The following is a 56180-nucleotide window of genomic DNA, read 5'->3' as shown; positions in this document are numbered from 1 at the left end:
AGCACGTGAGCGACAGCTGCGCTCAGTACTGCTGCCGCCTCGGGGATGTTCAGGCAGGCGATGAGGTCGGCTTCGTGCTGCTCGACGAAGACCTCGTCCTTGATTGCCTTCATCGCGGCGGCAGCGCCACGGATGACAGGGTCGAGAGCGGCGGGGTGGGGGCTGGTGTCGAGCTCGTCGTCGAAGGCGGTCCAGTCCACGCCCGGCGGACAGGGGTGGGGAGTGCTGGCCAGCTGGTTCAGGACCAAGCTGAGTCCCAGTGTGCGCTCGTTGACCTGCAGATCGTGCTCGATGGCGGACACCATCTCGGCCGCGCTGGCGACCGTCAGACGGTTTGCGGTGGCTGTGAGGCCCTCACGCATCATTCGCGCTACTGCGTCTCGTTGTTCGGCACCACTGTCGGCGTAGCGCAGAAGGATGCGTAGCGACCGGTCCAGGTTGAACGCAGAGGGCGCGTCCAGTACGTGGAGCCCGTGAGCCAAGATGCGGCGGCTCCAGTTCGGCCATGCGCGCGCCATACCGTCGTCGAGGACGTCGAGAGCTACCTCGGGGCCGATCGGTAGATGCGACCCGAATCGTTCGGGAGCTTCCTGGTCGACCGTCTCGATGAGCTCGACCACGGCCTGGTGTTCGTGGGCGCGAGGTTCCGCGAACATCTTTCCTGTCGCGAACAACCAGGTGTTGCGCCAATGTGGGCTGGGGGCCAGGAGACGTAGCCGGTTGATCAGGGTCTCAAGGGGCGCGTCGCTGATTCGCCGGGCCGCCATGAGTTCTTGGAGTGAGCGCACGTCGAAACCGAAGCCGTCGTTCCGGGGCGCGATCAGGACCAGTCGCTGTGTCGCAGACCTAATGATCGAGTCCAGGACGTCGGAGTGGTGCCCGTCGGGCTTGAACTCGGCGTCGTTGAGGATGTGCCAGACGATTTCGCGCAGCTCCGGCTCTGTTAGGACGGCCGTGGAGTGGTCGGCCGTCTCGCTGCGCTGTTGAAGCACGAAGCCGGCGCGCTCGTGAAGCTGGTGGATGAACGGCTCGTACTTGGTCAGGAGCGTGCGGACCATCGTCGGTTTGTTGCGCTCTCGTCGTACGACGGTGTCGTAATAGCTCCAGAACAGGCTATACCGGTCTGGTGCGATGGTCCCGGCGCCGTCGACGATGATCGAGAGGATGAGGACCTGCAGCGGCGTCCGCAGAAGTTTGACGAGGTTCTCATCCTGCGCAGCGTTCCGAAGGGCCGTGACGACCTTGCCGATCCGCTCCTCGTCGCCGCTAAGGCGTACTTGGGCGGCCTTAGTTCCAAAGGCGACGGCCTCAGCGGGTGTCAGGTCGTCGAGTCCGACGGTTTCGAACGACGTCGGGTCGATGTTTTCGGTGTAGCCAACCGGGCGGGTCGTGATGACGGCAAGTAGGTCGCATCGGTCCCCCTCTGCGTTGTTGACGAACTCCACGACGCGCTCGATCACCGTGCGCCGCGTCTCTGGCTCGGTGACCTCGTCTAGGCCATCGAATACGACTAGCCAGGGCCAAGCGCGCAGCCAGGAGGTTAGCGTGGCGGGAGTGACGGTGCCATGGTTCGACTTCTTGCTGATGTGTTCGGCCACGTATCGCATCAGCGATTCGTCGAGCTTGTGGCCTCGTTCCTCCGCGTAGTCGGCGAGGTCGATGCGCAGCGGCCAGCGCCGGTGCCGCGGGAGTTGGTGCCCCAGCCTCCGCAGCACGTCCTCGGTCCCGGTGATCACGGTGTCGTGGTTGGCCGCTAGTGCCGTGGAGCCTTTGAGCGCTGCAACCCGGTATGCCTGCACGATCAGCTTGGAGATCGTGGTCTTCCCGTTGCCCGGCTGGCCGGTGAGGACGATGTGGCGCGGCCCGTCCACAGCTGTGATGTCTCGGGCTAGGAGGTTGTCTCCCCGCTCGAAGACATGCCGCAGCACGGTGCTCCTGTGGCCTCCGCCCGGGAAGGTCACGGGGAGATCGATGGCGACCTCGTGCACCGGGATGCCGCGGTTTTCGCGGTCACCGGCGTCGTCGAAGTACACCAGCCCGTCGGAGAGGAGTTCGGTGCGTGCCTGGTCGAGCAGAACCGGTTCGCTGTCCTTAACGGCGATGTTGCCCGTGAGCTCAGAGATGAAGGTGAAGACGTCGCTGGCAGTCAAGAAGGCGTCGAACCGGCGGCGCACGCCTTCCTGCGTGCTCAACAGAGCATCGAGCTGGTTGCCGTCCCAGAATCGGATCGTCTTGATGTGCGCGATCCGCTTGCGCCGCTGGACCCTATCGAGAATTGCATCCTGATCGTCGATGTCGCGGCTGGGGTCGTTGAGCCTGTCGCGGTAGGCCCTGATGTTCCTGCGGATGGCGTCGTGGCCGCCCGCGTTCTGAACGGGCGTGAGTGCGACGTTGGTGATGAAGACGAGCTGATCGGGCAGGGGATCGCGCGAGTCGTTCTTATCCCACTCAGCCCAGGCGTCGAGTTCCTTCTTGACCTCTCCCCACAACCACGACGCATTGGTGGTCTCCGAGTCGGAGATCTTGTCGTGGTGCTTGACCTGGAAGACGGTGTAACCGCTGAAGGTGTCTGCTGAGGACTCGAGTGCTGAGGCGAACTTCAGGTTGCCCTCGAAGTACAGATCGCGGCCGCCGTCCTTGCCAGCGCCCATGACCTGGACACCTGGGCCGAACTCGGCGATCGCCAGCGCAGCGGCCATCGACTGAAAGGCACCGGGGCTCAACAACTGCAGCTGGTGCTTCACGGACGACTCCACTGTTCGACGGACGGCTCAAGGTAGCAACGCGCAGCGACACGGCGTGGTCGAACCGCGCGGTCACCCGTCCGCCTGTCACCAGGGCGCTGCCGCGGAGCGAATCCCTACCGGTTCGGTGTTGAGGAGGTAGGTGCGTCGCGGTTGGAAACGTTCGGCGCATCTCGACAAACAGGCCTCGCGCCACCCTGGTCAAGAAGTTTCTGCAACTTTCGGGGGGACGCCCTCTGACCTGCGGAAACGCGCGTCCCCCCTCTGCGTCCCCCTCCAAATCAGGGGTTTGGGGGGACGGATGCGGGGACGCCCGCTCGCGACCTTTCTGCCGTGCACAGCCACGGACGAAAGGAGCGAGTGCGATGAGTGTGGGTGACCAGCTCGGCCTCGACGACAACAGCGAACTGCTCGACCAGGCCCGCCAGAAGTGGCCGGCCTGGGTGGCCGCGGATCCACGGCTTGGAGTCGTCGAGGAGTTCGACGACCTCCGGGCCTGGCTGCCCTCGGTGGGCAGCGCAGCCTCTGACGAGGTCCTCTTGGCGCTGGCCATGCTGGCGGCTCCCGATGGCGGCGACGACATCGCCGCTGCGGCCGCGCTCGCCAAGTGCCTACTGCCCGGCGCGTGTCGGCTGGCCGGCTGGCTGAGCACCCTCCCTCCCCGCGAGGTCTTTCGCGACAGCCAGCCCGTCGCGGCAGGCTCCTGGTCGGCCGTCGAGCGGATCGACGAGCTCGTGGCCTCCCAGCTGTGGATCGAGGTCCGGACCTTCAAGTGGCGCCGGCTGCGCAAGGTTGCCGCGAACATCCTGATCAACACCCGCGTCGGCGTCCTCCGCGAGGTCGGTGACTTCTTCTACGTCTCCCGGGCCGACCGCACGTGGGCGAACACCACCCTCGTGGAGTCCTTCTCGTCCGGCGACTTGGCCGACGGCGACGCAGGAGCGTGGAGCGCCGCCGCGATGCCGACCGAACGGGTTGCCGGCGCCCTGTTCCACCGTCCCGAGATCCTCGCCGACGCCGGTCCCGAGCAGGAGGAGCCGTCGGCTACCGAGGAGCTCCTCGAGCTGTTGGCGTGGGCCTGCGAGAACCAGGTGATCAGCCCGGCCGACCGGTACCTGCTGCTGTGCCTGGTCGACGAGGCCGACCGAGTCGAGACCCGCAACCTCGCTCGCGGCTACGGCGGCCTGCTCAGCAACGAGGTGTCCAGCCGGGTCGCGCCGCGGGTCGGGGTATCCGAGGCAACCGTCCGTCGCCACGGCTCGCGCAGCATGCGCGCCCTCGCCGCGGCCGTCCCGAGGAAGTTCGGCCATGACGAATGACCGCAACCGTGATCGCTCCCACCGCCCCACGACACATAGGCGACTGGAGGTGGTGAAGCCCATGACAAACACCCAGGACGACGGCGAGTGCCGGACGCCGGAGAAGATCGCCGAGCTGTTCGCGATCGCCGGTCGCGAGATCGAGGCGATCGAGCAGCTCACCGGCTGCGTCGCCCAACTGCACGAAGTCCAGGCCGCCAAGGCAGAGCTGGCAAGCCTGACACCGGCTGAGGTCCGTGCCGCGCTCGAGTTCCGCCGCGGCGGTATCGGGGAGGCCAAGTGAGCACCCAGACCTCGAGCCGCCCGGTCGGCGTCGACGAGCTCAAGCGAGCCTGGGACGCCGTGAACGCCGGCGAGTTCCGCGCCGGCGCCGGCGCCGGCACCGGCAAGGGACCCCGCGGCCGCGGCGCCGCCGCCGCGGGCGACTGGTCGCCAGCCGCGGGAGAGCACACCATCGCCGTGTTCGGATGCGCCGGGTCGGTGGGAGCCAGCACCTTCGCCCTGGCAGCCGGCCTGGCCGCCGCCGCCCCGGTCCGGGTGATCGAGTGCTGCTCGGTCACCGCCTCTGGTCTCGCCGCGGCAAGTACCGCCGAGCTCGGCCTTCACCCGACCGACTGGCGTCAGGGCAAGCGCGACCACGTCCTGCTCGAGCGGGCCAGCGAGGTCCTCGCCGGCGTCGACGAGATCCCGCTGCCGATCGACGCAGAGAACGAGACCCAGCTGACGATCCTCGACGTCGGCTGGGAAGCCGGTCAGCTGCTGGCCACCGACTGCTGGCTCGCCGAGGCCGTCCGCACCGCCGACCAGATCGTCCTGGTCACCACCGCCACCGTCCCCGGGATGCGCCGCGCCTCGGTCGCGCTCGAGCTGCTGGCTAACCACTGGCAGCCCGAGCAGATCGCCCTGGCCGTGCGTGGGCCGCGCCGCAAGAAGTGGCCCCGGGGCCTCGAGCACGCCGGCGGCCCCGCCGTACGTCGCGTCCTGGTCGCGGACCGGTGCGTGGAGATCCCCGAGGACCGCGAGCTAGCGGTCAACGGCCTGGACTCCCGGCCCGCCCCGGCCCCCCTCATCTCGGCAGCCCGTCAGCTGCTCGAGCCCGCCCACCTGCTCACCGACACCAGCGAGAGCGCCTGACCCGCACCGGGTCAGCAAACCCAGAAAGGAAGTCCACCCATGGACGTCATGACCGCTCTCCTCCCGATGGCCGCCCAGGTCTGCCCGAAGGCGCCGCCGGGTGCCGTCGGACCCACCAACGAGATCACCAGCTACGTGCTTTGGGGCGTCATCGTCCTGTTCGGCCTCGGCATCGTGATCGCCATCGGCGCGATCATCGCCGGCCGCGTGTTCTCCCTGCCGCACGCCTCCAAGGTCGGGGTGATCTCGGTGGTGGTCGTGTTCGCCTGCGCGATCGCCTACCTGGTCCTGCCCGGCATGCTCAACGGGATCCTCGGCAAGGGCTGCATCTGATGCGGCGCGCAGCCACGAAGAAGGTTGAAGGCGCCACGGAGTGGGGCCGGCGCCGCCTGCTCGGAATCCTGGTCGCCGCCGTCGTCGTGGCTGTGCTCCTGCTCGGTGGCCTCGCCTACGCGGTCTACCTGGCCGTCGCCGGGATCGGCGAGGAAGCCAGCGCCAACATCGACGTCGCCACCGGCGAGACCGATCGGTCGACGGTGGCCCAAGGTGCCGTGCACCGCGACGAGGTAGCGGCCGAGCCGATGCTGGCGGTTCCCGAGAGCGACGCCTTCCCGGCCGAGACCACCAGCGCCAAGGCGCCCGTCATCAAGGTCCCGGCTGGCACCGGTGTGAACGGACCGGCGTTCGTGATGACCGGGTTCCCGCACACCCCCGAGGGCGCGATCGGGCAGCTCGCGCAGGTCGACCTCGCGGTGCTGCAGTCGATGAGCCTGACCACGGCGGCGGAGGTCTACAACGCCTGGGCCCTGCCCGGCGGGGTCCGCGCCGAGGAGTGGTGGATCACCGCCAGCGTCCAGGCCTTCTTGACCAGCACGGGAATGGGCGAGGTCAAGGACCCCAGCTCCTCGGTCTCCCTCGAGCCGGCCGCCGCGCTCGTGAAGGGCACCGACGGGCCCGACTGGACCACCGTCTGCGTCCTGATGAAGGTCACTGCCTCCTACAAGCAGGAAGGCCAAATCGCCTTCGCCCACTGCGAGCGCATGCAGTGGGTCGGCGGCCGCTGGATGGTCGCCCCCGGCGCCCCGCCCGCACCCGCCCCCGCGACCTGGCCCGGCACGCAGCTGGCCCACGAGGCCGGCTGGCGCACCTGGTCGACCGACGACACCACTGACCCTGACCACATCGAAGGGGACCACTGATGAAGAACCTGACGACCGGCAACGACGACTCGCGGGCAACCCTGGTGCGCATCGGCATCCTGGTGGCGATCGCCTGCATGGTGGCCACCGTCGTCTGGCTCGGTGCTCGCACCCGGGCCGACGACGACTCCGGCGGCCCCGACGCCACCGGCGGGGGCAACTCGAGCCAGACGGTCGAGAACGCATCGGTCGAGCAGGTCGCACCGGACACCGCGCCGGCCGACGGCGTCGTGATCCCGATCGGCGACGACCAGGTCGACGGCTACCCGACCGGATTTCCGGCCACCGACCTGGGCGCCGTGGCGCTGCAGGTCGAGCTGGCCAAGGCACAGCTCGGGTTCGACTACGACCAGGCCGTCACCGTCGCCCGTCTCTACGCCAACCCCGAGGACAAGGCCGTCTTCGAGGAGCGCTCCCGCGCCGCGGTCGCGCTGCGCCGCCAGCAGGCCGGCGTCGCGAAGGAGGGCGACGTGCCCGCCCCCGCGTCGTACGCCGTCACCCCGGTCGCCTACACCCTCGAGGAGCTCGACACCGGCTACTACGCGGTGAACCTGCTCAGCTACGTCACCCTCACCACCGCCGGCGGCCAGGTTAAGGACAGCCTCTACGCCGGCACCCAGCTGATGCGGTGGCTCGACGGTGACTGGCGACTGGTCCAGGGCAGCGAAGCGGACATCGAGCACCTGGTCTCGGAGGGCCAGCCGCAGGCGGTGGCGCCCGGCACCCCCGAGTTCGAGAAGGCCGGCTGGATCCGGATCAACGGAGCTCCCCAGTGAGCACCGTCATCACCGCCGTGCGCGGGGCGAGCCGACTCGGCATCGCCGCCCTGGCGCTCCTGGTGCTCACCACGGTCCTCGGTGCTGCCTCGACCCTCCAGCCTCCCGCCGCAGCGGCCGGCGAGCCGGCCGCCAGCACGACGCACCTCGCTCCAGTCGCCCCGGTGGCGACCAGCGGCACTTGGCCGGCCCGCAACCTCAAGATGGGCTGCCCGGGGCCCGACGCCCTGTGCGATCTCGGCGGCGACGCCGTCGACTGCGCCAAGGACCCGATCGATTGCGGCAAGGACGCCGCCGGCGATGTGAAGGACGGTGCCGGCGACCTTCTCGACGGCACGGGAGATCTGCTCCCCGACGGCTGCGGGATCCTCGACGCGATCTGCGGCAACATCGGCGGACTGCCCGGGCTTCCGGGCGTCCCTGGGCTGCCCGGGATCCCCGGTCTGCCGAACGTCGGTGACCTCTTCGGCGGCGGCATCCCCGGGCTGGCCGACATCCCCAACCCGTTCGAGGCCATCGGCGACGTCATCGCCAAGGCCGCGGCCGACGCCTGGACCGCGGCCATGCTCGCGATCTGGAACTCCGGCCTGTTCGTGCTGCGCATCGTGCTCACGTTCAGTGAGCTGTTCTTGACTCCGGACCTGAGCGCCGACGGCCCGGGCAAGGACGTCTACGCCTTCACCCTGTGGCTGGCGCTGGCCCTGGTGGTCATCTTGGCGATGATCCAGCTCGGCGCCGCGGCCTTCAAGCGCGAGGGCAAGAGCCTCGCCCGGGCCTTCATCGGGTCCGGCCAGTTCGTCTTGGTGTGCGCCTGCTGGTTCGGGTACTGCGTCATGATCATCGCGGCCTGCGGGGCGCTGACCAAGGCGCTGATGAAGTCGCTGCTCAAGGTGCAGACCTGGCCCGACTGGGACCCGCTCGGCGGACTCGGCATCGACGACATCACCGACGCCGGCGTGGCCACCGCTCTTGCCTTCCTCGGAATCTTCCTGTGGCTGGCCGCCATCGGGCACGTCCTGGTCTACCTGGCACGCGCGGCGTCCCTGCTGGTGCTCACCGCCACCGGGCCGCTCGCGGCCGCCGGCCTGGTCTCGGAGTTCACCCGCTCCTGGTTTTGGAAGTCGCTGCGCTGGTTCCACGCCGCGGCGTTCACCCCGGTGCTGATGGTGATGGTGCTGGGCATCGGCGTGCAGTTCGCCAACGGAGTCGCCGCCCACCTGGCCGAGGACACCGCCAAGGCGTTCGGCACCGCGCTGCCGGCCGTGATGACGATCCTGATCAGCGTCGTCGCCCCGCTGTCCCTGTTCAAGCTCCTGGCCTTCGTCGACCCCGGCACCCCCAGCGGCGCGTCGTTCCGCCAGGGCATGGCCATCCAGGGCGGCCTCCAGGGCCTGCTCAGCGGCGGCGGCGCAGGTGGCGGCTCGTCGGCTGCGTCGAGCACCGACGCCAACGGCCGCTCCTCGGGCGAGCAGAGCGCCGAAGCCTCGACCGGCGACCGGTTCAGCAAGTCGACCCAGGGCGCCCTAGGCAGCTTCGGCCCGGTCGGCCAGGCCCTGTCGACCGGCATGGGCTGGATCAACTCCGCCGGCGCGAAGGCGACCTCGCTGATGTCGGACGAGACCAACCAGGCCGGTGTCGGCCAGAGCATCTACGGCCCCGACTTCAGCGGCCTGGGTGGACGGCAGTCCGGTGGCCAGTCCGGCGGCCAGGGCGGGACCCACCCCGGGTCGCAGAACGGCGACCAGAGCGACGAGGACTCGTCGATGCCGACCCCGCCCACGCCTCCTGCGCCGCCCACCCCGCCGACGCTGCCGACCGGCGGCGGACTCGGCGGCGGACCCGGCGGCCAGGGCGGCGGAGGAGCTGACGCCGCTCCCAAGACCCCGGCCGCCGGCGGCGGGGGAGCAGCGGGAGGTGCCGGCGGCGCCGGCGCGGCAGCTGGCGGCATCCCACCGGTGGCGGTGTAACCGATGCGCCGACCGCCCCACCTCGAGCGCCGATCGACACCCACCGACCTCACTGACCAGAAGGGAAGCCGACGATGACCACCTACGCCGACTACCAGCGCGACCGCATCGGCTGGTTCTTCGGCCTCTCCGGAGGCCAGCTGATGTTCCTGGCGCTGGCCAGCCTGCCGGCGTTCTGGGCAATCAGCCGCGGAGCGTGGTTCTCCGCGTTTCTGTTCGCCCTGGTCTGGGTGTTCCTGCTGGCCATCACCGTGATCCCGGTGCGCGGCCGCTCGGCCACCGGCTGGGTGTTCGCCTCGACGATGTACGCCGTCGGCGGCCTGTTCGGCTGGACCTCGTTCCGTGCCAAGGCCACCCAAGGCCGCGGCGACGACCTCGACACCCCGGACCTGCCCGGGGTCCTCCAGGGCGTCCAGATCCACGACGGCCCGCCGCACGGCTCGCAGCTGCAGCGCGTAGCGATCATCGAGGACCACGCCATGAAGACCTGGGCGGTCACGGCCTCGATCGTGCACCCCGGCATCGGCATGAAGGACACCGAAGAGCGCGCCCGCTACGGCGAGGCCCTGGCCGGGCTGCTCGACGTCGCCGGTCGCACAGAGAAGGTCGACGAGATCCTCTTCATGGTGCGCACCGTTCCCGAGGACGGCGCCGAGCGCGACCTGTGGGTCAACCGCCACCGCCGCCCCAACGCCCCGGAGCTGTCGGAGGTCGTCAACAGCGACCTGGCCCACGGCCTCACCCAGGCATCGGTGCGCACCGAGCAGTTCGTGACGATCCTGGTCCCGGAGACCCGGATCGCGAGGTCGGCCAAAGAGTCCGGGGGCGGCTTCGAGGGCCGCTGCCGCGAGCTCTACCTGCTCATGGCCGAGATCGAGGCCCAGCTGCGCGGCCCGATGGGGATGACGACGGTGCGCTGGCTCACCAGCCCCGAGCTCGCGCTGGCCTGCCGGACCGGATTCGCCCCCGGCGACCGTGCCGGCATCGTCGAGGCCCTCTCGCTGCGGGAGAAGGACCCAAGCGTCAACGCCGACGTCCCGTGGGCGATGGCCGGCCCCTCGGGTGCCGACGCCGCAGTGCGGCACTACAGCCACGACGCCTGGAACTCGGTCAGCGCCACCATCAAGCTGCCGACCCGCGGCGTCGCGATGGGTGCCCTGGCACCGATCCTCACCCCCAGCGAGTTCGGTGAGCGGCGATCGTTCGTCGTCGCGTACCCGATCGTTTCCCAGACCAAGGCCGACCGGCAGTCCGGCAACGCCGAGTGGGCCGCCGACCTGGCCGAGGGGATGAACGAGAAGCTCGGCCGCAAGACCCGCGCCAAGCAGCGCGACGAAGCCCACAAGGCCCGCGGCCTGGACGCCAAGCTGGCCCGCGGCAACTCGCTGACCCGGCCCTACGGCGTGTGCACGGTCACCGTCCCAAAGTCGATGCGGATCACCGAGTTCGGGCGCCGCCTGGACGCCTCGGTCCGACGCGCCGGGTTCGCACCGCTGCGCCTCGACCTCGCCCAGGACGTCGGGTTCGCCGCGTCCACCATCCCCCTCGGCATGAGCCTGACCCGGAGCGGAGACGCCTGATGACCACCACCCGCCGGAACCGCCGTGGCGGCCGCGACATGGCTGCCCTTCTCTCCGACTTCGGGCACGACCTGCCCACGATCCCCACGCTCGCCCCGGAGGCCAAGGAGCCCCGGCTCTTCCGCTACGCGCCGCGCCGCGGTGCCACCCGCCGCGGCCGAGGCTGGGCCGCCGCCACCGCCCCGGCGACGGCCTGGCGGATGACCAGCGACCAGGCCCCGGTGTTCTGGCCCTTCGTCTCCGCTCCCGCCCTGCCCCCGACGGGCGCCCAGATGGGCGTCGACCAGCTCTCCGGCGGCAGCTTCTACTGCGACCCGTTCGGTTGGGTGCTGCGCGACGACGTACCTGCGACCAACCCCAACATCTTCCAGTTCGCCAAGCCGGGAAGTGGCAAGTCCGGCACCACCAAGGCGTTCTGCACCCGGATGATGCCGTTCGGCTACCGCACCCTGGTCACTGGCGACGTCAAGGACGAGTACGAGTCGCTGTGCCGCGCGCTCGGTGTCGAACCCTTCGTCATCGCCCCCGGCTTCTGGGCCCGGGTCAACCCGCTGTCCATGGGGCCGCTCGGCGACGGGTGGGAGAAGCTCTCGGCCGAGGAGGCGCAGCGCCGCGCCACGATCATCTTCAAGCGGTGGCTCGTCCTGGTCCGAGGCCTGGTCGGCAGCATGAAGATCGACGACGAGCGCCGGGTGCCGTTCGGCCCCGACGAGAGCGACGTCGTGCGCAACGCGCTGGCGATCCTCACCGGCTACGCCGCCGGCAACAGCGTCCTGCAGGAGACGACCATCCCGCGGCTGTGGGACCTGCTGCGCAACCCCACCGAGGAGCTCGTCCGGGCCTGCGAGTACGCGAACACCCGCCAGTTCATCGACGAGACCCGGCTGCTGCGCAACGCGCTCGGCGAGCTGGTCACCGGCACCCTCGCCGGCCTCTTCGACGACTTCACCAACATCGAGGTCGACTGGCGGGCCCCGATCCAGTCGTTCAGCCTCTCCCGGCTCGACGGCCTGGGCGATGAGGCCGTGGGCATCGCGCTGCTGTGCATGAACTCCTGGGGGCGTGGTCTGCGGGAGATCGCCGAGCCAGGCGACCTGCGCATCGTGGTGCGCGACGAGGTCTGGAAGCAGATGCGCCTCGGAACCGCCGCAGTGGCGAGCTTCGACGCCGACCTGCGCCTCTCACGCGGCATGGCCGGCAAGGGCGGCGACATCCAGTTCTGCAACCTCCACAAGCCCTCCGACCTGCTCTCGGTCGGCGACGCCGACTCCCAGGCCGCGATGATCGCCAAGGACCTCCTCGAGCTGGCCGACATCAAGATCCTCGGTGCCCAGAAGCCCCGTGTCGCCCGCGAGCTCGACTCCATGCTCGGGCTCGGCCCGATCGCCCAGGACCTCGTCTCCGGGTGGGCCATGCAGGACAAGGGCCGCGCCCTGTGGTGCATCGGCGACGCCACCTATAAGGTCCAGACGGTGCTCCACCCGCTGGAGAAGAAGCTCTACTACACCAACGAGGCCATCGAGTCCGCCGCCTGAGCGCGCGCGACCTCGGGACTGACCTGTCATGAAGAAGCTGCTGCTCGCGGGACTGCCCGTCCTGATCATCTTCATGGGGCTGCCGTTCCTCGTGACGCTGATGGTGGTGATGACGTCCACCGCGGCCGCCGAGTGCCGCACCCAGAGCAGCCAAGGCACCGTGCCTACCGAGCTCGGTGACCTCGGAGCCATCGACGGCCCGGTGGGCGGCCCGGTCAACGGCAAGATCACCATGGCGCAGGCCAACATCCCGCGCCGCTCCGGCCTCGACGGGTTCCGGGCCTCCATGCCCAAGGTCCTGTCCCAGAACCCCGAGTTCGTCACACTCAACGAGGCCAGCGGCTGGAGCCTGGAGCAGATCGAAGCCGCCACGCCGGGCTACTCGGCCTTCCGGGTGGCAGCCCCGGCCGGCACCGGCACCGGCGCCGAGCAGGCCATGGGCAACGTCGTGCTCTGGAAGAGCTCGACCTGGACGAAGGTCAACGGCGGCCGGGTCCAGCTCGTCGACGACGACAAGACCTTCTACGACGGGCGTCCGGTCACGTGGGACCGCTTCGCGACATGGGTGATGCTGCGCCGCGCCGACGGCTCCGTGGTCTCGGTGGTCTCCACCCACCACATGACCAACCCGCACCGTTGGCCGAAGCAGCACGGCAACCCGCCGCTGACCCGGCCCCAGCAGTACGGCGCCGGAATGGACATCCTGCTGCAGCTGCGCAACTCGCTGGCCGCCCACGGTCCGGTGCTGATCGGCGGCGACATGAACACCCAGGCCTCCTACACCGACATCCCCTGGACGGCGGCCGCGAAGATGAAGGCCGCCGGCTACGGATGGCACAACCACGGCGTCGACTTCATCTTCTTCCCGCACCACCAGGGCGCCCGTCTCGAGCAGGGCTGGGACGGCACGATGGTGTCGGATCACCACTGGCTCTCGGCTCGCATCGCGATGAACGGCGCCGGCCCGGAGAGCGCGCCCGAGACCACCACCACCACGACCGACGGGATCGTGCCCGCGGCGACCACCGCCCGGACGTCCGCTGAGACGCCGGCCGGCGACGTGCTCGCCCAGCTGATGCGGCTGCGGTTCGCGTCCAACTACCCGACCATGACCGCCGAGCAGGCCCGCAACGCGATCACCATCGCCCAGGTCGCCCGCGACCTCGAGATTCCCCGCTACGGGCTGCAGATCGCGATCGCCGCCGCGATCCAGGAGTCCAAGCTGGTCAACCTCACCGGAGGTGACCGCGACTCCGGCGGCCTGTTCCAGCAGCGCCCCTCGGCCGGCTGGGGAAGCCGGGCCGAGATCACCAACCCCGTCCTCGCGGCCCGCGCGTTCTTCGGCCAGGCCCAGCACACCGGCAGCCCCGGCCTCCTCGACATCCCCGGCTGGCAGAACATGCCGCTCACCCAGGCCGTGCAGGCCGTCCAGCGCTCGGGCTACCCCGACGCCTACGCCCAGTGGGAGGACGTCGCCGGCGACATCACCGATCTGCTCGGCGGCGACCTGCCGGACCTGCCCGACGACGGCTCCACCACGAACGTCGCCAACTGCCAGGGCGAGACCGTCAACCCCATCACCGTCGGCACCCTCAACCTGCTCGGCGCCGGCCACACCGACAAGCCGGGGGAGCGGCCCGGGTACGACACCTGGGACAAGCGACTGCCCGGCGCCATGCGCACGATCGAGAACGCCGGCGTCACGATCGCCGGCCTCCAGGAGGTGCATGGCCCGCAGGCCCAGGCGCTGGAGAACCAGTACGCGGCCAAGTGGGGGATCTACCCGGCCAGCGGGAAGGCACAGAACGGGGTGATCTGGGACCGCAACGAGTGGGAGCAGACCGACGAGCGCCTCGTCGACATCCCGTACTTCGGCGGCAAGGACGTCGGCATGCCCCTGGTGCAGCTGACCTCGACGACCACCGGGCAGGTGATCTGGGTCTGGAGCATCCACAACCCGGCCAACACTCAAGGAAACGCCGCCGGGCACCGCCAGGAGGCGCTGCGCCGCCAGCTGGCCACGATGACCGAGCTCGCCGGCACCGGCACCCCTGCGGTGATCCTGGGCGACTTCAACGACGGCAAGGACGGCAACAACTCCTCGCACTGCGCACTGACCCCTGAGCTGAGCAACGCCTTCGGCGGCTCTGCCGACCCCTGCAAGAAGCCCAAGCAGGACGCGCCGATCGACCACGTCTACGGCGCGAACCTCACCTGGGCCAGCGCCGCGGTCGACACCAGCACCCAGGCCAGCAAGATCGCTGACCACCCGCTGGTGACCGCCACCACCGCCGGCAGCAGCGCCGGGTGCGCAGTCGACTCCGACACCGCGGAGGCCAAGTACAACCTCGGCCCAGTCAAGCCGCAGCTGACCCAGCTGGTCAACATCCTCGGCCCCATGTTCGACATCAAGACCGTCGGCGGCTACCGCGAGAGCGCCACCGACCCCAACGGCCACCCGGCCGGGCTCGCGGCCGACTTCATGGTGCCACTCAGCGCGGCGGGCCGCGCGCAGGGCGACCGTCTCGCCGCCTACGCCAAGGCCAATGCCCAGAAGCTCGGCATCGACTACATCATCTGGTACCAGCGGATCTGGTCGGTCGCCCGCGCAGGCGAGGGCTGGCGGCCGATGGAGGACCGGGGGAGCGCTACCGAGAACCACCTCGACCATGTCCACATCAACGTCAAGCCCGGCGCCTCCGTCCAGCCGGTCGGCCTCGAGGGCGCCTCCTGCGACGAGGTCGTCTATCCGGTGCCCGCGCAGTACGTCGGACCCGACAACCACAACTGGCACGAGACCGGCGCGTACTGGTCCAAGTGGCACACCGGCACCGACTTCTCCGCACCCTGCGGAACCACCGTCTACGCCGCCCACGCCGGCACCATCGAGATCGACACCACCCAGCGTTCCTGGGCTGGGCCGCAGCTGGTCAAGGTCACCACCGGCGCCGGGTCCCTGACCACGTGGTACGCCCACATGGCGACCGTCAGCGTCAGCCGCGGCCAGACCGTCGCAGCCGGCGAGCCGATCGGCCAGATCGGCAAGGAGGGCAACGTCTCCGGCTGCCACCTCCACTTCGAGGTCCACCTCAAGAACGGCTCCATCTACGGCCCCGACAACGTCGATCCCTCGGCCTGGCTCGCAGAGAACGCATCACGCCCGAGCCGCGCCGTGTGATCGCACCGGAGCACTGACGGCACATAGGTGACCAGCGAGGCCCAACGACCCACGACCGCCTGGAGGTGGCGAGACGATGCAGCGTGAGCGACGACGAGACCCCTACCCGTGGACCTGGGAGATCCCCGTAGCGGTGGCCTTGGCGACCCTGTTCGTCAGTGTCATCGGCATCCAGCTCGGACGATCAGTCGCCAATCTGCTCGCCGGCGCCGGATGGACATGGCCCGACGCCAACGCCGGCGCGTTCCCCTCACCCATCGGCACCGCCTTCTGGACCAGCCTTCCTGGCGTCCTCGGCGGACACGCCGACGCCGGGCTGCCGAGCCCCACGTCCGACGGTCTGGCCGGTAGCGGCCTGGTCTGGGTCAGCCTCGCCCTGGCCGAGGTCGCGCTGCTCACCGCGACCATCTGGCTCGGCGCGCGGGCCTACCAGCGCTGGGGCCCGGGCCGCATGCGAGGCATGGCGACCGCAGCCGAGGCCGAGAAGCTGCTCGGCGTCACCCGGCTCCGCAAGGTCGCCGGCATCGTCCGCCCGGACCTCTACGGCAAGCACGCCGCCGCGACACCGGCACCGGTCCAGCGCACCGCCGGCGACCTCACCGAACAACCCGGCCCGCAGCTGGGCCACGGCCTCAGCCCGTGGCTCCTGGACGGCCGCCGAACGAAGGAAGACCGATGAGCAACGAGACCCCACTGCACGGCAACCCGTCACCTCGCACCTGCCGCCGCCGTCGGAGCGGCATCAGCTGTCGCCGCCGCGGACACCGGCCGGTCCTCGTCGAGCGCCACTACTACGTGGCTGCCGGCCAGGTGGAACTCCTCTGCGAGGCGCGCGACCTGCTGTCCGACGCCTCTTTCCCGCTCCTCGGTCGCCGAGCAAAAGAACGCCACGGCCGTGCGGTGATCTGCCGTCGCTGCCTCGCCCCGAGCGGGGACACCGTTCCCGAGGTGGCGCGATGAAGCTGAGGTTCGACCCCTGGGACGTGGGCTGGCGCATCGGTGATGCCCACGAGCCGCGAGGCGGCGAGCTGTGGGTGCCGTGGGACCGCACCGCCGGCGTAATCGGCCCGCAGGGATCCGGCAAGACCCTCGACCTGCTCACCCCTGCGCTGCTCGGCGCTCCGGGTGCCGCCCTGGTGACACTGACGAAGGTCGAGGACCTGCTGCTCAGCCTCACCGAGCGTTCCCGCGACGACCGGCCCTGCGTGGTGCTCGACCCCTTCGGACTGGCCGAGGGCGTCGTCGACGAGCTGATCTGGGACCCGATCGCCGGCTGCGTGGACCCCAAGGTCGCCGAGCGGCGCGCCAAGGCTTTCACCGCCGGCACCGTCAAGGGCGCGATCACCGGCGGCACCGGCGACGATGCTGCGCGGTTCTACGCCGCCGAGTCCGCGAAGGTGCTGCAGGGCTACTTCCACGCCGCGGCGCTGACCGGTAGGACGCTTGAGGACGTGCTGCAGTGGGTCGCCAACCCCACCGCAGCCACCCAGCCGATGGAGATCTTGCGGCGGCACCCGCACGCTGAGCCGTTCTGGCACGGCCTCCTGCACGGTGCGCTGAACGGTGACGACCGCACCGCCGGCAACACCGTCACCACGGTGCAGCAGGCGGTCTCGCTGTTCTTCCAGGCCGACATCCGCCGCCGGTGCATTCCCAGCCCCGGACGTCCCGCCACCGACCTCGCCGACGTGATCCGTCGACGCGGCACCATCTACCTGCTCGGCCGCGAAGACCCCTACGCCTCGGCCAGCCCGCTGATGACCGCCGTGGCCGAGCACGTCTTGGACACCGCCCTGCTGCTGGCCAACAGCTCCCCGTGGGGCGGCCGGCTGTGCCCGCCCCTGGTCTCGGTGCTCGACGAGCTGCCGTCGACCGCGCCGCTTCCGACCCTCCGTACCCGAATGGCCAACGAGCGCGCCCTGGGGCTGTCGTTCATTTGGGCCGCCCAGACTCGGCCCCAGCTGACCAGCATCTTCGGTGAGCACGAGGCCCGAGCACTGCTCGGCCTCACCAACGCCCTGGTGATGTTCGGCGGCTCCAAGGACGTCGCCTTCAACCAGGAGATCTCCGACCTCCTCGGAACGGTCCGCATCGGGCGGGTCACCCACTCCACCGGCGGAGCCAGTGGCGGTGGGCGCAGCTTCTCCGGCGACGACATCCCGATCATGCGGCCCGAGGAAGTCCGGCAACTGCCCGAACGCCAAGCTCTGGTCGTCGCCGAGAACGGCAAGCCGATCATCGCCAAGCTGCACCGCTGCGTCGAAGGCAAGGCAGGGGAACGCCTGCTGGCCGACCAGCGGGCGCTGCGCGAGCGCCTCACCAACGACCGGCGCATGGTCATCACCCCCGAGGCCCGAGCCACCGCGGCGCTCGTCGAGGCACGCCGCCTCGGCTTCGTCGACGACGAGACCGACCACGCAAGGAGTGAACTGTGACCACCGAGCAGCAGACCCGCCGGGCGGCACCCACGCTGATGGTCTTCCCGTTCCCCGTCCCCGGGGACCACGTCCGGCTCGCCTACCGCGAGCTCCACATCGCCATCAACGGCACCGAGGAGGAGAAGAAGGCCCTCGGCAACCACGGGCTGCTGTCGCGGCCCTGGGAGCCGGCAACCTGCCTGGACCCCGAGCTGCGTCACGACCTGTGGGAGTGGCTCGAGGACGTCGTGATCTGGCTCAACCGCGAGTACACCTGGGACGTCTCCGGGCTCATCCCCAGCTGCTGGCCTCTGCACCCGCACCTGGTCCACGAGATCGCCGTCCTTGCCGACCAGCGCCGGCGGGCCGGCCTGGCGATGACCAGCGACGCGCTCGAGGAGTGGCACCGCTACTGCCTTCCGGCGTTCACCGACCGGATGCGCAACAGGCTGCGCACCCACTGCGACGACGAGCACAAGAGCTGGCCGGCCAAGCCGCGCCACAGCGAGCACCTGGCCGACGGCAGCCGACAGCGCCGCGAGAACACGTTTGCCCAAGACATCGACGCTCTGCCCGTCAACCGGCGGGCACACGAAAAGTCACCGGACGGTCCACCGCGGCTCGGCCTCGTCGACCTCGACACCGGCGAGATCCACGACGACGAGCTGGGCGGCGCTCAGCCGCGCACCCGCACCGAGAAGGGACCCCGCGAGTGATGCATATGAACGAACGCTCCGAGGCCATCCGCCGAGCCCAGCGCGCCCTCAAGGCTCTCGGCGAGCACCCGCGCTCAAGCAAGAAGGAGCTCGGCCACGCGCGCGAACACGTCAACGCCTGCTACTCCCACGGCTCGGGTGAGGACGTGTGGAACGCCGTTGCACAGGTCGAGGCGATGGCCGATCGCCGCTACGGCGTACCGAGCACAGAGGAGCAGCGTCAGATGGTCGGGGCGACCGAGGACCTCGAGGAGCCTGCGACAGCCGCCCGCGGCCGAGCGGCCGAGGACCGCGCAATCCCGTCGACGTCGGCGACCCCAGGCGTGGAGCTCGCGCCCGCTGCATCGCCATGAAGTGGGCACGACGGGCTCAAGACGGCGTCAGAACGCCGCTGAGAGAACGGAAACCCCTGCCAGCGGGTAGTCACACACTGCTTCGTTGTGGGAGAGCCATTCTGAGCGTTCTCGCCCCGTTGACCACCCAGGCGTAGAACTGATGCCGGATCAGCTGACCTCAGCGCTCCTCATCGTGGTGGCTATCGCCTACCTCGGCGGAGCCGTTCTGTTGATCGTGGCGCTCGCGAAGGTCCTGCTCGCCTGGTCGGTCAGCTGGCGCACCAGCGGGCAAACCAGCCCGGTCGAAGTCATGCTGCAGCAGCGGGCCGCCGCTGCGATGGCCGCGGTCGCCGCAGTCGCGAACGTCCCGCCTCCGGCAACCGACGTCGTTGCGATCCTGGGCGCCCCGGTCGCCGGGGAAGCCGATGCGACCGCGGGCGATGGTGGTCTCGCGGTGACCCGCTTCCGGGCTGGTCGTCCCCCCACCGTGGTGTTCGCGCGGGCCGCGCTCACCGGCCTCAGCGTCGGCGCGGTGCAGAGCCTGGCCGCTCACGAGCTCGGCCACGTCATCCGCCGCGAGCGCAGTTCGGCGGCGGCGCGGTACTCGTGGCTGGTCGGTTACCTACTCCTCGTGTTGGCAGGCGCTGGTCTAACTGCAGCTGCTCTTGTGGCCTCGCCCCAGCTGGCCGGCCCCTCGTTGCTGGCCACGATGAGTGCGGCCGTGGCGTTTCTCGGTCTCCGCTTCACCTTCGACCGGCGCGAGGAGGCTGCCGCCGATCTCTTCGCCATCGACCTGACTCGCGACCTGGACGCGGCCGCGGAGCTGATGCGGTTCTACGAGAAAAGCCTGGCGTGGCCGACGCCCGACGGCGGCCCCGCGTGGTCGCGGCTGGAGCGGCGGTGGTTCGCAACCCACCCCGAGCCGCAGGCGCGGCTCGCAGCCATGCGCCGTCGCCTTGGGTGACTTCTCGAACGCGGCGGCGAAACACCTCTGGTAGCAGCCGGGCCGACCTCGTTGGCCCGTTCAGCGGCTGGCAGCCGACGTAGTCCATCCGGTCGGCTGCGGCCTGGGTAGACCCTGGCTTCTTCGCTGCGTGAGGATGACGATCGTGACTCCAACCGATCTGGGACCAGTTTGGCGGCAGCACAATTGCTCACGTAAGCACAGGACCTTTCTGACGATGGCGAAGTGCATCTGGAACGACGCTCCGTGGGTCTCCGGCGAAGGAGCTATCGCGTTGGTGGCGTGCAGACCTTCTGGGCCTGTCAGGTACCGGCACGGAGCCGTGTCCCTGCACCAGACGGCTGATAGTGCATTGGAGGCCAAGACGTTGATCGACGAGACCGGCTGCGGAGGCCGCTGTCACCGCGACCACAGGCTCGTGCAGCTGGTCTTACCGTGACGCCAGCCTGCGGGCTTCCGGAGCGGGTCAGCGGCGAGGGGTACCGCGGCGGGGCGGCCGCGGACGGTTCACGTCCTGCCGATCTCGTGCCACGCCCGGCGACTGGGTCGGCGCCGGGGTGCCTTCGCCGGTGTCGATCGGGATCACGAGGCGGGACACGATCCGGTAGCGCAGGTCACGCGCAGGGCTGTCGCCCAGGGGCTTCTCAGCGACCAGGCCGCGCGTGGCGGCGCCGACGTCGTGACCCTGCTCGTGGGCCTGCTGCAGCATCGCGGCGGTGGCCGGCCAGTCGCCCTGCTCGAGCAGCCGCGGGTCGAGCTCGCGAGCCAAGGTGGCCCACCGCTCGGCCGGGGTCCTCTCGGCCGCGGCCGAGAGCCGTGCGCGAACCTCGCTGCTCTTGTGGAGCTCGGCCAGTGCCGCCTTCCGCGGGTCGGCATCCCAGGTCTTGATCGCGTCGCGCAGGTCCCGTCGCGCCTGCAACTGGGAGAACTGCAGCCGGGCCCGGACCTGGTTGACGCCCGGCTCCCAGGCGCGGCTGGGACGTGCCGAGATGACCCGCATGGCGGCCAGATGTGCCTGCTCGGGGGCGAGGTTGTCCAGCCGCTCGGTGAGCAACTGGTCACCGAGCGAGCGGAAGGCGGGCTGGCCGCTGGCCACCGCGGCAGTGAGCGCGGCGGGCCCGCGCTGGGCGAGCAGGTCGGCGGGGTCGAGGCCGTCGGGGAACCGCGCGAAGCCGGGGTCGAGGCCGTGCGGGGTGAGCATCCAGAAGTCCCGCTCGGCCGCGACCTGGCCAGCGAGGTCGGCGTCGGTGGCCACGATCGGGTCGCGGCCGACGGCAGCCAGCTGGGCGGCCTGCTCATCGGTCAGCGACGTGCCGAGCGGCGCTACGCCGAGGTAGAGGCCGTGGCTGGCGATCGTGACCGCCACGGCGTCCATCGGGCCCTCGACGATCACTGGGACCGCACCCTCGGCGAGCAGTTCGTCGACGACACCGAATAGCTGGGCGCCCTTGTGGAAGAGCGGGGTGTCGGCTGTGTTGAGGTACTTCGGGCCGCCCTTGTCGGCGTCGGTGAGGTCGGGCCGGCGGCGGCCGACGAAGCCGAGCACTTCGCCCTGGTGGATCACCGGGAACATCACGCGGTCGCGGAACCGGTCGATGAGGCGACCGGTGCTGGCCTCGGTGGCGACGCCGGTGGCCACCATCTCGGCGTCACTGACACCGCCGCCGCGCAGGTGGTGGACCAGGTTGGTCCACCCGGCTGGCGCCTGACCGGGACGGAACCGCTCGTCGCCGGCGAGGTCGCTGCCGAACCGTCCGGTGAGGTAGTCGCGGCCCCACGAGTCGGTGAACCGGGCCTCGAAGAAGGCCTGTGCCATGTCGTTGATCTCGAGCATGCGCTCCCGCGTGACGGGGGAGGACTGCCACTCCTCGGCCCGCTGGCACATGACCCGGAGGTCGGCGTCGGTGGGCTCCAGTCGGCTGCCGCCGAGGTCGCGGATGTAGGCGGTGAGCGTCAGGTCGGGCTCGACGAACTGGTCCTCGTCGACGTCGACCAGGTCGCCGGCGTCGACGTCGACCAGGGCCTCGGCGGGCGCGTCGACCAGGTGCTCGTCGTACGGGCCGCGGTCCTCGGCGAGCGGCCAGTCGGCCCAGTCGGTGTCGGTGGCGTGGTCGACGAGCGTCGCCGGGTCCGGCTCGATCCCGTCCCACAGGTCTGCCGGCGGCTCGTCGAAGTGGTACTCGTGCGCGTGCTCGTCGGGAGCGGTCTCCAGCGCGATGGAGGTCCGCCAGACCAGCGCCTGGCACTCGTCGACGCCCTCCCAGCCGTCGCTCGGCATCGCCCGGCCGGCACCCAGCAGGGCCGCGACCTGCCAGCCGCGCTGCACGCCGTGGTCCACGTTCGACACCAGCGCGGGCCACCAGGTGCTGGCCTGGATGCTCGCGGCGCGCTCGGGACCGAGCAGATCCGCGAGTCGCGGAGTCCACTCGGTGGTGACGCTCTCACCGTGGGAACCGTCGCCGATCTGGGAGGCCACGGCCGGGGTGAGCTGACGGGCCATGCGCCACCACACGGCCGCCGCGGCGTGCTCGTCGGGCAGCGGCCCGGCCGGGTGGTCGGCCGCGGTGGCGGTGCGCAGCAGCTCGTGGGCGGTGACGCCCGCGCGGGACATCGCGGCCAGCCGCTCGGCGAGCAGCGGGGTGAACTCGTCGTCGCGGACCTGCGGGGCCAGCGAGTAGAGCAGCTGGCGCCATTCCTTGAGCGCCGGCGTGTGGTCGCCGGTGACGGCGCGGTTGAGCCGTCGCTGCCAGGTCGCGGAGGCCTTCTGCAGCTGCGGTGCACCGGTCGGTCGCCGGTCGTCGACCGGGACCTGGATGGCGGCCCGCCAGACCTCGACGTTGGCGACCGTGGCGGCCTCGGGCCGCAGGCCGTTCTGGGCCCATGCCGGCAGCGCGGCATGGTCGGTCGCCCGCGCGCGGACCTGCTCGGCGAGGCCGGTGACCAGGTGCGCGCGCTGAGCGAGGTAGGCGCCCCAGTGCGGATCGTCGGCCAGCCGGGCCGGCACCGCAGGCATCCACGGCAGCGGGCCGGCGCCAGCGTTGCGCAGCCCCGAGGCGTCCAGGCGCCAGTCGAGGACTGCGGCGCGGTCGTGCGCGCTCTCCAGCTCCCGGTCGCCGCCGGCACCCCGGAGCGCGTCGACCGGGTTCTCACCTGCGGCACCGAGCAGCAGCAGGTGCGCCCGCAGGGTCGGCCAGGCGGCCTCCTCCGAGAGGCCGGGGACGAGTGTCTCGACCGCGTTGTCCAGGGCGTCCACCACGTTGACCGGGGTGCCGTCGGCGCCGGCGATCGTGTCGTGGCGCAGCAGGTCCTCGGCCGCGACGTAGAGACTGTCGAGGTAGCGCTGGGAGGCCTCGCCGAGCCGGGTGGCCGGGTCGGCCTGCTCGCGCAGCAGGCTGGTCGCGGACCGCTGGGTGTCGTCGCGCGCCAGCATCGACTCGAGGATGTCGGTCGGCGTGAGCGGCCGGACCAGCGTCGGGTGGATCACCGAGTGCGGGTCGCCGTCGCCGACGACCTCGAGGTAGAAGTGGTTGGCGTGCGCGCCGCGGGTCATCATCGTGTAGAGCTGCTGGCGCGACTCGCTGCCGGTGGCCAGGCCGTGCATCGTATCGGCGGTGACGCCCTGGGCGGTGTGCACGGTGCACGCGTAGCCGAGCTCGGTGGACCGTGCGACGTAGTCAGCGGGCAGCCGCACGGTGCGGCCGTGCTGGATGTGCTGGACCGTGAGCTCGCCGCCGTCGTGGATCTCCAGCACGTGCCAGCGGTCGCCGTTCTTGACCCAGTCGGTGGCCGAGGTCCGCAGGCGACGGTCGTTCTCGCGGGTGATGATCAGCTCGCCGATCGAGGCCTCGTTGCCGTCGGCGAGCCGGCGAACCGGGCCAGTGGCGGCGACGTCGGCCGGGTCGATCCCCTCGAGCCGGTGGGCGCGGGCCTGCTGGTTCAGCTCGCTGACTAGGTCGCGGGTCGGGGCGAGCATGATCGAGTCCAGACCCTCGGCGCGGTCGGCCTGCCAGGCCGCGAAGACGTCCTCGGTCATGGTGGCCAGGTCGCCGACGTGGACCCGGTCGCGGTCGAGGTAGAAGCCGAGCGACTCGGGCTTGCCCTCGCGCAGCGCGAGCGAGGCGGCGCCCTCGGCGGGGTCCTTGAACCGGACGAGCTCGGTCAGCTGCAGTGCTCCGTGGGTGGCGCGGATGTCGCGCAGCACGCCGCCGGCGCCGATCGCGGAGAGCTGCTGGTCGTCGCCGATCAGGCGGACGCTGCCGCCGCGCTCGAGGATGTAGGACACCGCCGTGTCCAGGGAGAGGGTGTCGGCCATGCCCGCCTCGTCGATGACCACGAGGGTGGAGGAGTCGATGCCGGCGACCCAGGCGGGCATCGCGGCTCCGGTCTCGCGGGCCTGCTCGAGGGAGTGGGTCAGCTTGGCCAGGGTGTCGGTCTGGGTGTCGATCTGGGAGCGCAGGGCGTCGGCGGCCGCCGCTGAGGGAGCCAAGCCGATGATGGTGCCGCCGCCGTCCGTCCAGGCGCTGGCCAGGGCGCGCATCGCGGTGGTCTTGCCGGATCCGGCGGGCGCGATCGCCAGCTGGAGCCGGGCGCCGGAGGTGGCCATCTCGCGGACCAGCGTGGCCTGTCCGGCGTTGAGGGTGATGCCGTTGGCGGTCGACTCGAGCAGCGCCAGGTCGACCGAGGATGCCTCGACGGCGTACCCGTCGTGGCGGCCGGCGGCGTCGACCAGGCGCTGCTCGGCGGCCAGGACCTTGCCCGAGGTGAACAGCTCGGCGCCGCTCTGGGTGTAGACCGAGGCCCCGTCCGCGCGCCGCAGCTCGGACGGTTCGCTGATGGTGTCCCACGGGCGGGCCATGCTCACCGAGCGGCCGTCGAGGACCTCGCTGACGAGCAGGTCGACGACCTGGGTGACCTGGTTGGTGGGCACGTTGGCGCCTCGGACCTGCCGCTGGGCTTCGGCGTAGACGTGCCAGTACTGCCAGGTGCTGCGGCCTCCCTCCATCGTCGCCACGATCCGGTCGGTGGTCTTGGCGAACCAGGCCGAGTCGGCCAGCGACCGCGCTGCGCCCTTCGGGTTCAGTGCGCCGTGGACCATCTGCTTGACCCGCTGCGGGGTGCCCAGCACCTCGATGGCCTCACGGCTCCAGGTCTCGCGCTGCTCGGCCAGCGAGCGCGGCTCGTGCTTGGCCTCGCGGGTCTCCAGCGTCGCCTGCTGGGACAGCTGGATCGTCTCCACCGGTGTGGGAGGCCGCCCGTGGGTGGCCTGGAACGCGGCCGCGAGGACCTTGCGGCGGTCCTCGACGTTGGCGCGGCGCTTGGAGAAGCGGCGGTTCAGCTCGGGGTCGACGCCGACGATCTCGCGCACCGGCCGCTTGCGGGCGTCCTCGTTGGGCCGCTCCTCGAACCGCACGCCGAGGGCGTCGACCAGGTGCCGCTCGAGCGCGGTGTTGTAGGTCTCCGAGGCCGAGACGACCGCCTTGTGCAGCGGCCGGCCGTCGATGGCCAGCCACTTGCCGTCGAGGGTCTGGACCTTGTTCGCCACCGCGACGTGGGTGTGCAGATCGGGGTCGCCGGCGCGGGAGTCGCGGTGGGTGAACGCGGTGGCGACCAGGCCGCGGACGTCGACCTGGCGCACGCCGTCGGTGCCCCGGCGGGTGAACAGGGCCTTGGACTCGATGAAGCCTAGGGCGTCCTTGATCGCCGCCTGGTGGGCCCGCTCGATCACCGCGGCGGTCTTCGGATCGGCGATCGCCCATAGCACCGAGACGCTTTTGACCGGGGAGAAGGTCAGGTCGTAGCCGGCCACCGCGTTGGTCTTCGGCCGGGAGTGCTTGGCGATCGCGGCGGCCAGCTCGCGTGCGTCGGCGGGTTCGCGGCCGTGCTCAGCACGGAAGAACTCGGTGCCGACCTCGGTGCGGACCTTGGCCCGGTCGGCCGCGGGGACCGGCCAGTCACCCGGCAGGCCGGCGGCCTCGTTGAGGGCCGCGATGCGCTTGGCGACCTCGATCCGGAACGGGCTGATGTCGTTCTCGTAGACCTTGTACGGCGTGCCGAGCTGGCGGGCCGTCTTGTATTCCGCGTCAGTCGGCCGGTCGACGCCACCCCCGTCGGCTGGGCGGCCGATGCGCAGGTCCAGGTCCTTGGTCTGCTGGGTGGCCAGCGGGTGGTGACCGGAGCCGAACAGGCTCTGCATGTGGTCGGCGGTGACGATGTCGCCGGCGTCGAGTCCCTCGAGTCCCTCCATGCCGGAGCCGAGCCACACCCCGGGGGTCTCGCCCTTCTCGGTGTAGTAGCTCGCCAGTCCGGTGTGGCCCTTGTCGGTGGCGTCCATCGCTGCGACCTGGCGGGTCAGGTAGTCGTACCCCGACCCCGCCGTCAGCTTGTGGAGGCTCATCGTCACGGTCACCTACGTGCGCGCGGGCGGGCTGTGCGATCACTTCCGGCCAGATTTCTGGTGTGTTCTTTCTATTCGGCAGACCGAGAATGCAAGAGGTGTGTGGCACTTGGGAGTTGGCGGAAATCTGGGGGGACGCCGAGGGGTGTCGGTGACGGCTGGGGCGTCGGGTTCGTGCTGGCTGAGGTGGACGGGGCTGGCTGGGGTCGAGTTGGTGGGTTCGGAAGGTTTCCTGGGCGGTGGTGATCGCACGGGGGCTGGGATCTGTCGTAGGTGACTGTCAGATTCCATGTCGACCCGGAGTGAGGACCGATGAGTCAGCAGACGATCAAGCAGCAGGCGCGGCGCACGGCGCGGGAGATGGCCGACAAGAGACGGCGCGAGCGTGAGGAGCGCGAGCGGCGGGTGATCGACCTGGCCGAACGGGTCATGGTCGCGATCGGCCAGCGTGACGCAGCGGTGACCGAGACCGAGAAGCGCGCCGGGGAGGCGCTGCGGGCGTTGACCGAGGGTGAGGGGCTGTCCCTTGCCGAGGCAGTGGAGTGCTGCGGCAAGACGATCACCGTGCGGGAGGCGACGCGGCTGCGGCGGCTCAGCGGCACGGAAGGAGGCGCGGTCGTCGAGCCGGAGACCGGCGCGACGGACGAGAGCGGGGGAGCGGGTGCAGGTTCGCCGGCTTTATGACGCCGACCTTGCGGCGGTAGCGGCGGCGATTGCGGACTTGGCAGACCTCGCGCGCTACCGGGCGAAGGTCGCCACGGTGCCCGGCAGTAAGTGCCTGTGGTGAACCGGGGCAATGTCAGTCCGTTCACAGCGGGCGCGCACGGACGGCGGTGGCCATGGCCGGTGTTGGTTGGCGCAGGGGCGGGTGATCATCGTCTACCGGTTCGCGTACGCGGTGATGCACGGCGTTGTCTCGCTCGCGAAGGCACGGCTGCGCGGGCACCGATGTCACCACCCACCTGCGTTAGCGGATCGCGCCGAAGCACGTCGCGGGTTCGAGCGGGGCGAAGAACCGGCAGGGGTGGTCGGTGCAGCGCCGCCTGCCGTACAGCCCTGCTGAGCAGTTCGGCGCGAGCTCGAGGCTGATCCGAACAAGTTCGGCCGATTGTGATCGCTGCCGGATCCCGATGGGACCTAGGTGACTGCGGGACCGATCCGAACGTCTCGCAGTCACCTAGGAGGAAGTCATGTCCACCACCGTCACCTTCGCCGGCAACCTGGCCGAGGCTCCCAAGCGGCCCCACACCCGCGAGAAGAAGCCGTTCGTCAACTGCCGGGTCCTGGTCAATCGGCGCGTGCAGGACGACGAGGGGGAGTGGGTCAACGACAAGCCCACCGCCCACAACGTCGAGATCTTCGGCTCGGCCGCCACGCACGGGCACGACAGCGGCGGATCCGGCGATCCAACCTTTGTCCACGGCCTCGAGCGCACCGAGAGCTGGCCGGACAAGGAGACCGGCGAGAAGCGCACCAAGGACGTCGTGGTCGTCGACAACCGCTTCTGCGAGGTCTGCGTCTCGCTCAAGTACGTGTCCGCGCGCATCGAGCGCGCCGCCCACCCGGCCCAGGCCAGCTGACCGCGCGGAGGTTCCGATGGATCTCGTCGTACAGTCCCCGGACGAGCTGCTCGCCGCAGTGCCGCACGTCCTCGGCTTCAAGCCCGAGGAGTCGATCGTCCTGGTCCCCTTCGGACCGGGGCTCCCGATCGCCCGCGTCGACCTCCCCAAGAGCGCCGCCGACCGCGAGGAAGTCTGGGACGCCATCAGCGGCCCCTACGGCCGCCACGCCCGACCCGGCGCTCGGCTGGGCATCCTCTGCTTCACCGAAGACCGCCGCACCGCCGAACTGGCCAGCCAGCACCTGTCCAACCGACTCGACACCGTGGGCATCACCACCCAGATCCGGCTGTGGTCCGACGGCGAGCGGTGGCGTGAGTTCAACACCGGCCACACCGGGCTGCAGACCCAAGCGACCGCCGAGCGGATCGCGGCCGCGACCGTGCTGTCCGGCGCCGCCCAGCCGACCTCCAGTCGGGCCTCCCTGGCCGCCTCACTGATCGGTGACCGTGACCCGATCACCCAGCTGATCCCGACAGCTCGAGCGGCGGCCGCGGCCAGCACCCCCGCCGCGGAGCGGGACTGGGCCCTGGACCGTCTCGAGCAGTTCCACACCGACGGCAACCGGCTCTCCGAGATCGACGGCGCACGGATGCTCGTCGCGTTGGAGACGATCAGCACCCGCGACGCGGTGTGGGAGGACATGACCAAGGAGAACCACACCTCCCACATGGCGATCTGGAACGACCTCACCCGCCGCGCCCCCGACGAGGTCCGCGCAGCGCCGGCCTCCATGCTCGGCTTCGCCAGCTGGCTGCACGGCGACGGCGCCAAGGCCTGGTGCGCACTCGACCAGGTGCCCGCCGACCGGCCCTACTCCATGGCCGCCATCGTCGCCTCCGCCCTGCAGAACGGCATCCACCCCCGCGAGTGGGAGCGATACCAAACCCAGATGCGCGACCTCGCCGGCGAGCTCGACGAGTCCTTCGTGCCTAAGCCCCCCGAACAGCAGCGAGACCTGCCGCGCACGCACCCCACCACCGACCGCCCCGCCCCGGGCCGCTGAGGAGGACAACCGCGATGAACTACGACGACAGCGACCCCATCGACCAGGCCCAGCCCAGCGCTACCGAGCGCCAGCTGCGCCGCCTGCTGGTGCCCGAGCCCGCGGCCTATGCCCCCGACAAGCGCCTCGACGTCATCCACCAACCCGACCTCGACCTGCTGTGGGGAGTCCAGGCATGAGTAGCACCCGCACCGACGTCGACGACGCTGACCGGCTCGTCCGCGTCACCCTCAGCAGGACCATCGAGCCCGGAGACCTCCGCGTCACCGGCCTTGTCAGCGAGCTCGGCGCCGACAAGGTCCTCGGCCACCTCGAGGCGGCCGCCGGCCTCGAGTCCCACGGGGGCTCCGCGCTCGTCCAGGAGCGCAGCCGCGTCGACCCTGCCGCCGCGGTGCTTGCGCATGCCGCCGCCGGCGGCATCCGCTTCATCGTCCCTGGCGACGCCGAGTGCCCCACCCAGCTCGACTCATTCCGCAACGCCGACCTCTCTACAAACGCGGCAGCGAACCCGTCGGCCTCTAGGTCCGCGCTCACGGGCTCGCTCGGCCGGCGCCAAAGAGACGGCCGACGGGCTCGGTGCCGGACAGACTTGGTACTTCCCCAATTATGCGGGCAAACCCTGCTATCCCAGCTGCCGATCCAGCCGTTGGCGGCCGGGGAAGGAACACGATTCGCACCAGTGCCCGTGCCAACGCTCCATCGAACCTTGACAGTCATAGGCGGCGGAATGGGCTAGGTCCGCCGCCGCCGATTCGTGCAGCACATCGGCTGAGATGGTGAGCGGTACGTGGGTGAGGTCCGTGACTGCGAGGGTTATACGGCTAGCTGTCCACCCTCGACGAGGGCTCCTGCGCCTGCCTCTGTCGCGGTGCTCTCATGGCTCACAGCCGGGCACTTGGCGTGCGAACCGCGGCGGAGTGCCCAACCATCTGCGAGGGTGGCCCGTACGTGCTTAGCGCGACGAACGGGGGCCTGTATGGCGATTGGGAACCAACTAACGGAATTGGTGGCCGCAGCGCGTAAGGACGGCTGGGCTTCCGGTACCGGGAAGCTCGAAGTCCTGCGCGTCCAGGCGCAGTGGCTGGAGTTGACCCCGATGGCGAGTCGTCGCGGGCAGAGCCGAGTCGACGTCCTAAGGCCCGTCGATCCAGGCGATGCTCCGCGGAGATCCCTGAGCGCGACGTACGGCTCGGGCGCACAGCCACTCCATACGGATGGCGCTCACCTTTCGTCTCCACCCGACATCGTGATCCTTTCCGCGGAATCGCCCAGCCCGGTGCCCACGATGCTCTGGCGTGGAGACCACTGGCGCACTCCGTACGAAGTCCGCGAGAACCTCGCTCACGGGCTGTTCATAGTGGACGACGGCACCGCGCGATTTCTCGCGCCGGCATTCGGCAGTGGGCGGTACCGGTTCGATCCGGGCTGCATGAGGCCGGCCGACTCCCGAGCCCGCCGCGCGTTCGCCTATTTCGAGGAAGCGCTTGCGTCAGCTATTGCGTTCAACTGGACCGAGCCTGACCAGGTATTGGTCCTCGACAATCGCGCGGTGTTGCACGCACGCGCTGATGCCGCGGCTACTCCAGAACGTGAGCTGAAGCGCCTCATGTTTCGCGTCAAAAAGGTCGAGAGACGGTGAGTGCTCCGTACGACCACGAGGCATTGTGGCTAAAGGCCAAACTCTTCCTCAACAAGGCGATGGATGACGAGGATGTCCGCTTCTTCGACGAGCGTGCGTTGTGGGCATCCTTGGCCCTGGAACTGCTTGCTAAGGCAGCTCTCGCTCGGCAGTCGCCGCTCTTGATCGCTGTGCCATCCGAGGATGGCACGAACGTCTTGATCGCACTCGGGCTTATCGGCGGGAACGCTCGGTTCGAGTCCGTCGCTGCCAAGACGCTCTACTCCCGATGCGAGAAGGCATTTAGGCCATTTAGCAAGGCAGAGGCCGAAAAGATCACCCATGCCCGGAACGAGTATCTACACGGCGCAACGGCAGAGTTCACGCTTATCCCGGAGACCGCTTGGTGGCCGCGCTACTGGGCCCAGGTGGTCATCCTCGTTGCTGCGTGCGACCGTCAAGCCGAGGACCTCGTGGGCGACTCCCGGGCGACGGTCGTTCGGGACCACCTAGAGCGAAACAAGAGAAACGTCGAGCATCGTACCGAGATGCTGCTGGAACGCGCCAGGCAGCGCCGTGCACAGTACGAGGCGGGCACGTTGCCGGCGCGGGTCGCCCACGAATGGCAACCAGGTAGGTCTCTTTCAGCTTCGCTTGGCCATTCCCAGGACGAGACCTGCCCCGCGTGCGGAGGTCAGGGTGTCGTCGAGGGCGACGACGTGACAGACGTCGAGACCGAGTACGACGAGGACGTCATCGTGACGTTGACTGTCACTTCGGAGTACTTCAGTTGTCCCCACTGCGGCCTGGTTCTTGACGACTACCAGGTCTTGGACGAGGCCGGGATTGAAGAGACATTCCAGGCAGAGGGCGATAGCAGCGACATCCCGTACGAAGGCGACTACGGCAACGACTGACCCGCCCTCACAACCGGCGAACCTGACCTGCGGTCACCTCACGGCGGCCCCATTCAGCTCGACCCTGGCGCAGTCAGCGCGGCCCTGCATCATCGCTTCAACGCTGGACCAGGTCGGGCACGGCAGACCTCGGGGCACTGGCCGCGGACAAAGGCATCGCTGAATGTGCGGTGCGAGGGAGATGTGAAGCCACATCTTCACGGTGGGAGCCCGCGTGCGACGACGCGGGCTACCGACGCACTTTTGGACTGGGTCGAACGTACGTTCGAACAAGATACAGTGCTTGCATGTCAGACAAGAGCGCCATCGAGTGGACCGAAGCGACGTGGAACCCGACGACGGGTTGCGACCGCGTCTCCGCTGGCTGCGACAACTGCTACGCACTCACGCTGGCCAAGCGGCTGAAGGCTATGGGGAACCCCAAGTATCAGAACGATGGTGACCCTAGGACGAGTGGTCCCGGGTTCGATGTGACCGTCCATCTGGAGGCGCTCCAGATTCCGTACTCGTGGAAGCGTCCGCGAGTCGTGTTCGTGAACTCGATGAGCGACCTCTTCCACGCGCGCGTGCCGCTGGACTTCATTCAGCAGGTGTTCCGGGTCATGGAGGACACGCCCCACCACACCTACCAAGTCCTGACCAAGAGGGCCCGCAGGCTGACGAGGATCGCCGACAAACTCGAATGGCCTAGCAACGTCTGGATGGGCGTGAGCGTCGAGTCCGCAGATCAGTACGACCGCATCACCGACCTCGCCAAGGTCCCCGCGACTGTGCGCTTCCTTTCGTGCGAACCACTGCTCGGCCCGCTGCCTGACGTACCGCTCGACGGCATCGACTGGGTGATTGCAGGCGGTGAGAGCGGCGTCGGGGCTCGACCTGTCGATCCCGAGTGGATCCGAGAGATTCGGGACCAGTGCGTTGCCGCACGCACGCCGTTCTTCTTCAAGCAGTGGGGTGGAATCCGAGCCAAGAGTGGTGGGCGGGAACTCGACGGCCTGACGTGGTCCGAGATGCCGGAGACCTCGCGTCACTTGCGCGCGATGTAGGCCTTCTGGAGCTTGCCTTTCGGGGCAATTGCGATGACCTTGCGCTCTTCCAAGATCTTCAGCGCCTTCCTGATGTGCATCTCGCGCGCAAGACCAAGCGTGCGGCCAAGTACCTCACCAAGCTTGTTCTCGACGGTGAAGCCAGGTACCGACCTCAGGATCGCTTCCATGTTGTCGGCCAGTTCAGCCACCCACGCAGACTCGTCGTCGTCGAAGTCCAGTCCCCGGAATTCAACCTGGCCACCAGTAGCTTCCTCCTTTGCCGCCACCAGCCACTCGCGCCATTCCTTGCGTGCCATCGACATGGACCTCGCCATCTCCCAGAACCCATCCGTGTGACGCGTGAAGAGGATGAGTTCGTAGACGGGCTGCGCCTGCAACGAGTCGGCAACGTCCGCTGTGATGTAGCCACATTCGGCGGCGCTGGCAACGCGATCTGCGTAGCCCTCGAGCACGTCCATGACCCAGCCCTCAGGCTCGTCGCGTGCGAGGTCTTGCCACCAGTCTCCGCCGAGAGCGTTGTTTAGTGCGTCGATCTGGCCCTGCTTGGCGGCGTAGTCCTTGGTGGACCGCACCACCCCTGAGATGCGCCGCACGGCTTCGAACGAGAAGTTCATGAGCAACTCAGTTTTCGGCTGCAGGAGCCGGGAGTAGCCCGTCTTGTCGCGTGACTTGAGGACGTAAACAACCCGGTCGAACGGGATCGTCAGGCCGTAGGGATCTAGGAACACGAACAGCGGGAGCTCACCCGCGTTGGAGAGAACGGTGTCTATGTGGTCCTCAACCGGACCGCGCCGGACTTCGTACGTGTCGGTGTCAATGTCCTTCTCCACGAGCAGTTCGCTCAGGCGGTCGCAGTAGCCCTGATCCTTCTCGCTGAACACTGAGAAGACGGAGCGCAGGTTCGCCATCGCGTCGGCGGTGTCCACCAGCAACTCGGGTGAGCCAGGCTGCTCGTCTTCGTACCGACCCGGACCGGAGTACGCGTCATAGACGACGACCCGCTTGTCCTCGGAGGTGGAGCCGACCTTCCCCGCCCAGGCAGGGATGTAACTCTTGATCAGCTTGTGCTTGTAGACCGCGGCCGCCTGCGGCGCCTCGAAGAAGTTCTTGTTGTTGCTCATTCGTCCCCCGTCATGCCTTGGTTGTCGAGGGTAGTGCTGGCTGGATGTCCTGAGCAGGAGAATCGCTTTGGATAGAGGCTCTTCGGTGCCACGGGCGGATGATCGGCGACGGGCTGGAAGGCTGGAGCAATGCGAGGCAATGTCACGCCGGTAGGACTCAGCGCCAATATTCCGGGATCTTTCGAAAGCGGATCAGGTCGCTGTTACGGTCGTGCTCGCCTGCACCACTAGCGCTTCCGAAGAGTGGTGCCCTGACGAAGTGAGTGTCGATGGCTGGAAAGAACCCCGTGCCGTGGCCCGCCGACCCGCACACGAAGGCGAAGCACGCCCTCTACGAGATGTACCTGTCCAAATGGATGCCCATCATGGTGACGGGTTGGAACGCAAACATCACCTACGCCGAGGGATTTTCCGGCCCCGGTATCTACACGGACGGCGCCCCCGGCTCTCCGGTGATCGCGATGCGCACCTTAGTCAGCAACCCGAAAATTCGCACAAGGGTTCGTGACGGAGGCATCCGGTTCATCTTCGTAGACCATGATCAGCGATGCATTGACATTCTGCCGGGCGAGCTCGCCAAAGCTGCTCTACCGGTGCCGCTTGACCAGCTTCAGGAACACGGAGTCCACGTCACGGTACAGAAGGGCGATTGTGAGCCGACACTTGAGCACGCTCTAACCCGCGCAAACGCGTGGAATCGTCCAATTCTGGCGGTCCTCGACACTTGGGGAGGAGGCGTTTCGGCGGCATTGGTCGGGAGGTTTGCTTACCCGGGCGGCGAAGTCATCATCACTATTCAACCCCAATACTTTTCTCGATTTGCGGACGTTACCGACATCAAGCACGGCGACTCCGTCTTCGGAGACAGCGACTGGCGCGAGGTCGTAAAGCAGTCGCCCTCGAACAAACAGCGTTGGCTGATGAAGCAATACCGGGAATCCGTCCGCAAGGCCGGGTTCACACACGTGCTCGACTTCGAGCTGGTCGACACACGAGGCGCGTCCCTCTACCTCGTTTTTGGAACTACACATGATCTGGGCCTGCGCAAGATGAAGGAGGCGATGTGGGAGGTTGATCCAATTGCCGGGATGGGCTATCGCGATCCGCGTGACCCCGAGCAAGAGATGCTCGACATCGCGTTCGAGCCACAGACGTCGGCTCTGGAGCGGCTCATCGTCGAGCACGTCAAGAGTCAACGCAACGGCCAAGTGCCGATCTACGAGCTCCGTAAGTTCGCGCTCTATCGCACGGTGTACAAAGAGAGCCAAGCAATGACTGCGGTGAGGTCGCTGGTGAACTCAGGTCGTTTGGTGCGCCTCGATGGCGTCCCGACAGATGCCGGCCTTTCCTTCCGGCATGTGGTTCGAACGCCGCAGTAGGTCCCAACGGGCTCACCTAGGGGTGTTGAGCGATGCGCGACATTCTGGGCTACGCGCGTAGCCCGTCCTGATCGGCGCGGGGTCAGAGGCGGCGTACAACGCAGCCCGGCAACCTACCATCTGGGACGCCTCGCGCGCCGCCCTACCTGAACCCTGCATTCCTCTATGAAGCGTAGTCATGACCGGGACCCTGTCCACGGCCGTCCTACGGCCCAACATGCCGATCTGACCCTATCGAGAAGGCCCGGAAGGCCGCGTTCCGGACATCGGGTGGGGCTTCCGGACCTCGCGACCCATGCACCTACCCGAACCGGCAGGCGACGCTCCTCGCCGCAGATCGTGCAGCGCCGCGGCCGCGGAAGCGGCGTTCGCGGCCACACTCGTGGCTCTGCTGGCTGCGCGCATCGCCTCCGAGACTGGCGCCGGGACTGGGACCAGTCGTTTGACGAGGATGTCGGCGGGGGAGACCCAGACGACGTCGCGGCCGAATGCCGGCGCCGTTGCCAGGCCGGCCTCGACGTCGTTGTGCGCTCGGCGGGACAGGGCCCGGGCCGGCCCGATGAGGTCGGGTGCGTCGGCCTTCTCGGCGACGACGACCGCGAGCTCGGACCCCGCCTCGATCGCGCGAAGCGTTGCGGGCACGGCTTGGGGCAGCCCTGGGCGTACGGCGATGACGTCTGGGGTAGCGAGAGTGGTCTTGTCGTGGGTGATCTGGCGGTACGCGGCGCGGACCTCCGCGGCAGCGCGAGCCAGCGGCTCCTCGAGGCGGGCTCCTGGGGGAGCGAGGTCGCTCCAGCGGCTGGCCAGGTTGCTCCAGGACCGCCCTGCCTCGGCGATGGCGGGAACCAGGCGATCGGAACACTCGAGCACGCCGGCAGTTGCGGCCGCGTCGATGAGGACAATGCTCGCGCCGGCGATCAGCCCCTGGGTGCGGGTGAGCAGCAGGATGTTGGACGGTTCGACGTCCCTGGCCAGCGCGCGGTGGGTCTGGATGTCCCAGTTGGCCAGTGCTTGCGCCAGCCGGCCCGGGTCGTCGACGGGGCGCATCGCCTCGCCGGCGAGGGCTTGGGTGAATCGAGCGGTCAGGTAGCTGCGGGCGGTGTTCTCGCAGGCGGAGATCCGGTCGATCCAGACACCGGTGGGGGCGATCGCGTAGGGGGAATGGTGCTGTGCCAGGTGGATCGGGCGGCCGGCGCTGCGGGCGTCGTTGACGCGGTCGCGGCCGTGCTCGTGGAGCGCGACGTTGACGGCGTGGGCGGTGAGGTAGAGCCCGTGCATGATCCGGGTGCGTGCTGCCTCGAGGTCGCGGTGAGCGTCTGGCTGCTCGTGGAGGATCTCGGCGCCGTAGCGACGGACCAGCGAGGTGGCGTTGAGGAAGGTCTGAATCATCTGGTCGATGCGGGGGCTGGTCGGGCCTTGCCCTGGCCAGGCCGTGCGGCCGGAGAGGCTGGTCTGGATGGTTGCGGCTTGGGCGGAGAGGCTGGTGATGGACCGGTCCCGCTCGTCGACGCGAGGACGTCGACCGGGTAGGGATGCCCACAGGTCCTCGGCGGCCGCGACCATCGGCGGCCAGCTGCGCAACAGCGTGCCGGCGGCGTCGCCGTCGACGTCCATAAGGAGTTGGCGCGCCAGGTAGTCGACGTCGAAGAGCATCTCGCCAACGCTGCGCACGTCGCGCGAGGTCATCGGGATCTGGTCGACGTCGAAGAGCTGCTCGTCGATGTCGGCGTACGCCAGCCGCAGATCAGTAGCCAAGGCCGCGGGCTTCCCGGATGAGGTCGCACAGGTCGACGACCAGCTGCGAACCGTGCATCAGGTCGGGCCGGTGCAGCGGCAGGGGACGGGTCAGCTCCTCGGCCTCGGTCAGCAGCTGCAGCGGCGTGCGCTCCTCGAGTTCCGCGTCCTCGTCGATGTCGGGCAGCTCGTAGTCGTCGGGCAGCAGGGCACTGGCCTGGGAGTGCGCGAGATAGACGCCAAGCCCGAGATCGTGCAGCGGCGAGTCGGCGGCGGCCCGGTCGACGTCGCTCCACACCTGGGTAGCGGCCTGGTGCAGCAAGAGAGCGATCGAGCCGAGGCGGTACCAAATGCCGTCAGCGTTGAAGGTATCCACGGGGTGTTCCTTCTTTCGGTCGGAGGTCGGTCTGGCTCATGAACCCACGTCCGGGTCGGTCTTCGCTCCGTAGAGCGGCGGGCTGTGGATAACTCGGGGTCGTGTCGGCGGCTGGGCACAAACTGGTCTCGTTCGCCTATGTCGTACCGCGGTCGCCGGACGATCACCGCGAGCAAAGTCAAGAGATTCGCACTAGTGCTGACAGATGGAGGAGGGTCGTGATGATGAGGTTCCCGATGACCGTGCTGAGGGTGGTGACGCTGGCGCCGGCGCTGCTGGTGAGCTTCGTCCTCACCGTGGTGGTGTGCGCCCTGCTCCCGCCGGCCCTTGGCCTGGTGGCGTTCCTGGTCGCAGCCGGCCTGCTCGTTACGCTGGCGACCGGCCGGCTCGAGGTGCCGGCGATCGCGACGCTGACCCGGTCGCGTCCCGCGACCGCAGCTGAGCTCCAGGTGATGACGCCCGTGCTCGCCGAGCTGGGTGGCCGCGGCGTCGGAGTCGACGCCCTGTTCGTGCGCCGGCGCCAGGATCCGAGCACCCCGGTGGCTGTGGCGATCGCGGATCGCGCCGTCGTGGTCACCCCCGGACTGGTCGACGCCACGTACCGCGGGGGAGTGACCGCTGCGGAAGCGGCCGCCGCGATGGCTCATGCCGTCGGCCGGCGGCGAGCGATCCGGCCACGGCTGGAACTCGCTGCGCTCGCCGCGACGACGCCGTGGCGGCTGGTGGTCGCGACGTTCCGTGGCGTGGGCCGAGCCTTCGCCTGGCTTCCGTTGATGCGGCTGGCGTGGACGCTGCGCGGTGTCGTCGCGGTGATCTGCATCGTGCAGTCGGTCGCTGAGGGCCGGGCCGCCCCGGGGATCCTGGGCGGCGCGGTGATCGCCCTGTCCTACCTGGTGCCGGCGGCCAGCCGGCGGATCGAGGCCCACTCGGAGGCCGCGGCCGACCAGCTGGTGGTCTCCCTCGGCCTGGGCTCCGTGCTGGCTGGCCTGCTCGGGCGTCGTGGGCATCCCATGACGCTCGAGCGGCTGCAGCGCCTGGAGACAGCCGTCGAGCAGCAGCCGCGACCGCGCCTGCACATGGTGCACGGCTGAGGAGCTCTCTCGGCGCCGCAGGGTCCGCGGCCTACTCGTCGTCCTGGAAGCCGGACGTTGAGTGGTGCACGCAGCCGCGGCCGTTGCCCTCGTGCGGCATGTGGTTGATGCACGGCAGCGACCCCAGCTTGTGGGAGCAGTCGACCCAGCGGACCGTCGTGCGGCCGGGGATGCGGCTAGCGTCTGCTGATGCGAGTGCGGTAGCCATCGCGACCTCCTACCGACGCGGGCCGCGGCGGCGGCCGAGCTGGGGCCGCTGGTAGGCGGCCGTGTCGGTGTAGTCGTGCTGGCGGCCGGATCGGTGGACCTGAGCGATCTCGGCGTCGGAGGAGGGGCCGGTGTCGGCGGCCGTGGCCTGGGCGGCTGCCTTGTCGGTGGCCCTGATCTCCTCGGCGCGCTGACGGGCCTCTTCCTCGAGCGCGGCTTCCTCGCGAGCGGCATCATTCATGTGAACTCCCATGGATCCCGTGGACCGGCACCGGCTGCGCCAGTCCTCCTTGGTCTCCTAAGTGCTGCCCGGGGGTGGCAGCGATCACTTCCGCTGATCCGTGTTGGCGCCCCGGGCCGCTCAGGCCCGCTGCGCCAGGAGCGTGGCTCCCAGCAGCTGCGCGGTGTGCTCGAGGAACGCCAGGGACCCGTTCGCGCCGGGCCGGTCGCAGCACGGGTGGGTGTCGAAGCCCTCGTCGACGACGATGCGGTGCAGCTGGCCACCGCAGGCACGACATCGCCGGCCGGCGTGGGTGGGGCACTGGTCGACCGCCACGGCACAGGGCAGGCACGCCGCCGACGTCGGTGCGCTCACCTGGTGCTCACGGTCCCAGTCGCTTCGCTGGCGCAGCAGCGCGGCGGTCTGTTGCCACAGCGAATGCTCAAGGTGCGCCGGCGCCGCTCGACCGAGCGCCTGGTCGGCCGCCGCCTTGAGCAGCTCCTCACTGCAGCCGAGGGCGCGTTCGTCGAAGCCACGGACGTAGCACCACCGGACGAGCGTCTTCGCGGCGGTCGTCACCTGCTCGTCCATGACCTGCCTCCCTGGCTCTCAGCAGTTGCCCCACAGGCCGCGCTCAGCGCCCTGGGCATCGTCGGCGGCCGCGGAAACGACTCTTCGCGGCCGAGCGCCTGTCGGCTTCGTAGCGGCGGGCGGCGCCGCCGGCCAGAGGCTCGCGAGCTACGTCGACGTCGTCGTGGTCGACGTAGCGAAGCAGCCGGTCGTAGCGGTCGCGGTTGGGCTGGGCGGTGTCGGTGCCCAGCCCAACGGTGCTGCCGACCGGCGCGAGTCGCTCCGGCAGGCCGGTGGCGTCCTCGGCGTAGCACTCGGCCGGCTCCGGCGGGTGGGCGACTTCGGGGGCTTCGATCCCGAGCAGGCGGACTCGGTCGAGCTTGCGCCCGCCGGGGTCTCGACGCGGACCGTGTCGCCGTCGACGACCGCGGTCACGGGCACCTGAGTGGCCTTGCCCTCGGCTGGTTCGGGGCCTGTCTTGGCTCCGGGCAGGGCGGCCTTGATCCCGCCGGTGAGCGCGAGGAGCGCGGCCGCGGCCAGGCCGATCAGGGCCTTCACCGGGCGACCCTCAGCTGCGGACGCTCGCCGGCAACAGGGATCGCACGCTGCTGCTCGCGCCGCCCGGGGGAGCGTCGGCCGCTCTCAGGGGCCTGCTCGTCGACGTCGAGCCGGCCGGCGCCGGTGCTGGCCGGCTGCTCGGGGAGATTTGCGGCGATCTTCGCGGCCAGGTCCCGCAGTGGCGGGGTCTTCTCGATGCGCCGGGTCGCCTGGAGCACCGTGGTGTGGTCGCGGTTGAAGTGCCTGGCGATCGTGGGCAGGCTGTGGCCGGGCTGGCGGGCGGCGGTCATGGCCACCGCACGGGCGTCCGTGGCCGCCCGGCTCCGGTCGGCACCCAGGAGGACCTCGGGTGTGGTGGTGAAGGCCGCGGCGGCCGCCGCCACGGCGTGCTCGACCGGGCCATCGGGCTCGAACGTCGAGGCCGGTGGTTGCTGGTGGAGGTTGACCACGTTCTCCTCGCCTCGGGGGAGGCGGGCGGTGTAGCGGCTGTTGACGTGCTCGCTCACCCGGGCGGCGGCGTCGGCCAGCCGGGGCCATTCGGCGGTGCGGCGGACCGCATGGATCACCGAGCCGTGATCCTTGTTGAAGTGCTCGGCGATCGCCGGCAGGGACAGGCCGGTCTCGCGGGCGGCGGTCATGGCCACCGCGTGGGCGTCGCTGACCGGTCGGCTGCGCTCGGCGCTGAGGATCGCCTCCGGGGTGGTGCCGAACATCGGCGCCGCGGCGTTGACGGCCAGCTCGCACACCGCGGCGGGGCCGGTTGCCGAGGAGGCCGGTGCGCTCTGGTCGACCTGGACTACCAGCACCGTCACCAGGGATCGCAGCTGCTCGGCATCGAGCGGTGCGATCAGGTCGGCCACTTGGTCGTGCTGGCCGCGGCCGGCCGCGTCGAGGATGAGGCCGGCCAGCTGGCGGCCGCCCTGGTCGAGGTCCATGGCTCCCCTATCGTCCCGGGGGCCTGGGCGCCGGTTGCGAGGGGCTTGTGATCGGGTCCCGGCTCTGCTCGGACATCCGCCGGCGGGCGTTGTCGGTGATCTCGCTGGCTATGCCGGCCGACTCTCGGGCGCTGGCCGCGGCGTGGTCGACGACATTGCCGAGCAGGCGCACGTCCTCGTCGGCGCGGCCGAGCTCCTTGCCGGCGGTCGCGATGCTTCGCTCCAGGCTGACCGGCTCCAGCAGACCCAGTGCAGTGACGTCCCGGCTGGCCTGGTGCGCGGTCTCGACGTGCTGGGCAGCCAACTGGGCGACCGGCTTGGCCAGGGCGACCATCTCGCCGACGACCGCGATGCGCGGCTTTAGTTGCGCGACCTCGCTGGCGATGACGGGATCGGAGGTGTCGGCCAGGTCGAGGAGGGTGCGGGCGTCGGTGACGGACTGCGAGGCGCGATTAAGGTGCACGAACAGGCCGTGAGTGAGGTCAGGCATGTCGTTGCACCGCGTGCGCAAGCGTCCTAGGTGCTCGCCGGCGGCCTCGAGGTAGAAGGAGCCGCGCTCGGACAGCTTGGCCTTGGCCGAGTCGAGCTCGGCGTCGTCGAGCACGCGGAGCGCGGAGGTGATCGTCTCCTGGATCTCCTCCACGACCCAGCGGGCCCTGCTCACGGCTTGCTCGGCCTCGAACACGGCGTCGGCGGCGCTCAGGGTGGTGTCGGTGGTCATGCCGACTCACCGCCTGCGGTTTCGGGCGGGGGAGTGCTGGGAGGCGGCAGAACTTCGCGGAGTCGATCGAGCGCCGCCAGGGCCTGCTCGAGGTGGGCGCGGGCCTCCTGAACCGGGTCACGGTCGGCCGCGGCGGACGGGGAGTCGGTGGGCGTGCTCACGTGCAGCTCCTTGGTGGACCGGGGTCATCTCTCAGTCACCAAAGGAAGGTCGACCCTCCGGGGCGGTCACCGGACGCGAAGAAATCTCACAGATGCTCAGCCCGGCCCGCGTCAGGGCTGGCACCGGGGCGTCGACTCTTGGCCGTCGTCGACGATGTCGAGGCCTATCGCCGGCTCGCCGCGGCGGTCAAGCGAGTGGAGCGCCTACTGCGCCCCGACGATGGAGACACTGACGGTAGACGACACTCCGAGTTGCTCGACGAGATGGCCGACGTAGCGCCGCTGCAGCCCCTTCGCGCTGCTGTCCGACGTGACTGGGCCCATGCTGCGAGTGGTCCGCTCCCAGCTCTAGCGCCGCGCGGGCTGTCGCGGTCCGTGTTCGGCCGCTCCAAGACTGTTATGCCACCACCGCTCGTTAGCAGTGCGCGCCGCCACTCAGGAACGCGGCCGTCCAGATCCGCCGCTGGGCGGTTGCAACTGGCGGGTTTCGTTCTGCTCGCTTCGGCGCAGCATGTCCGGGCCCGCGTGCGCTGCTGAGGGGTCCAGCCCGGCGTTCGCGATCATCTGCTGCAGGCTCAGCAGTTCGGTCGCTGCCTCGGGCCTTGTGCGTTCGTAGTGGCTCAGAACGTAGCGGTTGAAGAGCGAGACCGCCATCGCCAGCTGGCCGCGCTTGGGTGCGTAGACGTCGCCCTCCTCGATGAGCTCCTCACGGAGCCAAGACAGCTCTTGCTGCGAGCGACCGAGAGTCTTGGCGATCGCTGCTGTCGAGGCGCGCCCGCCGTGCAGAGCGAGGGCTGCAAGGAACTCCATCTGTCGATCGCTGATTCGGTCCCAGCGGGGGCCAAGGGTGCGGCGCTCGAGCATGTCGGCGATCTGGGGGAGTGCGGCTTCGACGTCGCCGAGGGTGATCTGGTCGGGCCCGGCGGCGGATGTCCAGATGGCGTGGGCGAACAGCTGCAGGTGGGCCGGGTAGCCGTTGCTGGCCTCGACCACAGCTGCCGCCGCCTCGGGGGTCCACGCGACACCGGCCTGGCGTGCTGGCTCCACCACGGCGTATCGGGCGTCATCGGGTTCGAGGGTGAGGGGGATGGGCTCCAGCACGAAGAGGCGGTCAGGGTGGGTCACGCCAGCCTTGCGGAGCGCATCGGGGGTGAAGGGCAGTCCGGTGCCGGCGAAGAGGACCGGCGCGGAGGAGTGGTCGACGTTGAGTCGGTGCAGCGTCGCCGCGAGCAGGGCGAGGTCAGGGCCAGAGGCGACCTGGAGCTCGTCGACGGTGATCAGCAGGCCGCCGCTGTGGGCGTCCTTGCGGACCTCGGCCGCCAGCATGGCCAGGGCGTCAGCGAGCGTTCCCGCATCCATGCCCGGTGCTGGAGCGTCGGATTGGCGAGTGGCGATCCCGGCACCTATGCCCGCGATGCTGAGGTTGACCCCGCCGACCCGCTCGAAGGCTTTGCGGGCGCGCTGCCACGGGCCGGCCTCCTCGGCCATGCGCGTGCGAGCGCGCTGGAGCAGCGCCTCTACCAGACCAGCGTGGCCCGACACAGCCTGGAGGTTGACCACCTCGAAGCCTTGCTCCTTGGCCAGGTCCGCGAACGCGCTCACCGTGACGGTCTTCCCCACTCCGCGCGGGCCGGCGAGGATCATGTCCTGGGCACGGACGCGGCCGCCAGAGACAATGTCGTTGAGCACCAAGTGCCAGTCACGGAGAAGGCCGTCGCGTCCTGCCAGGACGGGCGGGTTGTGGCCAGCACCGGGCGTGTACGGGCTCTGATCCACCAGCGCCACCTTCCTAGACTCACCTAGATTTAGGGGGTTTTCTAGGTCAGTCTAGGTGGCAGTCGGCTCACTCGGCCGGAGGAGCGCTCGCGCATGTGATGGGCGTGTCAACGGCCGATCCGGGGTGACGGGGGAGGAGCGCCGCTGGCGGTGGACCGGTCGGCCCCGAGGCGTCGACGGGCTGCATCGTCGGGACTCTCGGGGGCTGGAACGGCCTCGCCGGCGACGAGGGATTCGCCGAGCTTGTCGGCGAGCTCGGCGATGTCGGCCGACAGCACCTGCTCGAGGATGTCGGCGACGCTGGCGGTGGAGCCGTCGCAGTGGTCGACCAGATCGGTGGCGAGGCGATCGAGGGCGCGGTCGCCCTGCTGGGTGAAGGTGACGATGCCGGTGCCCGGCTGCTCCGCGGGTGAAGTGCTCATTGGGTCCTCCTCTGTTTGGTCCCCTAGGTGATCCCAGACTTTGGGAGCGATCAGATGTGCGAGGGCTTTCGCAAGATCGGCGGCGTGGCAGGCGAGCCGACAGGTTCGCCACCGTCATGACGCAGAACGCTGAGCGCACCGGCGGAGGGGCACGGGCGGGTTCGCATCCGCTGCTAGTTGCGCTCGACTCGCAGAGCGATGATTCGCCACCCGTCACGAACGCGGCGTCGGGCGGTCGCGAGCGCCTGGTCGTAGCCGGACTCCTGGACGGTCAACTCGTCTCGGCCGAGGGTTTAGCCGCCGCCGCCGCGGTGGTCCGGCGGGATCTCCTGCACCGTGGCCCACAGGGTGAAGACTCGTGCTTCGGCCTCGGTCACGCGCTCGACTCCTGCCCGGCCATAGTGCGCATCAGGCGTACGTCGCGGCGGAATGCTGATGGGAGCCCAGCGCTCTCCTCCGGATCAACCTGGTAGCCGATCAGGCCATCCTCCACCAGGTCTGCGGCGGTCTCCAGGATGCGCGCCACGCGCAGGAGAAGCGCCGGGGGCATCTGGACCGACGGCTCGTCGTAGAAGCCGGTGGTGGCCACCTGATCGTGGACCAGCAGTCCGAGTTGGCTCTGCGCGTGTGCGATCTGAGCCACCCGATCGCGGGTGTGCTCGAGATCGTCGCGCTCGACGAGGAGGATGCGGACAACCTCGCCCAACCCCGCGAAGACCCTGCCGGCGAACCTAACGGGAACCGCGGCGGTCCGCGGTGCGCTCATCAGGTCCGCACCCGGTGTCTCCTCGACGAAGCCGAAGACGATCTCCCTGGCCATGCCGACGAGGGCGTCCTCGGTGAGGTACCGGCGGGCGGTCGTGTCTGTGACGCGCATCCGCTCGGCGACGAACTGAACCCGTTCGTCGAGCAACTCGCCGGCAGCCGAGCGGGACATCGTCATGCCGAGGTCGGAGACGGCCACCAGGAGATCGTCGATGCGCTTGTCGCGCCATGATCGTGCAGCCACCCGATCAGCCGGCCACAGTGGAGTAGGGGTCTGGCGTAGGCATCACCGGGATTCTGCCATCCAGGTGCGAACGGGCGTCAGCGCCGATCGCGACGGGCGTGGGAGCTGGGAACGTTGTCGGACCGTAGGGCGGGAGCGACGGTGACGGACAGTGGGCCGGCGGCTCCAAGACACGCCGTTGTTCGGGCTGGCGCCCGCTAGCCGCGAGAGGGTTGTTCGAGTTCTCTGTCGACCCTTTCTCCCACGTGGCGCCCGGCTGCAAAGGCCGCATCCACTGCTGCCCGGGTTCGCTCCGTGCTGCTGGGCATGAGATGGGTATAGGTGCGCAGGGTGAAGCCGGGGTCGCTGTGGCCGAGGTACTCGGACACAGCGCGAATCGATTCGCCGGCGTCTAGGAGCACCGAGGCGTACCAGTGGCGGAGGGCGTGCATGCCGTTGTCACGCGATTGCTCGATGCCCACATGGGCTTGGCCGGGCTTCCAGAGCCGTGTGTTGAAGTAGTTGCGGTTGAGGGCAGAACGCTCGCGTGTGGTGAGTATGAGTCCTGCGCTCGATTTCGTGTTCGCCTGGGGCGTTCCCCACGGGAGCGTGACGCTACGTCGCGGGTAGGTGGCGAGGTGGCTGCTGAGCTCCGTTGCGACGCTCTCGGGCAGGGGGACGGTGCGGGTCTTATCGCCCTTCGGCAGGCCAAAGACGAGGCGGTTGCCTCCGAACACCTTGACTTGTCGCCTGACCTCGACGACCCCGCGGAGGAAGTCGATGTCCTCGACCGCGAGCCCGAATACCTCGCCTTGGCGTAGTCCCAGCCCGGAACCTAACGTGACTGCGATCCTGTATTGGGGCGGAAGCGCGTCGTGCATGGAGGAGACCCATTCGGACGGCCAAGGCACCACCTTGCGGCGCGACGTTGCGGGCCTTGTCACTGAACTGGCCTTGCACGGATTCTTGGCAATCATGTCGTCGTCGACCGCGGCCGAGAAGATGGCAGACACATTGGAGAAGATGACGCGCCGGTAGGTCTCGGCCATCTCCATCGATCGCAGGAGCTTCTGAATCGTCGACGGCTTGATCTGTCGCAGTTCGAGGTGTCCCAGCGTCGGGAACACGTGGAGCCTGAGTCGCAACTCCGTCGCCTCATAGGTCAGTGGACTGAAGGTCCGGTTGCCGAGCCACTCCTCGGCATAAGTCCGAAACGAGATTCTGCCGGCGTCGACATCAAGGTAGGTTCCACGGAGTTTGTCCGCCTCAACCGTGTTGCGGAACGCGACCGCCTCGGCTTTGCGTCTGAAGGTCTTGCGGCGCTGCCGCCCCTCGGGATCTCGATAGTTCACAACGTAACGAGGGCTCCCGTCGTCCACTGGCCTACCGGGACTAACGCTGGCCATGGCTGTCCTTGGCAGACTCCGACCGGGTGACTAGCAAGGCTGACGAGTATCTGCGGCCTGGTGGCGCTGGAACCGATTCCGCCTGAGGCTGATGGCCCCTCGGTTTCACTGATTCTCCTCGAGGTGCACCGTCCAATTGATCACGGTTGCTGCCCGCCAGCGCAGGTGCTTTCCGACACGGAAGCCGGCCGGGCCGTAGCCGGTCGTCCGCCAGGAGTAGATGGTCTGCTTGGTCACGCCAAGGTAGGACGCGACATCGTCGATGTCCCACAGTTCTTGGGCGTCGACCAGCCTGGGTGCTCGGCTGCCTCGGCCTCCGCGCCGCCGCGGCCCAAAGATTCCCGGTTCCACAGCCGGCACGTTCGAGTTCGTTGCCATCATCAAGCCCCTCCTCGCGGCGTTGACGGACAGTTGGTCTACGGGCACCTATGTCCGACGGCGGCGTGGGAGCGATCACGTCGGTGGAAATGATGTGGCAGCAAGATGACTCGGGCATCGCGGGGGCGGTCGCCGAACTGTGCGATGCCAGGCTGGTGGCTCGGGCAACCGACCCGGCCCGCGACCTACCCGGAGCGGCGCCTGAGGACCGTGTGGCAGGGGATGGCGCTACCCAAATTTGTACCGGATTTGTAACAGACGAGCCGCTACCAACAGCAAACGCCGCCGAACGACCAAAGGGTCGCTCGGCGGCGTTTGTGCAGGTCAGCGGCTGTTCTTTGCGGTCGTTCGGCGTTGCTGAATGACCGCAGCCGGAGGCCCGGTTAGATGTCGTAGTAGAGCTCGAACTCGTGCGGGTGCGGGCGCATCTGCACGGGGAGGATCTCCTGGGTCCGCTTGAACTCGATCCACGTCTCGATCAGGTCCGGCGTGAAGACGTTGCCGGCCGTCAGGAACTCGTGGTCCGACTCGAGCGAGTCGAGCACGGCGCCGAGCGAGGTCGGGACCTGGTCGATGTCGGCCATCTCGTCCGGCGGGAGCTCGTAGATGTCCTTGTCGATCGGGGCCGACGGCTCGATCTTGTTCTTGATGCCGTCCAGGCCGGCCAGCAGCAGCGCCGAGAAGGCGAGGTACGGGTTGGCCGACGGGTCGGGGCAGCGGAACTCGATGCGCTTGGCCTTCGGGTTCGAGCCCGTGATCGGGATCCGGACGCAGGCCGAGCGGTTGCGCTGCGAGTAGACCAGCGAGATCGGGGCCTCGAAGCCGGGGACCAGGCGGTGGTAGGAGTTCACCGTCGGGTTGGTGAAGGCCAGCAGCGACGGGGCGTGCTTCAGGATGCCGCCGATGTAGTAGCGGGCCATGTCGGAGAGGCCGCCGTACCCGGTCTCGTCGTAGAAGAGGGGCGAGCCCTCGTTCCAGATGGACTGGTGGACGTGCATGCCCGAGCCGTTGTCGCCGAAGATCGGCTTCGGCATGAAGGTCGCGGTCTTGCCGTTGCGCCAGGCGGTGTTCTTGACGATGTACTTGAACTTCATGACGTCGTCGGCGGCCTTGAGCAGCTCGTCGAACCTGTAGTTGATCTCGGCCTGGCCGGCGGTGCCGACCTCGTGGTGGGCACGCTCGACCTGGAGGCCCGACTTCTCGAGCTCGATGACCATCTCGTCGCGGAGCTCGCCGAAGTGGTCGGTCGGGGCGACCGGGAAGTAGCCGCCCTTGTACTTCACCTTGTAGCCGCGGTTGTCGTTCTCGAACGCGTCACCGGTGTTCCAGGCGCCAGCCGACGAGTTGATCTCGTAGTAGCCGGCGTTCGCCTTGGTCTCGAAGCGCACGTTGTCGAAGACGTAGAACTCGGCCTCGGGGGCGAAGTACGCCGTGTCGCCGATGCCGGTCGTCGCGAGGTACGCCATCGCCTTGCGGGCGATGTTGCGCGGGTCGCGGGAGTAGGCCTCACCGGTCAGCGGGTCGTGGATGAAGAAGTTGACGACCAGCGTCTTCGCGGTGCGGAACGGGTCGAGGTACGCCGTGGTCGGGTCCGGGAACAGCGACATGTCGGACTCGTGGATGGCCTGGAAGCCGCGGATCGACGAGCCGTCGAAGTTGAGGCCGTCGTCGAAGACCGACTGGTCGAACGACGACACGGGGACCGTGAAGTGCTGCATGACACCGGGCAGGTCGCAGAAGCGGACGTCGACCATCTCGACGCCTTCGTCCTTGACGTACTTGAGCAGCTCGTCGCTGTTCTGGAACATTCGTCCTCCTTGGCTGCGCGACGGAGGCGCCAGCCCACAAACGTGCGAGTGAGAGCCCGGTGCGGCGCTGCGCCGGGACGAGTCCGAAACTAGGCACGGACGGTTTCTTGACCGTATCGGGTTTGTTTCACCGATGTAACGGGTGGCCCGCTCCCTGGTCCTCCCCGGTGGGGACCTACGCTGGCGCCGTGACCGCGCCACCCTCGTCCGTCGAGCTGGAGACCGCGTCCTGGGGACGCCGGATGCTGGCCCTGGCCGTCGACTGGTTCGGGTCGATCCTGGTCGTCAGCCTCTTCACGCCGGTGTTCGGGACGACCGGAGGACCCGGCAGCTTCTTCGTGCTGGTCGTCTTCGTCGTCGAGTCCGCGATCCTGACCGCCACGGTCGGCGGCTCCTTCGGCAAGATGCTCACCCGCCTGCGGGTCGTGCGCGTCGCCGACGGCGGGCGGGTCGACCCCCTGCGGTCGCTGGCCCGCGCGGTCGCGGTGGCCCTGGTGATCCCGCCGCTGGTCTACCGCCCCGACCGCCGCGGCCTCCACGACGTGATTGCCGGGTCGGCCACGGTCACGCTCGAGACCCTGCGTACTCCTGCGGCCTAGGTCCCGCCGGTTTCGGGTGCCGGGTCACGGGGATGCTGCGGACATGACTCGCCTGATCTCGGTACGCCGCAGCCTCGCGGCCCTCGCTGTCACCCCCGTCCTGCTGACCGGCCTCGTGGCCTGCGGCGGTGACGACGACGGCGGCTCGACCGCCACCGACCCGGCCGCAACGTCGGGCTCCCCGGCACCGTCGGACTCGCCCGCGCCGGCCGCCGGCGGTCTCGAGGCCGGCGACAGCGTCGAGCCGGCGGACTTCGCCGACCGGATGGCCGCGGGCTTCGCGTCGATGACCACCGCCCACGCGACCATGTCGGGCGACCTCGGGAGCCGGATGCACGGCGAGGGCGACGTCGACTACGGAGGCGACTCACCCTCCTCGGCGATGACGGTGACCGGGATGATGGGCGCCGGCGACACCGACGTGCGCCTCATCGACGGCGTCATGTACCTGAACCTCGGCCAGCTGAGCAAGGGCAAGTTCTGGAAGATCGATCTCAACGACCCGAAGAGCCCCTTCGGCTCGCTCGGCTCGCAGCTCGACGTGAAGTCGTCGGTGGAGCTGCTCGAGAAGGGGATGACCTCGGTCGAGTACGTCGGGGCCGAGGACGGCCTCGACCACTTCGCGGCGACCGTCGACCCGTCGGCCCTGCTCGACGCGATGGGACCGGAGGCGTCCTCGGGAGCATCCACGCTGCCGAAGTCGCTCGACTACGACATCTGGCTGGACGACGACAACCGCGTCAACAAGCTCTCGTTCACGATGGGCAAGCTCGGCACGCTCGAGATGACCCTGTCCGACTTCGGCAAGGACGTCACCATCGAGGCACCGCCCGCCGACCAGGTCACGGACATGCCGGACATGTTCTCGAGCCCGGGCGACCCTGCTGTGTGACTAACGCCCCCGCATGTTCTGGCGCTGGCCCTTCATGCTGGTCGGCACCGGGCCCTTCGGCAGCGGGATGTTCGACCGGTTGGCGTCGAGCGCCTTGAGCCGGTTGAGGATGTCGGTCATCTCGGCCGGCTTCACCGAGCGGCCCAGCTTCTGGATGTGCCGCGTCAGCTTGGGCAGCGGCACCTGACCTTCGCCGTTGCCGCAGACGACCTCGTGGATCGGGACCTCGGAGGCGACCCGCTCGTGCTTGCGGCGCTCGCTGATCATCAGCTGGCGCAGCCGGTGCGGGTTGCCCTCGCCCACCAGGACGATGCCGGGAGGGCCCACGACGCGGTGCACGATGTCCTGCTGCTTGGTGAACGCGATGACCGGGTCGGACTTCCACCCGCGGCGCAGCATCCGCAGGGCCGCCGCGGCCGCACCGGGCTGACCCTCCATCTGCGTGTACGCCGCCTTCTGGGCGCGGCGCCCGAAGACGATCATCGCCAGCAGCGTGCCCAGCAGCAGCGCGCCGACGACCGACAAGATGATGTGCAGGATCCCGCTGCTCGGGAGCAGCCAGAAGATGACGAAGCCGACCGCCCCGCCGAGCAGCAATGAGCCGAGGACCCAGAGGCCGAGCCGGGGGTCCGACTTGCGGGCCATCCGGTAGGTCTCGATGAACTGCTTGGTCCGGCTCATCTTCTCCGGGTCGACGGGCTGGGAGTCCTTCGCCATGGTCTGCTGCTGCCTCGTTCTACTCAAGGTTCGACTCAGGGGATTCAGGCGGTGGCGCCCGCGCGGGCGTCCATGGCCTGACGGTACAACCGACCGGCGCGGTACGACGAACGCACGAGCGGGCCGGACAGGACACCCGAGAAGCCGATCTCCTCGGCCTCGGCCGCCATCTCGACGAACTCCTCGGGCTTCACCCAACGCTCGACGGGGTGGTGCCGCGCCGAGGGGCGCAGGTACTGGGTGATCGTGATCAGCTCGCAGCCGGCCGAGTGGAGGTCGCGCAGCGCCTGGTGGATCTCCTCGCGGGTCTCGCCCATGCCGAGGATCAGGTTCGACTTGGTGACCAGGCCGAAGTCGCGGGCCTGGGTGATCACGTCGAGCGAGCGCTCGTAGGTGAACGCCGGACGGATCCGCTTGAAGATCCGCGGCACCGTCTCGACGTTGTGGGCGAGCACCTCGGGCCGCGACTCGAACACCTCGCGCAGCAGGTCGGGCTTGCCGTTGAAGTCGGGGATGAGGTTCTCGACACCGGTGCCGGGGTTCAGCTCGTGGATGGCGCGCACGGTCTCGGCGTACAGCCAGGCGCCGCCGTCCTCGAGATCGTCGCGCGCGACGCCGGTGATGGTGGCGTAACGCAGCTCCATCTTCTGCACCGACTCGGCGACCCGGCGAGGCTCGTCGCGGTCCAGCGGCTGCGGCTTGCCGGTGTCGATCTGGCAGAAGTCGCAGCGGCGGGTGCACTGGTCACCGCCGATGAGGAACGTCGCCTCGCGGTCCTCCCAGCACTCGAAGATGTTGGGACAGCCGGCCTCCTGGCACACCGTGTGGAGTCCCTCGGACTTCACCAGGCTCTGCAGGTGCTTGTACTCGGGGCCCATCTTGGCCCTCGTCTTGATCCACTCCGGCTTGCGCTCGATCGGGGTCTCCGCGTTGCGCACTTCGAGTCGGAGCAGCTTGCGTCCTTCTGGGGCGGGAGCTTGCGTCACGGGAGCCAGCCTACGCGGGGTCCCCAGCGCGGCTCAGGGCACGTCTCGCCGGCGGAACGACACCACCGACGCACCCATCACCACGACCAGGGCGACGCCGTAGTAGCCGACGCCACCCCAGGCCGACAGGTCCCGCCGCTCGTCGCACTCGGAGTCGGGCTCGGGCTCGCTCGACCGGGGTCGGGAGTAGCACGACTGGGGGACGTCGACGTAGTACGTCGTGCCGTTCTTCACGATCGCCGCGACGTTCTTCTGCGGCTGCCAGTGCTCGCTGAGGCCCAGCAAGGCGATCAGCAGCCCGCCCGCGATCGACACCACGAAGAGCACCCCGATCGTCGCCACCGTGCTGCGGAAGAGCATCGTCAGGGCGTAACCACCGAGTGCCGCCGCGGCGGCGAATCCGGCGCCGCGCAGGCCGTAGGCCAGCGAGTCGGTGAGCGACCCGTCGACGATCGGCAGGTCGCGGACCTTCATGGTCATCCACATGCTGAGCCAGTACGCCGTGCTGACGACGGCCGCGGTCAGCAGCGACACCAGCGTGACCGCGAGGGCCTTGGCCGTCCAGATCCGGCCGCGCCGCGGCTCGAAGAGCAGCTGGTTGCTCATCGACCCGCTGGCCCAGTCGTGGCCGACGAAGGTGGTGGCCGCCACGAGCAGGATCGCGGTCAGGACGGCGACGACGCCCATCCCGGCGCCGCCGGTGCGCTCGCGGGCGAGCGAGAGCTTCTCGCGGCCGGTGTACCAGCTGACGATCTGGTCGGTGCACTGCTGCTCGGTCGAGCCCGGCGGCAGGCCCATGCGGCGCGGGTGATCGACGCACTGGGAGATCTGCTGGGCGTTCGAGTCGATGACGGACTGGATCTCGGACTCGGACACCGGACGGGTCGACCAGATCCGGGCGAGCGCGATCACGGCGGGCAGCACGACCGCGGCGATCAGCAGGACCAGCACGGCGCGCCGCCAGCGCAGCCGGGTCAGCTCGACGAGGAGCAGGCGCGGGCTCATCGGTCGCCGCCCAGCTCGGTGCCGGCGGTCAGCTCGAGGAAGACCGCCTCGAGGTCGCGGCGTACCGGCGTCAGCTCGGTCAGCCAGATCCCCGCGGCTCCGAGCGCCCGGGTGACCTCGGCCGGCCGGTCGGTGTCGACCAGGAGCCCGTCGCCGACGCTGAAGCCCGCCTCGGTGAGCACTCGTCGGGCGGCGTCCGGGTCGGGAGCACCGACGCGGTACGCCGTGCTCGCGCCGACCAGCTCGTCGACCTGGCCGGAGGCGAGCATCCGGCCGTTGCCGATGATCGTCGCCGAGGTGCAGACCTGCTGGACCTCGGCGAGGATGTGCGAGCTGAGCAGCACCGTGACGCCCGATGCGCCGAGATCACGGATGGTCTCCCGGATCTCGCGGATGCCGGCGGGGTCCAGGCCGTTGGTGGGCTCGTCGAGGATCAGCAGGTCGGGCTGCTTGAGCAGCGTCGCCGCGATCGCGAGCCGCTGCTTCATGCCCAGGGAGTAGGACTTGAAGCGGTCCTGGTCGCGGCCGGTGAGGCCGACGGTCTCGACCGCCGCGTCGACCTGGCTGGTCGGGGCACCGATGGTCCGGGCGAGCAGCGTGAGGTTCTGGCGGCCGGTGAAGTGGGGCGAGAACTTCGGGCTTTCCACGACGGCGCCGACCCGGTCGATCACCGAGGGGAGCAGTCGGGGGACCGGCTGGCCGAACAGCCTCATCTCGCCGTGGGTCGCCCGGGCCAGGCCGAGCAGCATCCGGATCGTGGTGGTCTTGCCGGAGCCGTTGGGCCCGAGGAACCCGTGCACCCCGCCGGCGGGCACCGCCAGGTCGAGGTCCTGGACCGCGACCCGCAGGCCGCGGCGGGAGCGGAACTCCTTGTGCAGGGCGGTGGTCTCGATGACCAGCTCACTCATGGATGTTCCCCCGAGTCGTCATGTGGGCGTCGGTCACGACGTACTGACGATCCAAACAGGCCAGAGGTTGCGACCGTGGAGGACGCGCCGTCAGGGGGTGAGCAGCTGGATGCGGGGGTACGTCGCCGGGTCCGGGCGCGCGTCGTAGTCCGGGGTGGCGTCGTACGGCGTCCAGGCGAGGTAGTGGCGCAGGTGCCGCTCGACGACCGGGAGCACCTCGGCGACCGTGACGTCGCGACCGAGCTCCTGGCTCAGCGAGGTCACGCCGGCGTCGTCGATGCTGCACGGGACGAACCGGTCGAACCACGCGAGGTCGACGTCGCAGTTGAGGGAGAAGCCGTGCATGGTGACGCCGCGGCTGACCCGGATGCCGAGGGCCGCGATCTTCCGTTCTGGTCTCGCGGCTTGTCCGGAGCCTGTCGAAGGGTCGTCGGCACGCAGCCAGACGCCGCTGCGGCCGGGCACGCGGGCGGTCGTGACCCCGAGGTCGGCGCAGACGTGGATCAGCGCCTCCTCGACCCGGCGCACGTAGTCGACGACCTTGACGTGGTCGGGCAGTGCCACGATCGGGTAGCCGACCAGCTGGCCGGGCCCGTGGAAGGTGATGGTGCCGCCGCGGTCGACGTCGATGACGGGGGCTCCGTGCGGGTCGAGCGGCCGGTCGTGGGGCTGGGTGCGCTTGCCGGCGGTGAAGACGGCCGGGTGCTCGAGGAGCAGCGTCGTGTCGGCCTGCTCGCCGTCGGCCACCCGCTGGTGCACCTCGCGCTGGAGGTCCCACGCCGCGAGGTAGTCGAGGGTGCCGATGGTGCGGAACTCCAGCTCGCTCACGCCGTCGAGCCTACTGCCGCACCCAGGAACGCGAGCTCGTCGGGCAGATCCGGCGGCTCAGCATGGGGACCAGTGTCCTGTGGAGAACCTGCTGGGAAGTGGGCGGCACGGGTAGGAGACGCCGATGACCGCCTGGTTGTTGTCCCTCTGGCTCTCCCTGTGCGCACCCGCCGCGCCGCCACCGGAGGTGGAAGCGGCCGCGATCCTGCACGCGTGGGACGACCGGCGGGCGCAGGCCTGGGCGGACGGGGACGTGGACGCGCTGGGTGACCTCTACACCGCGGGGTCGCCGACCGGCCGGGCCGACCGGTCGATGCTCCGGTCCTGGCGCGACCGGGGGCTGCGGGTCGAGGGGCTGGAGACGCAGCTGCTCGCGGTCCGGGTGCGGGACCGGTCGGGCGATCGGCTCGCCCTGGTCGTCACCGACCGGCTCGCCGGCGGGACGGCTGTCGGCGTCGGCGTACGCGTGCCGCTGCCGAGGGACGAGCCGTCGACGCGGCGGGTGGTGCTGCGGCGGGTCGCGGGGGAGTGGCGGGTGCGCTCCGTCGTCTGAGCGCGGAGCGCTCGGTCAGCTGAGCCCGGTGCGCACGATCTCGTCCACGGTGCGGTCGCGGAACGTGTAGCCCGCCGCCTCCAGCACCGCAGGCCGGACGTTCAGCGAGCCGAGCACCTCGGGTGCCATCTGTCCGCCGCCGAGCTCGATCGCGAAGCGCGGCGCCGGCAGGAACGCCTTGCGGTGCAGCGCCCGGGCGAGCGCTTCGGTGAACTCGGCGTTGGTGGGCGTTTGCGGCGAGCACAGGTTGACCGGACCGCTGACCGCGTCGTCGTCGACCAGGTGGGCGACCCCACCGACCCAGTCGCGCAGCGAGATCATCGCCATCCGCTGGCGGCCGTCGCCGAGCTTGGCGCCGAGGCCCGCCTTGAACAGCAGGCGCAGCTGCTTGAGAGGCGCGGCGCGGCGGTCCATGACCGGCGCGGTGCGCAGGATGCAGACCCGGGCGCCGGCCTCGGCCGCGGGGTCCGCCGCGGCCTGCCACTCGCGGGTCACGTCGGTGAGCAGCGAGTCACCGCGGCTGTCCGACTCCTCGGTGAGCAGCTCCTGGCCGTGGTCGCCGTACCAGGAGATGCCGTTGCCGGCGAGGAACACGGGCCGGCGCTCGCTGGCGGCGATCGCCTCGGCGAGCACCCGCGTCGTGGTCACCCGGCTCTCCCGGAGCTCACGGGCCCAGCGGCTCGAGTGGGGGTTGCCCGCGGTCGGCGCCCCGGCGAGGTTGACCACGACGTCGGCCCCCTCGATCACGGCAGGGGCGTAGACACCGGCGTACGGGTCCCAGCTCGACTCGTCCGGCGCCGACGTCGGCCGGCGAACCAGCGACACCACCGCGTGACCGCGCCCGACCAGCTCAGCGGTGAGGTGCTGTCCGAGGAACCCGGACGAGCCGGCGATCACGATCGTCCGGGAAGTCATGCCCTCACCCTTCCATGGTGGCCAAGCCGGACCGTTCTCCACAGAGCGGAATGACGCGATCGCGGGGGTCGCGGTACACCCGGGTGTGTCCGTGGAGCACACCGGCCCGCTCTCGTGGCAGCAGCGCGCCTGGGCTGCAGTTCTCCGCTGCTGGCCGGCCGCGCTCCACGGCCGGTCGGCGATGCGCGCCCACGAGGGGCCGGGGCGCCGCGATGCGGACGAGTCCTTGATCCACGTCGCGGTCGATCGGCACCGGAACCTCGCCGACCCCACCGGCGTGCGAGTGCATCGGGTGTCGCACTTCGAGGAGCGCGCCCAGTGGAACGTGGGGCCGCCGAGGATGCGGTACGACGACACCGTGCTCGACCTCGCCGTGGCCGAAGGGACGTGTTCCGTGCTCGAGCACGGCGAGCTCGACCGGCGGCACCGATCCGGTGCGCAAAGTGCGGTGGCCCGGAT

At 69.6% G+C, this 56180-nt stretch carries 53 protein-coding genes and 1 pseudogene (1 of these 54 running past the window's edge); 30 read left to right on the top strand and 24 right to left on the bottom strand.

Annotated features, from left to right (window positions below; all coding sequences use genetic code 11):
• A protein-coding gene (locus PD653B2_RS09815) for an NACHT domain-containing protein (protein WP_085872196.1) crosses the window boundary here: on the bottom strand, positions 1-2744 show its 5' portion. It extends 88 nt beyond the left edge of the window; only the first 2744 of its 2832 coding nucleotides appear in the window; it begins with the start codon at positions 2742-2744; the stop codon falls past the left edge of the window.
• 365 nt (positions 2745-3109) lie between these two features.
• On the opposite strand from PD653B2_RS09815, the gene PD653B2_RS09810 reads away from it, so the two are divergent.
• The 16 genes from PD653B2_RS09810 to PD653B2_RS09745 all read left to right on the top strand — a co-directional run bounded on the left by PD653B2_RS09810 (position 3110) and on the right by PD653B2_RS09745 (position 19864).
• Positions 3110-4063: a hypothetical protein gene (locus PD653B2_RS09810; protein WP_085894326.1), complete on the top strand. Its 954-nt coding sequence runs from the start codon at positions 3110-3112 to the stop codon at positions 4061-4063.
• The gene (locus PD653B2_RS09805) at positions 4053-4346 is read left to right on the top strand and encodes a hypothetical protein (RefSeq protein WP_133059068.1); all 294 of its coding nucleotides are present in this window, start codon (positions 4053-4055) and stop codon (positions 4344-4346) included. The genes PD653B2_RS09810 and PD653B2_RS09805 overlap by 11 nt, the downstream gene beginning before the upstream one ends.
• Positions 4343-5197, top strand: a complete 855-nt coding sequence (locus tag PD653B2_RS09800; protein WP_085872193.1) for a hypothetical protein — start codon at positions 4343-4345, stop codon at positions 5195-5197. Before PD653B2_RS09805 ends, PD653B2_RS09800 begins: the two co-directional genes overlap by 4 nt.
• Positions 5198-5236: 39 nt before the next feature.
• Complete coding sequence (locus PD653B2_RS09795; RefSeq protein ID WP_011755687.1) at positions 5237-5530, top strand: hypothetical protein; 294 nt, start codon at positions 5237-5239, stop codon at positions 5528-5530.
• Positions 5530-6396 carry a hypothetical protein gene (locus PD653B2_RS09790; protein ID WP_085872192.1) on the top strand — a complete coding sequence of 289 codons (867 nt, stop codon included), beginning with the start codon at positions 5530-5532 and terminating at the stop codon, positions 6394-6396. The genes PD653B2_RS09795 and PD653B2_RS09790 overlap by 1 nt, the downstream gene beginning before the upstream one ends.
• Positions 6396-7172 carry a hypothetical protein gene (locus PD653B2_RS09785; protein WP_085872191.1) on the top strand — a complete coding sequence of 259 codons (777 nt, stop codon included), beginning with the start codon at positions 6396-6398 and terminating at the stop codon, positions 7170-7172. Before PD653B2_RS09790 ends, PD653B2_RS09785 begins: the two co-directional genes overlap by 1 nt.
• Positions 7169-9139 (top strand): type IV secretion system protein, encoded by a 1971-nt coding sequence (locus PD653B2_RS09780; protein ID WP_089503922.1) that lies wholly within the window; start codon positions 7169-7171, stop codon positions 9137-9139. Before PD653B2_RS09785 ends, PD653B2_RS09780 begins: the two co-directional genes overlap by 4 nt.
• Positions 9140-9213: 74 nt before the next feature.
• Entirely contained in the window at positions 9214-10719 is a 1506-nt protein-coding gene (locus PD653B2_RS09775) for an SCO6880 family protein (RefSeq protein ID WP_085872190.1), read from the top strand.
• Entirely contained in the window at positions 10719-12254 is a 1536-nt protein-coding gene (locus tag PD653B2_RS09770) for an ATP-binding protein (RefSeq protein ID WP_165763412.1), read from the top strand. The genes PD653B2_RS09775 and PD653B2_RS09770 overlap by 1 nt, the downstream gene beginning before the upstream one ends.
• Before the next feature lie 28 nt (positions 12255-12282).
• Positions 12283-15432, top strand: coding sequence for a peptidoglycan DD-metalloendopeptidase family protein (locus tag PD653B2_RS09765; RefSeq protein ID WP_085872189.1), 3150 nt, complete (start codon positions 12283-12285; stop codon positions 15430-15432).
• 76 nt (positions 15433-15508) lie between these two features.
• Positions 15509-16111, top strand: coding sequence for a hypothetical protein (locus PD653B2_RS24885; RefSeq protein WP_165763411.1), 603 nt, complete (start codon positions 15509-15511; stop codon positions 16109-16111).
• On the top strand, positions 16108-16392 hold the full coding sequence (locus tag PD653B2_RS24880; RefSeq protein ID WP_165763410.1) for a hypothetical protein: 285 nt from the start codon (positions 16108-16110) through the stop codon (positions 16390-16392). Before PD653B2_RS24885 ends, PD653B2_RS24880 begins: the two co-directional genes overlap by 4 nt.
• Positions 16389-17867, top strand: coding sequence for a type IV secretory system conjugative DNA transfer family protein (locus PD653B2_RS09760; protein ID WP_165763409.1), 1479 nt, complete (start codon positions 16389-16391; stop codon positions 17865-17867). Before PD653B2_RS24880 ends, PD653B2_RS09760 begins: the two co-directional genes overlap by 4 nt.
• Complete coding sequence (locus tag PD653B2_RS09755) at positions 17864-18565, top strand: hypothetical protein (protein WP_085872188.1); 702 nt, start codon at positions 17864-17866, stop codon at positions 18563-18565. Before PD653B2_RS09760 ends, PD653B2_RS09755 begins: the two co-directional genes overlap by 4 nt.
• Before the next feature lie 5 nt (positions 18566-18570).
• Positions 18571-18918: a hypothetical protein gene (locus PD653B2_RS09750; protein WP_085872187.1), complete on the top strand. Its 348-nt coding sequence runs from the start codon at positions 18571-18573 to the stop codon at positions 18916-18918.
• Positions 18919-19060: 142 nt separating this feature from the next.
• Entirely contained in the window at positions 19061-19864 is an 804-nt protein-coding gene (locus PD653B2_RS09745) for a M48 family metalloprotease (protein ID WP_085872186.1), read from the top strand.
• Between the two features lie 466 nt (positions 19865-20330).
• On the opposite strand, the gene mobF is transcribed toward PD653B2_RS09745, so the two are convergent.
• Entirely contained in the window at positions 20331-26258 is a 5928-nt protein-coding gene (gene mobF, locus PD653B2_RS25860; protein WP_085872270.1) for a MobF family relaxase, read from the bottom strand.
• A 312-nt stretch (positions 26259-26570) separates the two neighbouring features.
• On the opposite strand from mobF, the gene PD653B2_RS09735 reads away from it, so the two are divergent.
• The 8 genes from PD653B2_RS09735 to PD653B2_RS09705 all read left to right on the top strand — a co-directional run bounded on the left by PD653B2_RS09735 (position 26571) and on the right by PD653B2_RS09705 (position 32464).
• Positions 26571-26942, top strand: a complete 372-nt coding sequence (locus tag PD653B2_RS09735) for a hypothetical protein (RefSeq protein WP_085872185.1) — start codon at positions 26571-26573, stop codon at positions 26940-26942.
• Positions 26943-27448: 506 nt separating this feature from the next.
• Positions 27449-27838, top strand: coding sequence for a single-stranded DNA-binding protein (locus tag PD653B2_RS09730; RefSeq protein ID WP_085872184.1), 390 nt, complete (start codon positions 27449-27451; stop codon positions 27836-27838).
• Between the two features lie 16 nt (positions 27839-27854).
• Complete coding sequence (locus PD653B2_RS09725; RefSeq protein ID WP_085872183.1) at positions 27855-28883, top strand: DUF4192 domain-containing protein; 1029 nt, start codon at positions 27855-27857, stop codon at positions 28881-28883.
• 14 nt (positions 28884-28897) lie between these two features.
• Positions 28898-29062, top strand: a complete 165-nt coding sequence (locus tag PD653B2_RS24875) for a hypothetical protein (protein WP_165763408.1) — start codon at positions 28898-28900, stop codon at positions 29060-29062.
• Positions 29059-29619, top strand: a complete 561-nt coding sequence (locus PD653B2_RS09720) for a hypothetical protein (protein ID WP_085872182.1) — start codon at positions 29059-29061, stop codon at positions 29617-29619. The genes PD653B2_RS24875 and PD653B2_RS09720 overlap by 4 nt, the downstream gene beginning before the upstream one ends.
• A 510-nt stretch (positions 29620-30129) precedes the next feature.
• Entirely contained in the window at positions 30130-30522 is a 393-nt protein-coding gene (locus PD653B2_RS24870) for a TauD/TfdA family dioxygenase (protein ID WP_085872181.1), read from the top strand.
• Positions 30519-31418, top strand: a complete 900-nt coding sequence (locus PD653B2_RS09710) for a hypothetical protein (protein WP_085872180.1) — start codon at positions 30519-30521, stop codon at positions 31416-31418. Before PD653B2_RS24870 ends, PD653B2_RS09710 begins: the two co-directional genes overlap by 4 nt.
• 287 nt (positions 31419-31705) lie before the next feature.
• Positions 31706-32464: a DUF5131 family protein gene (locus PD653B2_RS09705; RefSeq protein ID WP_085872179.1), complete on the top strand. Its 759-nt coding sequence runs from the start codon at positions 31706-31708 to the stop codon at positions 32462-32464.
• Here the strand turns inward: PD653B2_RS09705 and tcmP (PD653B2_RS09700) are convergent.
• A complete protein-coding gene (gene tcmP / locus PD653B2_RS09700; RefSeq protein ID WP_085872178.1) occupies positions 32446-33588 on the bottom strand; it encodes a three-Cys-motif partner protein TcmP in 1143 nt (380 codons plus the stop codon). The two genes, PD653B2_RS09705 and tcmP (PD653B2_RS09700), sit on opposite strands and share 19 nt — an antisense overlap.
• 269 nt (positions 33589-33857) lie before the next feature.
• On the opposite strand from tcmP (PD653B2_RS09700), the gene tcmP (PD653B2_RS09695) reads away from it, so the two are divergent.
• A complete protein-coding gene (gene tcmP / locus PD653B2_RS09695; RefSeq protein WP_085872269.1) occupies positions 33858-34967 on the top strand; it encodes a three-Cys-motif partner protein TcmP in 1110 nt (369 codons plus the stop codon).
• A 231-nt stretch (positions 34968-35198) separates the two neighbouring features.
• Here the strand turns inward: tcmP (PD653B2_RS09695) and PD653B2_RS09690 are convergent, their stop codons facing one another.
• Together PD653B2_RS09690 and PD653B2_RS09685 are read right to left on the bottom strand one after the other, a co-directional pair.
• On the bottom strand, positions 35199-36722 hold the full coding sequence (locus PD653B2_RS09690) for a hypothetical protein (RefSeq protein ID WP_085872177.1): 1524 nt from the start codon (positions 36720-36722) through the stop codon (positions 35199-35201).
• Positions 36712-37077, bottom strand: a complete 366-nt coding sequence (locus PD653B2_RS09685; RefSeq protein WP_085872176.1) for a hypothetical protein — start codon at positions 37075-37077, stop codon at positions 36712-36714. Before PD653B2_RS09685 ends, PD653B2_RS09690 begins: the two co-directional genes overlap by 11 nt.
• 236 nt (positions 37078-37313) lie before the next feature.
• Between PD653B2_RS09685 and PD653B2_RS09680 the strand changes: the two genes are divergently transcribed.
• A complete protein-coding gene (locus PD653B2_RS09680) occupies positions 37314-38168 on the top strand; it encodes a hypothetical protein (RefSeq protein ID WP_133059069.1) in 855 nt (284 codons plus the stop codon).
• A 31-nt stretch (positions 38169-38199) separates the two neighbouring features.
• Here PD653B2_RS09680 and PD653B2_RS24865 read toward each other — a convergent pair whose 3' ends face one another.
• The 13 genes from PD653B2_RS24865 to glnA all read right to left on the bottom strand — a co-directional run bounded on the left by PD653B2_RS24865 (position 38200) and on the right by glnA (position 48318).
• Positions 38200-38376, bottom strand: a complete 177-nt coding sequence (locus tag PD653B2_RS24865; protein ID WP_165763407.1) for a hypothetical protein — start codon at positions 38374-38376, stop codon at positions 38200-38202.
• A gap of 9 nt (positions 38377-38385) precedes the next feature.
• Positions 38386-38616 carry a hypothetical protein gene (locus PD653B2_RS09675; RefSeq protein ID WP_085872174.1) on the bottom strand — a complete coding sequence of 77 codons (231 nt, stop codon included), beginning with the start codon at positions 38614-38616 and terminating at the stop codon, positions 38386-38388.
• Between the two features lie 120 nt (positions 38617-38736).
• Positions 38737-39186 carry a hypothetical protein gene (locus PD653B2_RS09670; RefSeq protein ID WP_085872173.1) on the bottom strand — a complete coding sequence of 150 codons (450 nt, stop codon included), beginning with the start codon at positions 39184-39186 and terminating at the stop codon, positions 38737-38739.
• A 43-nt stretch (positions 39187-39229) separates the two neighbouring features.
• Positions 39230-39520, bottom strand: coding sequence for a thermonuclease family protein (locus PD653B2_RS26030; RefSeq protein ID WP_414689163.1), 291 nt, complete (start codon positions 39518-39520; stop codon positions 39230-39232).
• Between the two features lie 199 nt (positions 39521-39719).
• Positions 39720-40658: a helix-turn-helix domain-containing protein gene (locus tag PD653B2_RS09660; RefSeq protein ID WP_085872172.1), complete on the bottom strand. Its 939-nt coding sequence runs from the start codon at positions 40656-40658 to the stop codon at positions 39720-39722.
• A gap of 7 nt (positions 40659-40665) precedes the next feature.
• A complete protein-coding gene (locus tag PD653B2_RS09655; protein WP_085872171.1) occupies positions 40666-41379 on the bottom strand; it encodes a hypothetical protein in 714 nt (237 codons plus the stop codon).
• Entirely contained in the window at positions 41376-41540 is a 165-nt protein-coding gene (locus PD653B2_RS24860) for a hypothetical protein (RefSeq protein WP_165763406.1), read from the bottom strand. Before PD653B2_RS24860 ends, PD653B2_RS09655 begins: the two co-directional genes overlap by 4 nt.
• A gap of 435 nt (positions 41541-41975) precedes the next feature.
• A complete protein-coding gene (locus tag PD653B2_RS09650) occupies positions 41976-43325 on the bottom strand; it encodes an ATP-binding protein (RefSeq protein ID WP_085872170.1) in 1350 nt (449 codons plus the stop codon).
• Positions 43326-43423: 98 nt separating this feature from the next.
• A complete protein-coding gene (locus tag PD653B2_RS09645) occupies positions 43424-43738 on the bottom strand; it encodes a hypothetical protein (RefSeq protein WP_085872169.1) in 315 nt (104 codons plus the stop codon).
• Positions 43739-44111: 373 nt separating this feature from the next.
• On the bottom strand, positions 44112-44747 hold the full coding sequence (locus PD653B2_RS09640) for a hypothetical protein (protein ID WP_165763405.1): 636 nt from the start codon (positions 44745-44747) through the stop codon (positions 44112-44114).
• Between the two features lie 197 nt (positions 44748-44944).
• Complete coding sequence (locus tag PD653B2_RS09635) at positions 44945-46078, bottom strand: site-specific integrase (protein WP_242665220.1); 1134 nt, start codon at positions 46076-46078, stop codon at positions 44945-44947.
• A 159-nt stretch (positions 46079-46237) separates the two neighbouring features.
• Positions 46238-46513 carry a helix-turn-helix transcriptional regulator gene (locus tag PD653B2_RS09630; RefSeq protein ID WP_085872166.1) on the bottom strand — a complete coding sequence of 92 codons (276 nt, stop codon included), beginning with the start codon at positions 46511-46513 and terminating at the stop codon, positions 46238-46240.
• A 380-nt stretch (positions 46514-46893) separates the two neighbouring features.
• Positions 46894-48318, bottom strand: a complete 1425-nt coding sequence (glnA, locus tag PD653B2_RS09625) for a type I glutamate--ammonia ligase (protein WP_085872267.1) — start codon at positions 48316-48318, stop codon at positions 46894-46896.
• A gap of 188 nt (positions 48319-48506) precedes the next feature.
• Between glnA and PD653B2_RS09620 the strand changes: the two genes are divergently transcribed.
• Together PD653B2_RS09620 and PD653B2_RS09615 are read left to right on the top strand one after the other, a co-directional pair.
• Positions 48507-48917: an RDD family protein gene (locus PD653B2_RS09620; RefSeq protein ID WP_242665219.1), complete on the top strand. Its 411-nt coding sequence runs from the start codon at positions 48507-48509 to the stop codon at positions 48915-48917.
• A gap of 43 nt (positions 48918-48960) precedes the next feature.
• A complete protein-coding gene (locus tag PD653B2_RS09615; protein ID WP_085872164.1) occupies positions 48961-49809 on the top strand; it encodes a hypothetical protein in 849 nt (282 codons plus the stop codon).
• Here PD653B2_RS09615 and PD653B2_RS09610 read toward each other — a convergent pair whose 3' ends face one another.
• The 5 genes from PD653B2_RS09610 to lipB all read right to left on the bottom strand — a co-directional run bounded on the left by PD653B2_RS09610 (position 49810) and on the right by lipB (position 54253).
• Positions 49810-50526 carry a DUF4191 domain-containing protein gene (locus tag PD653B2_RS09610; RefSeq protein ID WP_085872163.1) on the bottom strand — a complete coding sequence of 239 codons (717 nt, stop codon included), beginning with the start codon at positions 50524-50526 and terminating at the stop codon, positions 49810-49812. It lies immediately after the preceding gene.
• A gap of 44 nt (positions 50527-50570) precedes the next feature.
• Positions 50571-51512, bottom strand: a complete 942-nt coding sequence (gene lipA / locus PD653B2_RS09605) for a lipoyl synthase (protein WP_085872162.1) — start codon at positions 51510-51512, stop codon at positions 50571-50573.
• Positions 51513-51545: 33 nt separating this feature from the next.
• Positions 51546-52517, bottom strand: a complete 972-nt coding sequence (locus tag PD653B2_RS09600) for an ABC transporter permease subunit (protein WP_085872161.1) — start codon at positions 52515-52517, stop codon at positions 51546-51548.
• Positions 52514-53425 carry an ATP-binding cassette domain-containing protein gene (locus PD653B2_RS09595; protein ID WP_085872160.1) on the bottom strand — a complete coding sequence of 304 codons (912 nt, stop codon included), beginning with the start codon at positions 53423-53425 and terminating at the stop codon, positions 52514-52516. The genes PD653B2_RS09600 and PD653B2_RS09595 overlap by 4 nt, the downstream gene beginning before the upstream one ends.
• A gap of 90 nt (positions 53426-53515) precedes the next feature.
• Positions 53516-54253, bottom strand: a complete 738-nt coding sequence (gene lipB, locus PD653B2_RS09590; RefSeq protein ID WP_085872159.1) for a lipoyl(octanoyl) transferase LipB — start codon at positions 54251-54253, stop codon at positions 53516-53518.
• 124 nt (positions 54254-54377) lie between these two features.
• On the opposite strand from lipB, the gene PD653B2_RS09585 reads away from it, so the two are divergent.
• The gene (locus PD653B2_RS09585) at positions 54378-54806 is read left to right on the top strand and encodes a hypothetical protein (protein ID WP_085872158.1); all 429 of its coding nucleotides are present in this window, start codon (positions 54378-54380) and stop codon (positions 54804-54806) included.
• Positions 54807-54821: 15 nt separating this feature from the next.
• Here the strand turns inward: PD653B2_RS09585 and PD653B2_RS09580 are convergent, their stop codons facing one another.
• Positions 54822-55721, bottom strand: a complete 900-nt coding sequence (locus tag PD653B2_RS09580; protein WP_085872157.1) for a TIGR01777 family oxidoreductase — start codon at positions 55719-55721, stop codon at positions 54822-54824.
• A gap of 181 nt (positions 55722-55902) precedes the next feature.
• Here PD653B2_RS09580 and PD653B2_RS09575 point away from each other — a divergent pair.
• Positions 55903-56180 (top strand): annotated as a pseudogene (locus PD653B2_RS09575) (hypothetical protein); the annotation flags it as partial.

Origin of the sequence: Nocardioides sp. PD653-B2, from assembly GCF_002117935.1 — a bacterium.
Lineage (GTDB): Bacteria > Actinomycetota > Actinomycetes > Propionibacteriales > Nocardioidaceae > Nocardioides.
This window is presented reverse-complemented; position numbering and strand designations above follow the sequence as displayed.

What these genes read in the sequence shown, in the direction of transcription:
- PD653B2_RS09810 (WP_085894326.1), top strand. Translation starts at nt 3,110, where the DNA reads ATGAGTGTGGGTGACCAGCTCGGCCTCGACGACAACAGCGAACTGCTC.
- PD653B2_RS09805 (WP_133059068.1), top strand. Translation starts at nt 4,053, where the DNA reads ATGACGAATGACCGCAACCGTGATCGCTCCCACCGCCCCACGACACAT.
- PD653B2_RS09795 (WP_011755687.1), top strand. Translation starts at nt 5,237, where the DNA reads ATGGACGTCATGACCGCTCTCCTCCCGATGGCCGCCCAGGTCTGCCCG.
- PD653B2_RS09790 (WP_085872192.1), top strand. Translation starts at nt 5,530, where the DNA reads ATGCGGCGCGCAGCCACGAAGAAGGTTGAAGGCGCCACGGAGTGGGGC.
- PD653B2_RS09785 (WP_085872191.1), top strand. Translation starts at nt 6,396, where the DNA reads ATGAAGAACCTGACGACCGGCAACGACGACTCGCGGGCAACCCTGGTG.
- PD653B2_RS09775 (WP_085872190.1), top strand. Translation starts at nt 9,214, where the DNA reads ATGACCACCTACGCCGACTACCAGCGCGACCGCATCGGCTGGTTCTTC.
- PD653B2_RS09770 (WP_165763412.1), top strand. Translation starts at nt 10,719, where the DNA reads ATGACCACCACCCGCCGGAACCGCCGTGGCGGCCGCGACATGGCTGCC.
- PD653B2_RS09765 (WP_085872189.1), top strand. Translation starts at nt 12,283, where the DNA reads ATGAAGAAGCTGCTGCTCGCGGGACTGCCCGTCCTGATCATCTTCATG.
- PD653B2_RS24885 (WP_165763411.1), top strand. Translation starts at nt 15,509, where the DNA reads ATGCAGCGTGAGCGACGACGAGACCCCTACCCGTGGACCTGGGAGATC.
- PD653B2_RS24880 (WP_165763410.1), top strand. Translation starts at nt 16,108, where the DNA reads ATGAGCAACGAGACCCCACTGCACGGCAACCCGTCACCTCGCACCTGC.
- PD653B2_RS09760 (WP_165763409.1), top strand. Translation starts at nt 16,389, where the DNA reads ATGAAGCTGAGGTTCGACCCCTGGGACGTGGGCTGGCGCATCGGTGAT.
- PD653B2_RS09750 (WP_085872187.1), top strand. Translation starts at nt 18,571, where the DNA reads ATGAACGAACGCTCCGAGGCCATCCGCCGAGCCCAGCGCGCCCTCAAG.
- PD653B2_RS09745 (WP_085872186.1), top strand. Translation starts at nt 19,061, where the DNA reads ATGCCGGATCAGCTGACCTCAGCGCTCCTCATCGTGGTGGCTATCGCC.
- mobF (WP_085872270.1), bottom strand. Translation starts at nt 26,258, where the DNA reads ATGAGCCTCCACAAGCTGACGGCGGGGTCGGGGTACGACTACCTGACC.
- PD653B2_RS09735 (WP_085872185.1), top strand. Translation starts at nt 26,571, where the DNA reads ATGAGTCAGCAGACGATCAAGCAGCAGGCGCGGCGCACGGCGCGGGAG.
- PD653B2_RS09730 (WP_085872184.1), top strand. Translation starts at nt 27,449, where the DNA reads ATGTCCACCACCGTCACCTTCGCCGGCAACCTGGCCGAGGCTCCCAAG.
- PD653B2_RS09725 (WP_085872183.1), top strand. Translation starts at nt 27,855, where the DNA reads ATGGATCTCGTCGTACAGTCCCCGGACGAGCTGCTCGCCGCAGTGCCG.
- PD653B2_RS24875 (WP_165763408.1), top strand. Translation starts at nt 28,898, where the DNA reads ATGAACTACGACGACAGCGACCCCATCGACCAGGCCCAGCCCAGCGCT.
- PD653B2_RS09720 (WP_085872182.1), top strand. Translation starts at nt 29,059, where the DNA reads ATGAGTAGCACCCGCACCGACGTCGACGACGCTGACCGGCTCGTCCGC.
- PD653B2_RS09705 (WP_085872179.1), top strand. Translation starts at nt 31,706, where the DNA reads ATGTCAGACAAGAGCGCCATCGAGTGGACCGAAGCGACGTGGAACCCG.
- tcmP (WP_085872178.1), bottom strand. Translation starts at nt 33,588, where the DNA reads ATGAGCAACAACAAGAACTTCTTCGAGGCGCCGCAGGCGGCCGCGGTC.
- tcmP (WP_085872269.1), top strand. Translation starts at nt 33,858, where the DNA reads ATGGCTGGAAAGAACCCCGTGCCGTGGCCCGCCGACCCGCACACGAAG.
- PD653B2_RS09680 (WP_133059069.1), top strand. Translation starts at nt 37,314, where the DNA reads ATGACCGTGCTGAGGGTGGTGACGCTGGCGCCGGCGCTGCTGGTGAGC.
- PD653B2_RS24865 (WP_165763407.1), bottom strand. Translation starts at nt 38,376, where the DNA reads ATGGCTACCGCACTCGCATCAGCAGACGCTAGCCGCATCCCCGGCCGC.
- PD653B2_RS09675 (WP_085872174.1), bottom strand. Translation starts at nt 38,616, where the DNA reads ATGAATGATGCCGCTCGCGAGGAAGCCGCGCTCGAGGAAGAGGCCCGT.
- PD653B2_RS09670 (WP_085872173.1), bottom strand. Translation starts at nt 39,186, where the DNA reads ATGGACGAGCAGGTGACGACCGCCGCGAAGACGCTCGTCCGGTGGTGC.
- PD653B2_RS09660 (WP_085872172.1), bottom strand. Translation starts at nt 40,658, where the DNA reads ATGGACCTCGACCAGGGCGGCCGCCAGCTGGCCGGCCTCATCCTCGAC.
- PD653B2_RS09655 (WP_085872171.1), bottom strand. Translation starts at nt 41,379, where the DNA reads ATGACCACCGACACCACCCTGAGCGCCGCCGACGCCGTGTTCGAGGCC.
- PD653B2_RS09645 (WP_085872169.1), bottom strand. Translation starts at nt 43,738, where the DNA reads ATGAGCACTTCACCCGCGGAGCAGCCGGGCACCGGCATCGTCACCTTC.
- PD653B2_RS09630 (WP_085872166.1), bottom strand. Translation starts at nt 46,513, where the DNA reads ATGATGGCAACGAACTCGAACGTGCCGGCTGTGGAACCGGGAATCTTT.
- glnA (WP_085872267.1), bottom strand. Translation starts at nt 48,318, where the DNA reads ATGTTCCAGAACAGCGACGAGCTGCTCAAGTACGTCAAGGACGAAGGC.
- PD653B2_RS09615 (WP_085872164.1), top strand. Translation starts at nt 48,961, where the DNA reads ATGACTCGCCTGATCTCGGTACGCCGCAGCCTCGCGGCCCTCGCTGTC.
- PD653B2_RS09610 (WP_085872163.1), bottom strand. Translation starts at nt 50,526, where the DNA reads ATGGCGAAGGACTCCCAGCCCGTCGACCCGGAGAAGATGAGCCGGACC.
- PD653B2_RS09600 (WP_085872161.1), bottom strand. Translation starts at nt 52,517, where the DNA reads ATGAGCCCGCGCCTGCTCCTCGTCGAGCTGACCCGGCTGCGCTGGCGG.
- PD653B2_RS09595 (WP_085872160.1), bottom strand. Translation starts at nt 53,425, where the DNA reads ATGAGTGAGCTGGTCATCGAGACCACCGCCCTGCACAAGGAGTTCCGC.
- PD653B2_RS09585 (WP_085872158.1), top strand. Translation starts at nt 54,378, where the DNA reads ATGACCGCCTGGTTGTTGTCCCTCTGGCTCTCCCTGTGCGCACCCGCC.
- PD653B2_RS09580 (WP_085872157.1), bottom strand. Translation starts at nt 55,721, where the DNA reads ATGACTTCCCGGACGATCGTGATCGCCGGCTCGTCCGGGTTCCTCGGA.